Below are 56,555 nucleotides of genomic sequence, written 5' to 3'. Positions count from 1 at the left end.
GGCGCCTGCGCGTGGTGGCCGTGCGCGGCCAGGACTGGGAAGCGCCCGTGTTCAGCGCCCGGCCGGAAAAGGATCCGCGGGCGCTGCTGCAGGCGCTGCGCGCAGCGCTGGCCAGCGTGGCCTGAACCATGACCGCCGTCGCGGGCGATGGCCCGTACATTCTTTCCATCGACAATGGCACGCAAAGCGTGCGCGCGCTGCTGTTCGACCGGGACGGCAAGCTGGCCGCCAAGGCGCAAGTCTTCCTGGAAGCGTATTACTCCGAACACCCCGGCTGGGCCGAACACGACGCGGACGGCTACTGGCAAGCCGTGTGCGCTGCGTGCCAGCAGCTGTGGCGCGGCACGGACATCGCAAAATCGTCGGTGGCCGGCGTGGCCGTCACCACGCAGCGGGGCACGGTGGTCAACGTGGATGCACATGGCGCGCCCTTGCGTCCCGCGATCACCTGGCTGGACCAGCGCAATACGCGCGACATTCCCCGGCTGGCGCCGTGGTGGCGCGCCCTGTTCCGCGCCACGCGCCTCGATGGCACGATCCGCTATTTCCGCCGCGAGGCCGAGATCAACTGGATTCGCGCCCACCAGCCCGACATCTGGGACCGCACGCACAAATTCCTGCTGCTGTCGGGCTTCCTGAATTACCGCCTGTGCGGAAAGTATATCGATTCGACGGGATCGCAGGTGGCGTACATCCCCTTCGACTACAAACGGCATGCCTGGGCCGGGCGCCTGGACTGGAAGTGGCAGGCGCTGGCCATTCGCCGCACCATGCTGCCCGAGCTGGTAGCGCCGGGCACGCGCATGGGTGCCATCACGGCCGCCGCCGCTGCGGCGACGGGCATTCTTGAAGGCACGCCCTTGCTGGCGGCGGCGGCCGACAAGGCGTGCGAGGTGCTGGGCGCCGGCTGCGTCGAGCCGCACGTGGCGTGCCTGAGCTACGGCACCACGGCCACCATCAACACGACCAACCGGAAATACGTGGAAGTGACGCGCTTCATTCCGCCGTATCCGGCCGCCATGCCGGGCGCCTACAGCACGGAAGTGCAGATTTTCCGCGGCTACTGGATGGTCAACTGGTTCAAGGAGCAGTTCGGCGACCGCGAACGGGCGGCGGCCGCCGAAGACGGCACGGGCTTGTGCGCCGAGGCGCTGTTCGACCGCCTGGTCGACGCCGTGCCGCCCGGTTCCATGGGCCTGATGCTGCAGCCGTACTGGAGTCCCGGCATCAAGGTGCCGGGGCCGGAAGCGAAGGGCGCCATGATCGGCTTCGGCGACGTGCATACGCGCGCCCACATCTACCGCGCCATCCTCGAAGGCCTTGCCTATGCGCTGCGCGAGGGCAAGGAGCGCATCGAGCGGCGCAGCGGCATCGCCATTACGGAGCTGCGCATCGCCGGCGGCGGCTCGCAGAGCGACGCCGCCATGCAGCTGACGGCCGACATCTTCGGCTTGCCGGCCGCGCGCGCCCACGTGTATGAAAGCTCGGGCCTGGGCGCGGCCATCGCCGCCAGCGTGGGCCTGGGCTGGCATGCGGACTTTCCCGCCGCCGTGCAGGCCATGACGCGCAAGGGCAAGGTGTTCCAGCCGCATCCCGAGCATCGCCAGACCTACGAGCAGCTGTACCGGCGCGTGTACCGGAAGATGTATGCGCGGCTGCAGCCCCTGTACCGCGAGATCGCCGAGATCACCGGCTACCCGGAGTAGCCTCCATTAAATCGTATTGCGAATCATTCGCATCTGAGTTATGATGTGCTCCGCATTTCACTTAGGCAACATATCCCCGGTGACTGCAGTGCGCCGCCGGCCATGCGCCGGCGGCGTGTCCGCGCGGGCAGAATGCCGCCGCAACGCTTCCTTCAACGCCGCCGCTTGATCGTGCCCAGTCCGTTTTCTCTGCCCTGCATTTTTTCATTCCACAAGCATGAAGTAGTCGGCAAGGACAGCAATGAAGACGATACGCAAACACAGCATGCGCGCCAGCGCATTGACCCCGATGGCCGCCGCGCTGGCGCTGGCGCTCGGCACCCTGGGCGGCAGCGCCTGGGCCGCCAATGCCGCCGATGCCGCCAGCCCGGAGAACGCCACGCAGATGCCGGCCATCAGCGTCTTTGGCGACGCCATCAGCGCCGGCACTGCCGGGCGCTCCTACATCAGCAGCTCCGACATCGAGCGCCAGCAGGCGGACAACGTCGCCTCGCTGCTCGACACCTTGCCCGGCGTGGACCTGGCCGGCACGGCCCGTCCCAGCGGCCAGAGCCTCAATATCTGGGGCTTCAACAAGGTGCAGGACGTGAAGGTCATCCTCGACGGCGTGCCCAAGGGCTTTGAGAAATACCGCCAGGGCTCCATCTTCATCGAGCCGGAATTGATCAAGCAGATCGAAGTGAACAAGGGCGCCCATACCAGCCTGTACGGCAATGGCGGTTTCGGCGGCGTCATCACGGTTGAAACCAAGGATGCGAAGGACATGCTGGAAGGCGACGAGAAAATCGGCGCCATGGTGAAGTATGCGCGCCATTCGAATAACGGGGAAAACGACGCCACCGTGGCCGTGTATGGCCGCACCGAGGATGGCCGCTTCGATGCGATGGCGTTTACCACGCAGCGCAAGTCCGACGATCTGCGCAAGCCCGATGGCAAGCCGTTCCGCTTTTCCGCCATCGACGCGCCATCGAGCCTGGCGAAACTGAATATCCGTTTGACGCCGGAGCAGTTGCTGACCCTGACGGCGATGAAGAGCGGCAGCACGGGCTGGGGCCCGTTCGCCGCCATGGGCGAGGACGTGCCCACGCCGACGGAGGCGGAAATCAAGAAGTACGGGCTGGAAGAGGCATGGCAGCGCAAGGCCGTCTACCGCGACCAGAACGACGACACGTATTCCGTGAAATGGCAATACGCGCCGCAGGACAACCCGTGGATCAAGCTGACGGCCAGCGCCGGCTATTCGCACACGGACCAGCATGACAAGCGCCTGCCATCGGCTTCGCTGGGTTCCTACCTGGGGTCGCTGGGCAACGAGAGCTGGGCCTCGTACGTGGACCGCATCGCCGAAGTGCGCAACGAAAGCGTGTTTAGCACGGGCGCCGTGTCGCACGTGCTGCAAGCGGGCCTGCAATGGCACAAGAACGTGCGCGACACCCTGATGTACTACCCGTCGTCGACGGCGCTGAAGGACCCGACGTATAACTACGGCTATTTCCAGCCCTATTACATGCCGGCCGGGCGCCAGGAAACGACGGGCCTGTACCTGCAGGACGCCATGACCTATGGCAGCGTGACCCTGACGGCGGCGCTGCGTCACGACCGCGTCGTTTCCGAGGGCGTGCCGAACAAGGCGTCGCGCTATAACAGCCCGCTGGCCGCCGCCGGCCACGATTTCAGCGAAAAGGTGCACGAGGACTGGTCGCCCCGCCTGGGCCTGTTCTGGAAGGCGTCGAATGCCGTGGCGCTGTTCGGCGACTTGAGCCGCACGTGGCGCGCGCCCACCATCGACGAGATGTACTCGAATGAGTACTATGTGTCGGAAAGGCTGGGCTCATCGACGCCGGGCACCAGCCGCGACCTGGCCGTGGAGCGCGTGACGGCCGTGCGCGCCGGCGTCATGCTGCACCGCCAAAACGTCTTCATGGAACGCGACGACGTGCAGCTGCGCCTGACGGCCTACCGCAACAAGGTCAGCGACAATATCGGCCCGCGCCTGGGCATCCTGATTGAAGGCTATGTGCCGGGATCGGGCAAGGTGCCGCCGGCCCTGTCCGACTACCGCAACCTGGCAGGCTTCCATACGCAGGGCGTGGAAATCGAGTCCTACTACAATTCGCCGCGCCTGTTCGCCAGCGCTTCGCTGTCGAAGCAGCGCGGCACGCGCACCGGCTCCCAGCGCGACCCGTGGGGCGCGGACGAACCCGTGTCGACGATCGCGCCGGACAAGCTGATGGCGGGCCTGGGCTGGCGCATGCCGGACTTGGGCGCGAGCATCGGCTGGCAGGGCCGGTTTGTCGCGAAACAGGACCGCGTCCTGCCCGTCGGGAATGTGTACCGCCTGCCGCCGTCGAAAGGCTATGCGCTGCACACCCTGTTCGCCTCGTGGAATGGGCGGCAGGGCATCTGGCGCGGCACGGAAGTGCGGCTGACGGTGGACAATCTCTTCAACCGCAATTACATGCCGTACTTGAGTGAAGCCGTTACCGGCGTGGGGCGCAATGCAAAGTTGAGCGTGTCACGTAAGTTTTGATTAATTTTAAGAATGGCGGGCCGGAGACGCGGGCCTGAGAAAATGCCGATGGCGGCGTTGCAGCTTCCTTGCCGTATTTGCGTACTGTCTGCGTCGCAGCGCCTTGCCCTCGACATTTTTCAGGCCCGCTTGGCCCGGGGTGCCTTTGCGCAGGAGGTGGGCCTGCTCTCTGTTCGCTGCAGGTTGCGTTCAATTTCAGGTCTTAACGTAGCACCAGGGCCTTCACCGTCTCCCAGGCCGTGCTGCCCGAATGCGTGGCGCGCACCTGGTTGCGGCCCCCTTCCTTGGCCACGTACAGGGCGCGGTCGGCGGCGACGAACAGCGCCTTGCGGTCGTCCAGTTGGTGCGGTTCGATGGTCGCCACGCCGATGCTCACGGTGATCCACGGCGAGGTGGCGGAACGCGGATGCGGCAGCTGCAGCTGCTCGATGTGCGCGCGGATCGTTTCGGCCAGGGCCAGGGCGCTGTCGGCGCCGGTGTCGGCAAACAGCAGCACGAACTCCTCGCCGCCATAGCGGGCCGCCAGGTCGCCGGGGCGGCTGGCGTGCGAGGCGATGGCCTGCGCCACCTGCTGCAGGCAGCTGTCGCCGGCCGGATGGCCCAGGCTGTCGTTGTACAGCTTGAAATGGTCGACGTCGAGCACCACCAGCGACAGGGCGCTGCCGCCGCGCACGGCGCGCTGCCATTCCTTTTCCAGGAAGCTGTCGAAATGCCGGCGGTTGGCGATCTTGGTCAGCGGGTCCAGGTAGGCGGCCCGCTGCAGCGCGTCTTCCGACTGCTTGTGGTGCGTGATGTCGTGCAGCAGGCCGATATACAGGGGCTGGCGCAGATACATGGGCGTCAGGGTCAGGTCCATGCTGAGCTTGTCGCCGCTGCGGTGGCGGATCGCCACTTCGCGCGTGCCATGGTTGTGCGCCGTGTCCGGATTGGCCGCGTACATGGCAAAATAATCCAGGTATTCCTGCGTCACGAGGGGGCTGAGCAGCTCGCCGATGGAGCGCCCCGCCAGTTCATTCTCGCGGTAGCCCAGGTACTGGTCGCAGGCGGGGTTGGTGTACTGGATGCGGCCATCGGCCTCGATGATCAGCAGGCCCTCGGCCATGTTGTTGACGATGGTGCGCAGGCGTTCGGCCTGTTCCTGCTGGGTTTCATTGTTGCTGCGGATTTGCAGCTGGGCGCGCACGCGGGCGCACACCTCGGCCATGCGCAGCGGCTTGCTGATGTAATCGACGGCGCCGCAGTCGAAGCCGGCCACCACGTCTTCCGTTTCCGTCTTGGCGCTCATGAAGATGACGGGGATGCGCTGCGTCAGCGGGTGCTGCTTGAGGCGGCGGCAGGTTTCGATGCCGTCCATGTCCGGCATCAGCACGTCGAGCAGGATCAGGTCGGGGTGGGCGCGCTGGGCAATCGCCAGCGCCCGTTCGCCGGACGTGGCGACATAGGTTTGATAGCCCTGTTCGCTCATGAGCTTGCGCAGCAGCTCAAGGTTGGCCGGCGCATCATCGACAATCAAAATGGCGGCTTCGCGCCGCTGGGAAGATCCCACACTGCCTGAACTCATTGCTACCGGCCTTTTCGGATGTGCTGCTACAGGAACCTGTCCAGGCTCCAGGCCAGCGTTTGCTGCACTGTCGGCGGTACCGAAGTCCCGCGCGCCGTGCCCGCCGCGGCTGGCGGCGGACAAGGTGGTGCCGGGAATGTTGCCCAGGCTGCGGACCGCGGACCGTGAGCGCATGTACACGTGTGTAGTCAAAGGCTGACCGGGCTCAAATCTGATGCGTCGGCCAAATCATACCGCTTTGCCAATTTTTTGGGTGAAAAATCGACGCTCCGCGATACGCAAAACTATTAATTTTATGATATTTTTAAAAATAAATACACGAAGTTGTTGCCGTGTAGACTGTTTTTAGAGGAAAAAGACGCGTGCCCGGCGACGGCCGGGGCAGCGGGAACGCCCCGCAAGGCGGGGCGTGGAGGAGGGGCGTCAGACCTTGGCGGCGATCAGCTTGCCCAGGATGGCGATGCCTTCACGGATGCGTTCCGGCGGCACCGTGACGAACGACAGGCGCAAGGTGTGCGTGTCGGGCGTGTTCGCGTAGAACGGCGCGCCCGGCACGAAGGCCACCTTGTTGGCGATGGCTTCGTCGAGCAGCTGCATGGCGTCGATGTGCTTGGGCAGGGTGACCCAGATGAACATGCCGCCTTCCGGTTTCGTCCAGGTGACGCCGGCCGGGAAGTGTTCTTCCAGGGCCGACAGCATGGCCTGGCACTGGTTGCCGTACAGGCTGCGGATGCTGGGGATATGCCGCTCAAGGAAGCCATCCTTGATCACTTCATGCACGACCATCTGCGTCAGCTGCGAGGTGTGCAGGTCGGCCGCCTGCTTGGCCAGTTCCAGGCGGCGCACCAGCGGCGGCGGGGCAACCACGTAGCCGAGGCGGATGCCGGGCGTGAGCACCTTGGAGAAGGAACCCATGTAGATCACGCCGTCCGGGTTCATGTTGACCATCTTCGGATACGGCTCGCCGCTGTAGCTGAGGGCGCCGTACGGATCATCCTCGATCAGCGGCAGGCCGTGGCGGGCGCAGGTTTCCACCAGTTCCACGCGGCGCGCCACGGACAGGCTGCGGCCTGTCGGGTTCTGGAAGTTCGGCAGCGCATACAGCAGGCGCGCGCCATCGGCGACGGGGTCGATGGACGACGGCACCAGGCCTTCGTCATCCGTATCGACGGAGACGAATTCGGGACGGTAGACGGAAAACGCCTGCAGGGCGCCCAGGTAGCTGGGGGTTTCCACCAATACCTTGCTGCCTTCGTCGATGAGGACCTTGCCCAGCAAGTCCAGCGCCTGCTGCGAGCCGGACGTCATCAAGACCTGTTCCGGCAGGATGCTGCTGCCCTGGCCGGAGAGCGAGTCGGCGATCCACTGGCGCAGCGGCAGGTAGCCGTCGGTGGGGCCGTATTGCAGGGCCACCTTGCCATTGTTCGACAGGACCTTGTCGAAGGCGGTCTTCATTTCTTCGACGGGGAAGGTGGCGGGCGAGGGCAGACCGCCGGCAAACGAGATGATTTCAGGGCGCTGCGTGATCTTCAGGATTTCGCGGATGAACGAGCTTTGCAGCTGTTCCGCGCGTTCGGCAAAGCGCCATTGGATCGGATTCGGATTTTCAATTTTCATGCGAGTCTCACGGAAGATGCCGAGCTGCGCCGGCTGGTTTTGTTGGCCCGCTTGTGGCGGTGCGTGCGCAAGCGGCGCCGGATAGGCGCCGCCATGGTGCTGCGGTATTGTACGGCTTGCACGCCGCTCTGCCCATCCGCACGCGCAACGGCGTTGCAAACGGGCGTCAACGGCCACTTATTTCAGCTTGCGTCCCGCCGCCACGACGGCGATCACGGCGCCGGCAAACAGCAGGCTGGCGCCTGTCAGCGGCTCTCCCAGCAGGACGGCGGCGCCCAGCAGGGTGAGGAAAGGCTGCAGCAGCTGCGTCTGGCCGACGCGCGCCACGCCGCCCAGCGCCATGCCCCGGTACCAGAAAAAGAAGCCGATGAACATGGAGAATACGGAAATATACGCAAAACCCAGCCAGGCGGCGGCGCTGGCCTGCGCCATCAGCGCGCGCTGCGGCCAGGCGCTCCACAGCACCACGGGCAAGACAAAAGGCAGGGCCAGCAGCAGGGCCCAGGAAATCACGTGCTGTCCCGGCATGCTCTGCGCCAGGCGCCCGCCTTCCGCGTAGCCGAGCGCGCCCAGCAGCACGGCGGCGAACATCAGCACGTCGGCCACGTGAAAGCTGCCGCCGCCCTGGCGCAGCGCGAAGGCCACCACCAGGGCCGTGCCGATCAGGGCCATCAGCCAGAAGCCGAAGGAGGGCCGTTCCTTGCCGCGCAGGACGGCAAACACGGCCGTGGCCAGCGGCAAAATCCCCACCAGCACGGCGCCGTGCGAAGCGGGCAGGCTGCGCATGGCGATCGAGGTCAGCCACGGAAAGCCCAGCACGCAGCCGAGCGACACGAGCGCCAGCGGCAGCCACTGCTCACGCCGCGGCAAGGGCGCGCGCTGCTGCCACAGCCAGATGCCCGCCAGGCTGGCGGCCACCAGGGCGCGGCCCAGGGCGACAAAGGTGGCATCGAGTTCGGCCACCGCCAGGCGCGTGAAGGGCAGCGTGAGGCTGAAGAGGACGACGGCGATCAGGCCCAGCAGCAGACCCTTGTGGTCGGCGCTGAGGCGGGGAGGGGAGCTGGCGGTAGCGGTGCTGGAGTGCGATGGCATGGGTGTCCTGGAACTGGCGGTATGGATCAAATGTGCGGCAGGCGTGGATGTATCCATCCTGAACTGCTATCCTAGGGCGCAATAGCAGTACAGTGCAAATACACTTCAACGCATAATTTCATATACTGTGATGGTGAAATGAACAATACACATCCCCTGCTGTCGCGCGCCTCGGGCGAGACCCTGATCGACCAGATCGTGCGCTCGCTGGCGGCGCGCATCGACGACAAGCTGCTGCGCGGCGGCGCGCGCATGCCGTCGATCCGCCAGTGCGCGGCCAGCCTTGGCGTGTCGTGCGCCACGGTGGTGGCCAGCTACGACAAGCTGGTGGCGCGCGATTACCTGGAGTCGCGGCGCGGCGCCGGCTTTTTCGTGCGCGAGCGCTCGCCGCTGAACGCGCCGGCGCCGGCGCCTGGCCTGTCGCCGGCGGCCCAGCCCATGGATGTCGTCTGGCTGATCCGCAATATGTTCCGCCAGGCGCCGATGATCCCCGCGCCCGGTTCCGGCATGCTGCCGGCCGAATGGCTCGATGGCGAACTGGTGGCGCGCGCCTTGCGCGACGTCAGCCGCCAGCCCGGCAATCTGCTGCTCGGCTATGGCGCGCCGCAGGGCTTTTTGCCGTTGCGCCAGCAGTTGCAGCTGAAACTGGCGGGGCTGGAAATCGCCTGTCCGCCCGAGCAGATCGTCACCACGGCGGGCGTGATGCAGGCGCTGGACCTGGTGGCGCGCGAATTTGCCCGCCCCGGCGACTGCATCTTCGTCGACGATCCCGCTTACTGGCTGATGTTTGGCGCCTTTGCCGCCATGGGCGTGCAGGTGATCGGCATCCCGCGCCTGGGAGACGGTCCCGATATCGACGTGCTGGCGCAGCTGGCGGCCGTGCACCGCCCCAAGCTGTACGTCATCAATTCGGTGCTGCACAATCCCAGTTCGACGTCGCTGTCGGCGGCCAAGGCCTTCCAGGTGCTGCGCCTGGCCGAACAGCACGATTTCCTCATCGTCGAAGACGATATTTATTGCGACATGCATCCCGGCGGCGCGGTGCAGCCGGCCACGCGCCTGGCCGCGCTGGACCAGTTGCGCCGCGTGATTTACCTGGGCGGCTTTTCCAAGAGCCTGGCGGCGAACCTGCGCGTGGGCTTCATCGCCACCTCGCCGGAGCGGGCGCAGCGCCTGGCGGACCGCAAGATGCTGGCCACGCTCACTACCAGCGACATCGGCGAGCGGGTGGTGTATAAAATCCTGTCGCAGGGGCTGTACCGCAAGCACGCCGAGCGCCTGCGCGCGCGTCTCGACAAGGTGCGCGACGCCACCTACCGCCGCATCGAGCAGGCGGGCCTGCGCTTCGAACCGCCGCCGGCCGGCATGTTCGTCTGGGCCGACGCGGGCTGCGACACGAACGTGCTGGCCGAAAAAGCGCTGGCCGAGGGCCTGGTGCTGGGTCCGGGCAGCCTGTTCTCGCCGCGCCAGCTGCCATCCACCTTCATGCGCCTGAACCTGGCCACCGTGCAGGATGAGCGGGTGTGGGCGTTTTTCGGCCAGCAGCTGGCGTAAGGTGGCGAAAGGGCGTGCAGCATGCCAGTCAGAGGCGCTGCCGCCCTGTTGCGTGCCGTCGCCGCGCGATCAGGCGCTGCGCCGGTTGCGTCGTGCGGCGCGTGCCACCAGCGTCAGGCCAGCGAGAAGCATGGCGACTTGCGCCGGTTCCGGTACCTCCCGTACCTGCCACAGGGCATATGTGCCGGTGCCGACGAAATTGGTCTTTGGGGTGTAGGTGCCGAAGTCTCCCGGGGAGAATGGCGCGGTGTAAGTCAGCTGGAATTCGGCGCTGTAGCCCCAGGGGTCGACGAAATCCTTGAATTCGATGCGTTGCTCGAACTCCAGGCTGTCAAAGTATGGGACTGCCGACCCGCCGGGAAATACGCCTATCATGGACCATAGCTGATATCGATCCTGGTCGTACGTACCGTAGCCCTCCATCATGGCGTTGCTTTTTGGCCCGAGATACAGGCCGGCGCGACCGTCCGGGGCGAGGGTCCAGCCGTAGCTGCGGTTCCCCATCGTGACCTCGCCGGAAAAATGCACGGGCTTGTCCGTATTCGCAGAGCCGGCGCCATGCATGGTGCCGGTGCCGTAATCGGTCAGCGTTGCGGTATCGAGCCAGAATCTCATCGTATATGCCTTGCCGACGATCGATTCACCATAGTTGGAAAACAGGCGCATTTCGTCCACGCCCTTGGCGACGATGCCGCTCACGCTGAACTCGATCACGGTCGCATGCGCCATGGCGGGCAGGGCCAGCATGCCGGCCAGGATGCCGGAACGCAAGGCCAGCGCGAAGGTGTTGTGCTGGCGGGTGCCAAGGAATTTTTCTTGATTGCCTGAAACTGTTGTTTGTAGACCAGCCAGCGCAGCCTTGGACTGTGGTTTGCACGTATCGGCGGACATCTTTGATGGGCATTTCACGATGGTCTCTCCCTTTATTAACGTTAAAAGTTAATATTAATTCTAGCTTTAATTGCAAGTCGCTCAATTGATGAGTTCGTTTAGTTATTGATTTTGCTATGGCCGCCGTGACATCGACGCATGTGCGTCGGCGCGCAATGCCGCGCCGCCTGGACACCAGATCAGTCGTTCAGGCGGCACATTTGCGCAAAGGCATCTTGAAATCGCTTGTACAATCCCCAACTCCGTAGCATCCGTCCCATCCACAAGACTATGAGGTAAAAATGGCTGTTTCCGAAAAGCAAACCCTGGGTTTTCAGACCGAAGTGAAGCAGATGCTGCACCTGATGATCCATTCCCTGTACTCGAACAAGGAAATCTTCCTGCGCGAATTGATCTCGAACGCGTCCGACGCGGCCGACAAATTGCGCTTCGAAGCGATCGATAACGATGCCCTGTACGGCAACGATCACGAACTGAAGATCAAGGTCAGCTTCGACAAGGACGCGCGCACCATCACCATTTCCGACAACGGCATCGGCATGACCCGTGACGAGGCGATCTCGCACCTGGGCACCATCGCCAAGTCGGGCACCAAGGAATTCTTCGGCAAGCTGTCGGGCGACCAGCAGCAGGACGCGGCCCTGATCGGCCAGTTCGGCGTGGGCTTCTATTCGGGCTTCATCGTCGCCGACAAGATCACCGTCGAAACGCGCCGCGCCGGCGTGGACGCCTCGGAAGGCGTGCGTTGGGAGTCAAGCGGCGAGGGCGATTACAGCATCGAAACCATCGACAAGCCGTCGCGCGGCACGGACATCATCCTACACCTGCGCGAAGGCGAGGACGAATTGCTGTCGAGCTGGAAGATCAAGTCCATCATCCGCAAGTATTCGGACCACATCTCGCTGCCGATCGTCATGCAGAAGGAAGAGTGGGACGAAGAGAAGAAGGAAACCGTCCTGAAGGACGAATATGAAACCGTCAACCAGGCCAGCGCCCTGTGGGCCCGCAACAAGGCCGACATCACGCCGGAGCAGTACGACGAGTTCTACAAGCACGTGTCGCACGACTTCCAGGCGCCGCTGACGCACACGCACAACCGCGTCGAAGGCCGCAGCGAATACACGCAGCTGCTGTACATCCCGGCCAAGGCGCCGTTCGACATGTGGGACCGCAACAAGCGCGGCGGCATCAAGCTGTACGTCAAGCGCGTCTTCATCATGGACGATGCCGAGCAGCTGATGCCGACCTACCTGCGCTTCGTGCGCGGGGTGATCGACTCGGCCGACCTGCCGCTGAACGTGTCGCGTGAAATCCTGCAGGAATCGCGTGACGTGAAAGTGATCCGCGAAGGCTCGACCAAGCGCGTGCTGGGCATGCTGGAAGAACTGGCGAACGCGGACGAGCAGGACAAGAAGGACAAGTACGCCGTCTTCTGGAAGGAATTCGGCCAGGTGCTGAAGGAAGGCATCGGCGAGGACGCGGCCAACAAGGAGCGCCTGGCCAAGCTGCTGCGCTTTGCCTCGACGGCCAACGACAGCGACGAACAAATCACCTCGTTCGCCGACTACGTGGCGCGCATGAAGGAAGGCCAGGACAAGATCTACTACGTCACGGCCGACAACTACGCCGCCGCCAAGAACAGCCCGCATCTGGAAATCTTCCGCAAGAAGGGCGTCGAAGTGCTGCTGCTGACGGACCGCGTCGATGAATGGATGCTGTCCTTCCTGCAGGATTTCGAAGGCAAGGAACTGGTTTCCGTCGCCAAGGGCGGCCTGGACCTGGGCGCGCTGGAAGACGAAGCGGAAAAGAAAGAGCACGAAGAAACGGAAACCTCGTACGCCGACCTGGTGGGCAAGATGAAGACGGTCCTGGCCGACAAGGCCAAGGACGTGCGCGTGACGTTCCGCCTCACCGATTCGCCAGCCTGCCTGGTGGCCGATGAGAACGAATTGTCGGGCAACCTGCTGCGCATGCTCAAGGCTGCGGGCCAGAGCGCGCCGGAATCGAAGCCGATTTTGGAAATCAACCCGAACCACCCGCTGGTGACGCGCCTGAAGTATGAAGACGCGGAAGGCGGCAAGTTCGGCGACTGGGCCAACATCCTGTTCGACCAGGCCATGCTGGCCGAAGGCGGTTCGCTGGCCGATCCGGCCAGTTTCGTGAAACGCCTGAACGAATTGCTCCTCAATTCGGCGAAGTAATCTTCTTGTTGTAGACGCAGCCAAGCCGGCCCTTTCTTCGTGAAAGGGCCGGCTTTTTCTTTAAGGGGGGCATCATGAAAATCCGTTGGATGGCGGGCCTGGGCGCGCATGTGCTGGGCTGCCTGCTGTTTATTGCCCTGAGCTGGCTGGGGTTTTTCCTGTACACGCAGCTGTTCGGCAGCCTGGGTTCGCGCGGCGTGGCCGGTGGCCTGGCCTTGCTGCTGGTGTTCTATGTGTACGCGGGCACGAATCTGCTACTGGCGCTGCTGCCGGATGGCCGGGTGAAGCCCGTGCTGTGCGGCGTGCTGGGGGCGGCGGTGTTCGTTTATCTGGTGCCCCAGCATCCGCTGCGCGCCCTCTATTTCAGCGTGCTGTCGGGTGGCTTGAGCTGGCTGGCCGTGCTGGCCAGCGTGCGCCTGAGCCGCTATCTACGCGGCTGACAGGCTGGCGCAAAAGGCGGCAATCGCGTCGGCGGCCGCGGCCGGCGCCGCCTGCAGCAGCATGTGCGGCGCGTCGATGTCGACCAGTTGCGCACCCGGTGCCAGGCGCAGTATCTGCAGGGCCGTCGCCGGCGGCACCAGGCGGTCGTGGCGGGCGCGCAGGTACAGCACGGGCAGGCTGCCGCGCGCCAGCGCCGGCGTGGCATCGGCCGTGATCACGGCGCGCAGGCGTTGGCGCAGCACGCCGGGAGGCACGTGCGCCAGCGCGCCGGCCAGGTCCGCCTCCAGGTCCGGCGTGGAGAAGGGGGCCAGCAGCGCCTGGCGCAGGGCGAAGCGGGGCATGGCGCCAAACGGGACCAGCTCCAGCAGGTGGCGCAGCGGCGCCAGCAGGGGACGCGGGTTGCGCACGAAGGAGCAGCACAGGATCAGGGCGCGCATGCCGGGCGGCGGATCGGCACGCAGTGCGGCGCCCAGCGGCCCGGAAAACGATTCGGCCAGGACGATGAAAGGCCGTTCGCGCGGCAGGCGCTCGCGCACGAACGCTTCCAGCGCCGGATAAGCGAGCGGCGTGGCCGGGTAGGCGATGGCGAGGCTGTCCATGTCCGCCTGCGCGCCCAGGACCGCGTCAAATCGCTGGAACAGCCGGCCCGTGCCATCCATGCCGGGCAGGAGGACAAGCAGGGGGAGGGCGTGGGCAGGCGGCGTCATTGCGGCCATGATAGCAGCCAGGCCGCCGCGCACGCCGCCCGCCAGGCGCACGGCATGGGCGCTGGCGCCATGCTAGAATCACCGACGCGCCACGCGTGGCCGGAATAACGGGTAGATCCCGGGCAGACAGAAACATGCATATCACTTTACCGACTTACCGTTCCCTGGGCGGGGCCTTGCTGGTGGCCGCCAGCTTCCTTTCTCAGCCTGCCTGGGCCAGCGCCAGTACGGCGTCGTCGCCGGCGGCCGCGAAAAGCCTGGCCTCGCTGCTGACGGGCGGCCCCCTGCCGCGCCTGAGCGAAGACCCGCAGGTGCGCGCCGCCCTGTTCGATTTCTTCGGCTATGCGCGCGGCAGCTACACGGAAGACGATGACTTGCTGCTGGCCCAGGCGCTCGAAGCGGTCAGCGAAAAGCGCGATGCCACGCGCACCGTGCTGCCCGACGGTCGCCAGCTGCTGGCGTCGATGAATGACCGTAACCAGGGCCGGGAGCGGGGCGCCATGCTGCTCGACAAGCGCGGTGCCATCATCGCCTTTGGCCTCGTCAACGGCCATTGCCGCCTGGAGGGCCAGCCGCTGGCCAAGGTCTGCAATCCCGATCCGAACACGGTGCTGACGGTGTTTCACCGCAAGGGCATGCTGGTGGGCGAGGCGGCGCCCCTGCTGGCCTGGGCCAGGCAGCTGCCGCCCATGCTGGCGCTGATCGCGGGCGACAAGGAGACGGGCGCCGACGGGCAGAAGATCGCCACGGTCGAATATGTGCTGGCGCAGCCGCCGCTGCCGGGCTGGAACCGCGCCCAGTTGCCGCCCGCGTTCCCGCCGGCGCTGCTGCCGCTGCTGCTCGACAAATCCACCGTGCTGACCTCGGCCGGCGCCGGCGTGTTTGCCTATCCGCTCACCTTGAAGGGCAAGAAACAGAACAATGTGCTGGACCAGGCCGAAGGCCGTCCGCCGCGCGACCTGGAAGTGGCGTTGCGCAGCTACGCCAGTTTCGACGCGGTGGTGGAGCGTTACCGCCAGATGGCCAAGGGTGCCAGGCTGCAGCGCAACGAGCGCACGGCCTACCTCGATGGCGACATGGGGCAGGGCAGCTACCGCGTCTACATCCGCAACACGGGCGCGGACGGTGTCATGATCGACGTGGCGCTGTGGCAGCGCAAGCTGGCGGCGAGCCGCTGATTTCAGCCAGGGCGCGCCGGTTCGTAGCCCAGTTGCGCCAGCTGCGCCGCGATGGTGTCGTCGCGCGTTTTTTTTCCGGTGCGCAGGCGCGCATGCGTCAGGGACGCGGGCAAGCCATGCGCCAGCAAGGCGTCGATGTCGAGCATGGTCTCGGACGCCGACAACTGGCGCAGGGCGGGCAAGGCGGCGAGTCCGGGCAGGCTGTCGAGCGTCTTGCAGGTATGCAGATTCAGGCGTTCGAGCACGGGATTGGCACCCAGCGCGATCTGCCGCAGCTTGATCTGGTCTTCCACCCATAGCGCCTGCAGCAGGGGGAAGCGGCCGATGTCGCCCAGCGTTTCCAGGCCGCGCACGCGTATCACTTCCAGTTTCCTCAGCAGCGGCGCCTCGATGTGCGCCAGCGATGCGCGGCCGCCCAGTTGCAGCAGCAGCCTGTCCAGACGGGCCATCTCCGAGATGAAATCCAGTGGCACCTTGTTCTTGATGCGGTACAGCGACAGCTGGTGCAGCGCCGGCAGGCCGGCCAGGGTGTCGATGTGCAGGTGGTGCCCCTCGATGACCAGGCTGGCCAGGTGCGTATAGTGGCGCAGGGGTGCCAGGTCGATATTGTTCTTGGCCGATTCGCCCAGATGCAGGTACTCGAGGCCGCGCAAATTATCCAGCTGCAGGATGTCGGCTTGCGCCAGCTCGTACACGCCCAGGCTCAGGTGCTTCAGGTGGCGCAGCTCGCCCAGTGTTTCCAGGTACAGCGCGTTGCGGTGGCAGTCGATGGACAGGCTGGCCACGTGCGGCAGCGCGCGCAGGATGCGGGTATCGAACACCCTCGGATCGTAACCGTAGATGCGGATGGTCAGCGCCGTGCCGCAAGTGGCGGCCAGGGCGTCGAGGTCGGCCAGCAGCGGCTCCGGCTCGCCAAGGGTGTTGAACTGCACCAGCACCTGCTGGCCGCCCGCGATGGCGGCGCGGATCGCCCCGGCGTCGATGCGTTCGGGGTTCTGGATGCGCAGCGGCTGTCCTGTTTGCGTCATCGTCACAGTCCTATCGGATAGTCCACTTGCCTGGGGGGCGGGCAGCCTTCCGGGCCGGGGAAGGTCTGCTTGCCCGTGTCGTCGTAGCGCTTGCCGCATTCGACGAGCACGCGCTTGCGGAAGGTGTAGAAGCTGGCCACCTTGCCGTTCGGGTGGTAGCAGATATTGTCGCCGTCGCGGTCGGCCGAAGCGTAGCTGATCATGGTCTGGCCATTCACGGTGCGCGTGCTGTGGCCGCTGCGCGGTTCCGTGCATTTGAGCTGGCCGCTTTCATAATAGGCGTTGAAGACGGAGGTGTCGGCGGCGCGGTCGACCAGCAGTTCGGTCTTGCGCTTGCCGTTCGGGTAGTTCTCGTATCCCTCCTGGCGCTGGCCGTACTGGAAGGCGTAGTAGTACTGCGGCTTGCCGTCCGGGTAGTACATGTGGTGGTACTCGCACACGTCGTCGCGCGTGCTGCCGTACTCCTTGAAGGTGCAGCGGTGGATGTCGTTGAGCAGCTGGCCGTCTTCATAGTATTCGCGCAGGTGCGTGAGCAGGCGGCCCTGGTCGATGACGGCCAGGCGTTCCGGCTTGCCGTTCGGGTAATAGCGCGCGTCCAGGCCCTGCTTCTTGCCGTTGTCCCACAAGGTGTCGAGACGCAGGACCTTGCCGCTGTCGTCGAACGCCTGTTCGCGGCCATCGAGCTGGCCATTGCGGTAGGTGGCCGTGTAGACGACGTACTCCTTGCCGGCCGGGCCCAGGTAGCGCGTGCGCGGCCCCTCCAGCACGCCGGCCTGGTAATGGTCGCGCAGGCGCAGCGCGCCTTGCGCATCCGTATCGGTCGCCTCGCCCTGTTTCTTGCCTTGCACGAAGGTGACGCCTTGCGTGACCTTGTCCTTGAGCTTGAGCTTCCACGGTCCGTCGCGCAAGCCATCGATGAAATTGCCGTCGCCGTCTTCCGTGATCCACGGCCCATGGCGCGAGCCGTTGACGTAGTTGCCCTGTGTGCGCAGCTTGCCGCCCATGCGGCGCTCGTGCGGGCCGTTCAGCTGGCCGCCCGCGTAGGTGTCGAAGCCCGTCACCTCTTCTTCGTCGGCATAGTTGACGACCGTCCAGCGGCCCTCGCGCTTGCCGGCCCGGTACATGCCGCTCTCGCTCTGCCTGGGGTAGTCGTATTGCCACAGGCCTTCCTGCAGGCCGTTGACGAAATGGCCCTTGACGCGGCCTTCGTGCATGCCTTCGCGCACCCAGAGTCCCTGGCGCTTGCCTTTCGCGTACTGGCCCCGTTCGACCACCGAGCCGTCATCCCAGGCCAGGCTGTAGATGACGGACGGGCCGTCTTCGCTGCCCGTGAACTGCCGCGGCGCCGTTTCCCACGTCACTTGCCACAGCCGGTAATTGGGCAGGATGCCCGCACCCGCATCGCTGTACAGCGTGTAGCTGGCAGTCAGGTAATGGTCACCTTTTTTCAGGAAGGTCTTCTTGTAGGTGATGGCGTCCTTGCCGCCGGCCGCCACGGGCTTGCCGTCATCGCTGTAGTAGCCGACGACGGTGCCTTGCGTATGGTCGATGGCGTCGACATCCGCATTGCCGCTCCTGCCCCTGGCGACGCTGTAGTCCATGGGCGCCAGTTTCGCCAGCGCGGCCTTGACTTGCCCTGCGTTCGGATTGGCGCTCTGCGCCACGATGCGGTTCAATGCCGGCTGCAAGCCGTCCAGGCGCCGGTACTTGCCGGAACTGCGGTGGTAGCGGTAGGCGCGCAAGCCATTCCTGTCACCCTGGCGAAACAGCACCAGCATGGTTTGCACGCTGTCGTCTCCCTCCTTGTCCAGCGCGGCGTAGAAGACGGAACGGATGACGGCGCTGTCGAACCGGTCGAGCAGGACGGGTTTAGCATTGTCGTTCTTGCACTCGCAGTAATAGCCATTCACGCCGTCTTTTTCCTTGAGGAAGGCGATATCGAGGCCGCTGTCCTGTGACGCGCCGATGGCGGGGTGGGCGAGGCTCTTGCCTTCGTAGAAAGGCGCGCCGTGGGCCAGCGCGGAGCAGAGGAGCAAGGGCAAAAGCAGACGTTTCATCGTGGGGCTGGCGCCGGGGCGCCGCAATGGAAAGGCCACGATTCTGCCTGCGTTCTTACTTGTGGGCAAATATGCTCCTATCGTGCGCACGTGCGTGCGCCGCCGTCTCAGGGCTGGTGCGCGGCGCAGAAGTCCAGCAGCAGCTGCTCGCCCTCCGGCCAGGGGCCGTAGCCGGCATCGCCGTTGATATGGCCGGCGTCGCCGATCAGGGTGAAGTCGCTGCCCCAGGCGGCGGCAAACGCGCGTGCCCGCGCGAAGCTGACGTAGGGATCATCGCCGCTGGCGACCACCAGGCTGGGGAAGGGCAGGGCTTGCAGCGGCATGGGCGCAAAGCCCGTTGTGCCGGCGGGGTAGGAGGGCGCTTCCACGTCGCTGGGGGCGACGAGGAAGGCGCCGGCGATCCTGTGCGGCGAGCCGCTGGCCGCCCAGTGGGCCACCAGCGCGCAGGCCAGGCTGTGCGCCGCCAGCACGGGCGGACGCGCGCAGGCGGCGATGGCGCGGTCGAGTTCCGCCACCCAGGCATCCTTGTCCGGCGTCTGCCATTCCTCGTGCGGCACGCGCGACCATTGCGGGTGGCGCGCTTCCCAACGGGTTTGCCAGTGCTGCGGCCCGGAATTCCACAGGCCGGCCAGGGTCAGGACGAGAGGCGACATCAAATCTCCTTGTAAAATCAAAGCTCCGTGCGCAGGGCGAAGAGTTCAGGGAACAATACCACGTCGAGCATCTTGCGCAAGTAGCTCACGCCCGCCGTGCCGCCCGTGCCCGTCTTGAAGCCGATAATGCGTTCCACCGTCGTCACGTGGCGGAAGCGCCAGAAGCGGAAGGCTGTCTCCAGGTCCACCAGCTTTTCGGCCAGTTCATACAGGGCCCAATGCTTCGACGGGTCGCGGTAGACTTCCAGCCAGGCCGCCTTGACGGAGGCATCGGCTGCCGTGGGCAGGGTCCAGTCGGCGTCCAGGCGCTCGGGAGCGATGTGCAGGCCGCTGCGTGCCAGCAGCTTGATGGATTCATCGTAGACGGATGGCGTGCGCAGGGCGGCATCGAGCACTCTGTAGGTCTCGGGCGCCGTCGTGTGCACGTTGAGCAGTGCCGCGTTCTTGTTCCCCAGGATGAACTCGATTTCGCGGTACTGGTAGGACTGGAAGCCGGACGAGGCGCCCAGGTAGGGACGGATGGCCGTGTATTCCGGCGGCGTCATGGTGGCCAGCACGTCCCAGGCGTGCACCAGCTGGTCCATGATGCGCGCCACGCGGGCCAGCATCTTGAAGGCGGGCGCCAGATCGCCGCTTTGCAGGTTGGCGCGCACGGCGTGCATTTCGTGCAGCATCAGCTTCATCCACAATTCGCTCGTCTGGTGCTGCACGATGAAGAGCATCTCGTTGTGGTTCGGCGACAGCGGATGCTGGGCCGTGAGGATGCGGTCCAGCGCTAGGTAGTTGCCGTAGCTCATGGATTCGCTGAAATCCATCTGCGCGCCATGCCACTCGGCGCCTTGCTGGGCGCCCGCATGCATGGGGCAGCCGCTGCTGTTTTCCTTGTTCATAGTCTTGTCGTCGCTCATGGGATGGTTCAGGTGACGGCATCGCGCTTGGCGGCGATGTCGTAGGCTTGCGTGTCGAGGATGTCGCGCAGGATCTCGACGGCATGCCACACGTCGGCAAAGCTGGTGTACAGGGGGGTGAAGCCGAAGCGCATGATGGCCGGCTCGCGGTAGTCGCCGATGACGCCGCGCGCGATCAGTGCCTGCATTACGGCATAGCCGTGCGGATGCGTGAAGCTGACCTGGCTGCCGCGGCGCGCATGTTCTCGCGGCGTGACGAGGCCCAGCGGATGGCTGGCGCAGCGCTGTTCCACCAGCGCGATGAACAGGTCCGTCAGGGCCAGCGACTTGCGGCGGATGGCTTCCATGGACGTTTGCGCGAAGATCTCCAGGCCGCATTCGACCAGGGCCAGCGAGACGATGGGCTGCGTGCCGCACAGGGCGCGGGCGATGCCGTCGGCCGGGGCGAAGCCCGGTTCCATGGCGAAGGGCGCCGCATGGCCCCACCAGCCGGACAAGGGCTGGCGGAAGCGTGCCTGGTGCTTTTCCGGCACCCAGATGAAGGCGGGCGAGCCGGGGCCGCCATTCAGGTATTTGTAGGTGCAGCCGACGGCCAGGTCGGCGCCGGCGCCATTCAGGTCCAGCGGCACGGAGCCGGCCGAATGGGCCAGGTCCCACAGCGCCAGCGCGCCCTGCGCGTGGCAATGGCTGCTGATGGCGGCCATGTCGTGCTGGTAGCCGGTGCGGTAATTCACGTGCGTGAGCATGGCGACGGCGCAATCGGCGTCGATGGCTTGCGCCAGTTCTTCGGGACTGTCGACCAGGCGCAGCTGGTAGCCACGGTCGAGCCAGGCGGCCAGGCCTTGCGCCATGTACAGGTCGGTGGGGAAGTTGCTGCGTTCGCTGACGATGAGGCGCCGCGCTGCCCGTGCAGGATCGGTGGCCTGCATCTGCAGGGCGGCTGCCAGGGCCTTGAACAGGTTGACGGAGGTGGTGTCGGTGATCACCACTTCGCCCGTGCCGGCGCCCAGCAGTGGCGCCAGGCGGTCGCCCAGGCGCTTGGGCAAGTCGAACCAGCCGGCCGTGTTCCAGCTGCGGATCAGGTCCGTGCCCCATTCGGCCGTGATGACTTGCTGGGCGCGCGCCAGGGCTGCCCTGGGACGGGCGCCCAGCGAGTTGCCATCGAGGTAAATCACGCCGGCGGGCAGGTCGAACTGCTGGCGCAGGGGCGCCAGCGGGTCGTCCAGGTCGCGCGCATTGCAATCATGTAGTGAAATCATGGTGGCTTTCATGTTGAGACTTGTCTGGATGGCATGATATTACTTGAGGCTTGAAGTATCACGCAGGAGCCGGCAGTGTAACAAATCCCGCCGCGAACGCCAGATTTACGGCGCGGAAGGCGGCTGAAAATGCCCGTCCACGGGGCGTCAACGAAAAAAATCACGATTTTTAAAAATATTTTCAAAAAATCCTAAAGTTCCTCCAAACGCCGCCGTCAACGATTACATGAACGGTGAAATCGGCCGGACAGGGCGCTCAAGTTTTTTGAAATATTTTTCAAAATAGCCCTAAAGTTCCTGCTGAGGCCGCCGTTACATAGGTAGATAGGCTTGATTCAGGTCAAGTTGTTGTAAAAAAGTGATATTAAATGCGGGTCAAAAGTCAGCGAAACCTGACGTCCTGCGTACCTCAAGAATCCGCGCCGTTACAGGCGTGCGACCATGACCGAGCAGTGTTTGTCAGACAAACACCTACGGTCGCGTCCGTCATTCCCCGACCAAAAATACAGAGCTGCGCCTCTGTTGCGTTTGATGTTGCTCCTGCAGAATGTATCTCACTGGCAACACACACTGCCAGCAGAATTCAACGGATTGAGGAGATGGAAATGACTGCTAACGATATGATGGCTGAGATTCGCGACGCTAACCTGAGCTACCTGATGCTGGCCCAGCAAATGATTCGTGCGGACAAAGTTACGGCCATCTTCCGTTTGGGCATCGCCGCCGAAATCGCCGAACTGATCGAAGGCATGAGCAATGCGCAGATCCTGAAACTGGCTGGCGGCAACATGATGCTCGCCCGCTTCCGTTTCGATGACAGCGCCATCCTGGGCATGCTGACGAACTACAATAAAGACCGCTCGCTGGCCCAGTCGCACGCCGCCATCCTGATGGCTGGTCAAGGCGTCGAAGAAATCGCTTAAGGCTCCCGTCAAAACGCCCATGGCGGCGTTGCATGGCCTCGCCGTACATTCGTACTGCCTTCGGCAACGCACCTTGCCCCGAGCATTTTGCTGGCAATCTTATCAGGCAGTATCAGTCAGTATCAGTCAGTAGTGGAGTACACAGCATGGCCAAGAAAAGTGTCGTATCGGAAGCGCAGGAAATCCAGCTGGCCATCGAATTGATACAGCTGGGTGCCCGTCTGCAATTGCTGGAGACGGAAGTGTCGCTGTCCCGCGAGCGCCTGCTGAACCTGTACAAGGAACTGAAGGGCGTCTCGCCGCCCAAGGGCATGCTGCCGTTTTCCACCGACTGGTTCCTCACCTGGCAGCCGAACATCCATTCCTCGCTGTTCATCAACATCCATAAATTCCTCGTCGAGCACGCCGGCGCCACGGGCATCGAAGCCGTGATGAAGGCATACAAACTGTATCTGGAGCAGATGCCGCCCGAAGCGGGTGAAGAGCCGCTGCTGTCGCTGACGCGGGCCTGGACCCTCGTGCGCTTTTTCAGCAGCAAGATGCTGGCCATGGCGCCATGCGGCAAGTGCGGCGGCAAGTTCGTCGTCAACTGCCTCGACCTCAATGCCGATTATGTGTGCGGCCTGTGCCACATGCCTTCGCGGGCCGGCAAGACCAAGAAGGCGCGCGATGAAGCGGCCGCCGCCGCGCCGGGCGTGAGCGCCTGAGCGGACAGATATAGTACGCGGTGCAAGCCGGAGCCGGTCGCCAGACCGCACTCCGGCTTTTTCTTGCCCTCATCGCTTACACTGGCGTTTTCTCCATTGAACTTGCCCATGCTGCAACAAATCCTGCGCGCCCCCGCGCTCAAGGCCATCCTGATCCAGCTGCTGGCCTTTCCCTTGATGTTGCTGCTGGTATATGGCCTGGCGCGTGCCGGCATCGCCATGTCCCTGCTGGCCGTGGCCGGCGTGCAGGGCGTGCTGGCGGCCGCCATCACGTGGCGCGCGGGCCTGGCGCGCTGGTGGTGCGCCATCGGCCTGCTGTTCGCGCCGGCCCTGCTGGGCGCCAGCCGGCTGGACTTGCCGCCGCTCGTCTTCCTGCTGGGTTTTGTTTTCCTGCTGAGTCTGTACTGGTCCACGTTCCGCACGCAAGTGCCGTTTTATCCGTCCGGGCCGAAGGTATGGCAAGCCGTGGCCGACTTGATCGCGCAGCGGCCCGGCGTGCGCCTGGTCGATATCGGCAGCGGCCTGGGCGGGCTGGTGCTGGACCTGGCGCGGCGCCGTCCGGATGGCCAGTTTTGCGGCATCGAGCTGGCGCCGCTGCCGTGGCTGCTCAGCCGCCTGCGCGCGCGGCTGGCGGGCAGCTCCGCCCGTTTCCTGCGCGGCGACTACGAGGCGCTCGATTTTGGCCAGTACGATGTGGTGTTTGCCTACCTGTCGCCGGCAGCGATGGCGGCCCTGTGGATCAAGGCGGAAGCGGAAATGTTGCCCGGTAGTATGCTTCTTAGTTACGAATTCAAGATTGCCGCGCGCGAACCCGATAAGACCATCGCCGCCACAGGGCGTGGTCCCTTGCTCTACATATGGTGCTTTTAAGCAATTGTCTGCGTTATTTGCTTGCCCGGAGGACAATCTCACGTTATTGTAGTTCCACACGGCATTTTGTTGAAATTGTGTTGAAAGGCAGGCCATTTCAATCTACCTTCAGTTACTTTTTGCCGCTGTTCCCGGCCCGCGGTGCAGGGAGCTGGTTTGAGCATGCCGGGCGCGTCAGCCCGGTCCTAATTGGGAGTCAGGGCACTTGTTAGTCATAATCGGATACATCGTCGTCTGCGCCTCGGTTTTTGGCGGTTTCGCGCTGGCGGGCGGCCATCTGGCGGCGCTGTTCCAGCCGATCGAGCTGCTGATGATCGGCGGTGCCGCCCTGGGCGCCTTCCTTGTTGGTAACAATAACAAGGCGATCAAGGCCACCCTGGCCGCCTTGCCCAGCCTGTTCAAGGGCTCGCGCTACACCAAGGAACTGTACATGGAGCTGATGTCCCTGCTGTTCGAGGTGCTCAGCAAGGTGCGCAAGGAAGGCTTGATGTCGATCGAAGGCGATATCGACAAGCCGGAAGAAAGCCCGCTGTTTTCCAAGTATCCGGCCGTGCTGGCCGACCACCATATCGTCGAATTCATGACCGATTACCTGCGCCTGATGGTGTCGGGCAATATGGATGCCTTCCAGATCGAAAACCTGATGGACAACGAGATCGAGACGCACCATCACGAAGGCGCCGTGCCGGCCCACGTGATCGCCAAGGTGGGCGACGGCTTGCCCGCCTTCGGTATCGTCGCCGCCGTCATGGGCGTGGTGCACACGATGGAGTCGGTGGGCATCCCGCCGGCCGAACTGGGCATGCTGATCGCGCACGCGCTGGTCGGCACCTTCCTCGGCATCCTGCTGGCCTACGGTTTCGTCGGGCCGCTGGCCAGCCTGCTCGAGCAGAAGCTGGAAGAGTCGAGCAAGATGTTCCAATGCGTGAAAGTGACCCTGCTGGCCAGCCTGAACGGCTATGCGCCGGCGCTGGCCGTGGAGTTCGGCCGCAAGGTGCTGTTCTCGACCGAGCGCCCGACGTTCAACGAGCTGGAAGACCACATCAAGAAATCGAAAACGAAGTAAGCAGTGAAAATACGCCTGGACACCATGAGTCATTTGCAGCACACGGAAGGGGGACGCCATGGCCGATGAAGGCATGCGCCCGATTATCGTCAAGCGTATCAAGAAGACGGCTGGCGGGCACCATGGCGGGGCGTGGAAAATCGCCTACGCCGACTTTGTCACGGCCATGATGGCCTTCTTCCTGCTGATGTGGCTGCTTGGCTCCACGTCGAAGGGCGACTTGAACGGCATTTCCGAATTCTTCAAGACGCCGCTGAAGGTGGCGATGGCGGGCGGTTCCGGCAGCGGCGAGAGCAATTCCGTCATCCAGGGCGGCGGCCAGGACCTGTCGCGCCAGGATGGCCAGGTACGCAAGGCGCAGGAAGACCAGCAGCGCAAGTCCTTCGACCTCAATTCGGCCAAGGCCGCGCTCGAGCGCGAGGAAGGCCGGCGCCTGCAGGCGCTCAAGGCGCGCATCGAGGCGACCATCGACGCCAATCCCCTGCTGAAAAAATACAAGAACCAGCTGTTGCTCGACATTACCAGCGAAGGCTTGCGCATCCAGATCGTCGACGAGCAGAACCGTCCGATGTTTGCGCTGGCCAATGCGAACCTGCAGCCCTATACCAAGGAAATCCTGCACGCCATCGGTTCCGTGCTCAATGAAGTGCCGAATCGCATCGGCCTGTCCGGCCACACGGATTCGACGCCCTACATGAGCGATGCCGGCTACAGCAACTGGGAACTGTCGGCCGACCGCGCGAATGCGTCGCGGCGCGAATTGGTCATCGGCGGCATGAATGAAGACAAGGTCCTGCGCGTGGTGGGCCTGGGTTCGGCGGCGCACCTGGACAAGCAGGACCCGTTCAATCCGATCAACCGGCGCATCAGCATCATCGTCATGAACAAGCGCACGGAAGAGAACGTCCTGCGCGACGGTTCGGCGATGGAGTTGCCCGTGACCGATGCCGCTTCCGCCGCTGTCGCCTCCGGGCTGGTGGCCGGTACGCCGCCCGCGGCAGCCCCCGTCCCCAGCCCGGCAGCGGCGAAAAAATAACACGCATGGACCGTCGACGCGTGGTGTATTGAAACAATGAGACCTTTATGACAAGAAAGAAAATACTTGGCTCGCATGTAAAGCGCCTGCTGTCCGGCGTGTCGGACCATGGCCGCAAGCACTTGACGGAGGTGGAAACCGACCTGGTGCAGACCGGCATCTTGCTGGAAGAGGCGATCGAGAAGCTGTCCTTCAATTTCATGGCCATCCATGCGGCCGTCGCGGCGCAGCAGGACACCATTGCCATGCTGCTCGACGGCGGCGTGCCGGCCGCAGAGCAGCGGGAAAGACTGCTGGCGCTGCAGGACGAGGTGGGGGGCTACGTGAATGCGGCCATCACCAGCCTGCAGTTCCAGGACATGACCAGCCAGCTGATCGAACGCACCTTGAAGCGCGTGACGGGCTTGCGCGAGTTCCTCGGGACCCTGGGCTCGCACGGCGCGGAAATGTTGCCGGAGAGCGACAACGAAGAAATTGTCGCCCTGCTGGGGCGGGTCAGCATGGCGCTGGCGATACAAAGCCTGGAGTTGCGCAGCGTGCTGCGCAAGGCGGTCAGCCAGCAGCATTTGGAAAGTGGCGACATCGAGCTGTTCTAGCATGGATATGCGGGACGCTTGCGGTTGCATGGATTAATCACACACGGGCAAGATGCCCGGAAAAGAGTGGGAGTAAAGATGGCTAAAACGATACTTGCAGTGGACGATTCCAGCTCATTGCGCCAGATGGTGGCGTTCAGCCTGAAAGCCGCCGGTTACCAGGTGGTGGAAGCCGTGGACGGCCAGGATGGACTGGAAAAAGCCAAGCTGCAAACCGTGGACCTGGTCCTGACGGACCAGAACATGCCGCGCATGGACGGCCTGGAGCTGATCAAGCTGCTGCGCGAGCTGCCGACCTACCAGAAGGTGCCCATCCTGATGCTGACGACGGAGTCGTCGGACGAAATGAAGTCGAAGGGACGTGCCGCCGGCGCCAATGGCTGGCTGGTGAAACCGTTCGATCCGCAGCGCCTGATCGAGGTGGTCAAGAAGGTGATTGGCTGATGCCAGCCGCGCAGCGCAACGATGCAATTGACGGAGTCACCCTATGACCATCGATATTAGCCAGTTTTTTCAGGTCTTTTTCGATGAGGCCGAAGAACTGCTGGCTGAAAAAGAACGGCTGCTGCTGGCCGTCGACATTGCGGCGCCCGACGCCGAAGACCTGAATGCCATTTTCCGCACCGCCCACTCGATCAAGGGCGGCGCATCGACGTTCGGCCTGTCCGACATGAGCGAGGTGACGCATATCCTCGAGTCGCTGCTCGACCGCATCCGTCAGGGCCAGATGGCCCTGACGGCGGAACACGTCGACGCCTTTTTGGCGGCCAAGGACATTCTCAAGATGCAGCTCGACGGCCATCGCCTGGGCAGCCCCGTCGACCAGGATGCCGTGGCCGACGTGCGCATGATGCTGCAGTCGTTTTCGCAGGACGTGCCCGTGGCGGCCCTTACGCCCGTCGCGCCGGCCTTCCACACAGCGGAAAAGGAAGTCGTCAGCCATGCCGGCGGCCAGCGCTACCGCCTGGAGCTGCCGAAGATGGAAGAGCGCGAAGTCGATGCGCTGGCGGCCGAACTGGGCTTGCTGGGCGACGTGGCGGTGTCAAGCCTGCCCGACGCGCGCAAGGTACTGGAAGTGACCACGCACGAAAGCCTGGACGATATCCTGGCCATCTGCTCGTTCGTGCTCAATCCGGACGACATGGTGATCACGCAGGCGCCGCCGCTGGCGCCAGGCGAGGCCGATGCGGCGCAGGCGGCGCGCGCGGCACAGGAAAAGGCCCAGGGCTACGGTTTCTTCGATCCCTTGCCGGGCGCACCCGCCGTCGCGCAGGCGCCGGCCGATCCCGGCTACGGCTTCTTCCAGCCACTGGATGAAATCCGCGCCGCCGCCGGCGTGCAGAGCGATGCCGAACGGGGCTACGGTTTCTTCCAGCCGCTCGAACAGATCCGCGCCGATGCGGCCAAGGCCAGTCCCGCCGTTTCCGCGACTGCCGCCGCACCCGTGACGGTTGCCGCCGAAGCCGAGCAGGACAGGAAGCCGGCCAAGAAGGAGGGCGACAAGGCCGCTGCCGAATCCTCGTCGATCCGCGTCTCGATCGAGAAGGTCGACCAGCTGATCAACCTGGTGGGCGAACTGGTGATCACGCAGGCGATGATCGAGCAGCGCGCCGGCGCGCTCGACCCCATGCTGCATGAAAAACTGCTCGACAGCGTCAGCCATCTGACGCGCAACACGCGCGACTTGCAGGAAGCGGTGATGTCGATCCGCATGATGCCGATGGATTTCGTCTTCTCGCGCTTCCCGCGCATGGTGCGCGACCTGGCGACGAAACTGGGCAAGAAGGTCGATTTCATCACCAACGGCGCCGCCACGGAACTGGACAAGGGCCTCATCGAGCGCATCGTCGATCCGCTGACGCACCTGGTGCGCAACAGCATCGACCATGGCGTGGAAATGCCGGCCGCCCGCGTGGCCGCCGGCAAGACGGAAGCGGGCCGTTTGTTCCTGTCGGCCAGCCACCAGGGCGGCAACATCATCATCGAAGTGTCCGATGACGGCGCTGGCCTGAACCGCGAGCGCATCCTGGCCAAGGCCATGCAGCAGGGCATGGACGTGTCCGAGACGATGAGCGATGCCGAGGTGTGGCAGCTGATCTTCGCGCCCGGCTTTTCCACCGCCGAAGCGGTCACCGACGTGTCGGGCCGCGGCGTGGGCATGGATGTCGTCAAGCGCAATATCAGCGCCATGGGCGGCGTCGTCGACATCCGCTCGGCGAAGGGCTTCGGCACGACGATTTCCATCTCGCTGCCGCTGACCCTGGCCATCCTGGACGGCATGTCGATCCGCGTGGGCGACGAAGTGTATATTTTGCCGCTGGGCTTTGTCATCGAATCGCTGCAGCCGGCCGTTGAAGACATCAAGGACATCAGCGGCAAGGGCCAGGTGGTGAAGGTGCGCGGCGAATACCTGCCATTGATCCCGCTGTACCAGATGTTCGACATCGCGCCGCGCTTCACCAGCCCCTCGGAAGGGATCTGCGTGATCCTCGAGACGGAAGGGCGCAAGGCGGCCCTGTTTGTCGACGACCTGGTGGGCCAGCAGCAAGTCGTGGTGAAGAACCTCGAATCGAATTACCGCAAGGTGGTGGGCATTTCCGGTGCCACCATCCTTGGCGACGGCGGCGTATCGCTGATTCTCGACGTCGCCGCCCTGATCCGCTCCTCTCGCCAGCTGGCTGACGAGTCCATTTTTTCGTAACACCGATAGATAAAGATAGGAAAACCCACCATGTCAGATACTCAAGCACTATCCGGTAGCAAACCGGGCGACGGCAAGGACATCGCCGGCCGTGAATTCCTGGCCTTTACCCTGGGCTCCGAAGAGTACGGCATCGATATCCTGAAGGTCCAGGAAATCCGCGGCTACGAAGCGGTCACCCGCATCGCCAACGCGCCTGAATTCATCAAGGGCGTCATCAACCTGCGCGGCATCATCATTCCCGTGGTCGACATGCGCATCAAGTTCAACCTGGGCACGCCCGTGTACGATCAGTTCACGGTAGTCATCATCCTGAACATCGGCGGACGCATCGTCGGCATGGTGGTCGACAGCGTGTCCGACGTGACCACCCTGAGCCCCGAGCAGGTCAAGCCGGCGCCGGAAATGGGCACCGCCTTCTCGACCGACTACATGATCGGCCTGGGCACCATCGACGAGCGCATGCTGATCCTGGTCGATATCGACAAGCTGATGTCGAGCAGCGAGATGGGCCTGATCGACAAGCTGGCAGCGTAACGCCGGCGGGCGGCGCCGGGTGCGCCGCCGTTTTGCCACGCAAAGAATCACTACAGATATGCATGTACCGGCGCGGGCAGAGGCGCGCCGGCAGGCTGCAAGGTCCGTCAGAGACCCGGCCACAACACGGCACCGCACGGTTGAGCGGGCGCCGTTCACACATATATATGGGAGACTGTAATGAGTTTGCGCGATTTTAAGATAGGCACGCGGTTGGGAATCGGTTTTGGCAGCATCCTGGCCATCCTGGTGGTGGTCGTCGTCTCGGCCAACGCCCTGAATTACCGCAACAAGGCGGAATTGCTGGACGGCCTGGCGCTGGCAGGCGAGAAAAACACGCAGGCGTCGCTGATGAAGAGCGCGATGCTGGAAACGGGCATCGCCATGCGCAATATCGGCTTGCAGGGCGACGTGGGCCTGATGCAGGCGGAAGAAAACAAGGTACGCGAGCAGCGCAAGCTGTATGACGGCGCGCGCGCCAAGCTGGCGACCCTGGGCCTGTCCGATAGCGAGAAGGCGCTGCTGGCCAATATCGCCAGGATAGACCTCGAAGTCGATGCGGCCTTCAAGGAAGCGATGGGGCAGGTGCTGGCGTTTAACAGCGAAGGCGGGGCCAAGGTGATCGCCACGCGCATCGACCCGCTGAACAAGAAGACGCTGGCCGACATCAACAAGCTGCTGGAGTTGCAGCACGTGGCGCAGCAAAGCTTCATGGACGGTTCGCTGGCGGCCGATGCGCGCCTGATGACGGTATTGTTCATCCTGGGCGGCGCGGCCGTGGCGATCGGCGCCTGGTGCGCCGTCTTCATCACGCGCTCGATCACGCAGCCCTTGTCGGGCGCGCTGGCCGTGGCGCAGAAGGTGGCGGCGGGCGAGCTGACGTCGCGCGTGGTAGTCGAAGGCAAGGATGAAACGAGCGCGCTGCAGCAGGCATTGAAGGACATGAACGACAGCCTGGTGCAGACGGTCAGCAATGTGCGTCACGGTACGGAAACCATTACCGTGGCGTCGCGCGAAATCGCCAGCGGCAATGCGGACCTGTCGGCGCGCACGGAAAACCAGGCCAGTTCGCTGGAAGAGACGGCGTCGTCGATGGAAGAGCTGACGTCGACGGTGAAGCAGAATGCAGACAATGCGCGCCAGGCCAACCAGCTGGCCGTGTCGGCATCGTCGGTGGCGGAGCAGGGCGGCAAGGTGGTGGCGCAAGTGGTCGATACCATGGGTTCGATCAAGGACAGTTCGCGCAAGATCGTCGATATTATCGGTGTCATCGACGGTATCGCCTTCCAGACGAATATCCTGGCCCTGAATGCGGCCGTGGAAGCGGCGCGCGCCGGGGAACAGGGACGCGGCTTTGCCGTGGTGGCGACGGAAGTGCGCAACCTGGCGCAGCGTTCGGCCGGCGCAGCCAAGGAAATCAAGGGCCTGATCGGCGATTCGGTCGACAAGGTCGACGCGGGCAGCCGCCTGGTGGACGAAGCAGGACAGACCATGGGCCTGATCGTCACGTCGATCCGGCAGGTGGCCGACATCATGGGCGAGATCACGGCGGCGACGCAGGAGCAGAGCCATGGCATCGAGGAGGTCAACCAGGCCATCGCGCAGATGGACCAGATGACGCAGCAGAACGCGGCGCTGGTCGAGGAAGCGGCGGCCGCCGCCGAGAGCATGCAGGACCAGGCGCAGAAGCTGGCGGATGCCGTCAGCATCTTCAAGCTGGGCAGCGAAGCGGTGGCGCCGGCCGCTGCAGCACCTGCATCCGTGCGGGCGCCCTTGCCCGCGCGCCCGGCACTGAAGGTGGCGGCGGGCATGGCCCGGCAGGCGAAGGCGGCGCAGGCCGCGACGCCGGCGCCGGCGAAAAAGCTGGCGGCAGCCGGCGGCGACGATTGGGAAGAGTTCTGACGCCAGCCCGGTCCCGCTAGGTAGCATTGCAAAGGCATTGTTCAGAGTAGTCATAGAGAGGTAAAAACAAATGCCGCAAACTAAAACGGATTCGGTCAAGGAGTTTGACTTCACCGGCAAGGACTTCGAACGGGTCCGCGCCATGATTTACAAGCGGGCCGGCATCGCGCTGGCCGACAGCAAGCAGGAGATGGTCTACAGCCGCCTGGCACGGCGGCTGCGCGCGACCGGCATTTCCTCGTTCGTCCGCTACCTGGACGACCTGGAAGCGGGGCGCATGGGCGACGAATGGGAAGCGTTCACGAATGCGCTGACGACCAACCTGACGTCGTTCTTCCGCGAGGCGCATCACTTTCCCCTGCTGGCCGAGCACGTGAAGAAACTGAGCGGGCCGATCACCATCTGGTGTTCGGCCAGTTCCACTGGCGAGGAGCCGTATTCGATCGCCATGACGGTGTGCGAGGCATTCAACACGCTCACGCCGCCGGTCACCATCATCGCCACCGATATCGATACGAACGTGCTGGCCACGGCCGCCAATGGTGTCTACAACCTGGACCGGCTCGACAAGATGCCGGCCGACCGCGCGCGGCGCTTTTTCTTGCGTGGCAAGGGCGACCGCGAGGGGCAGGTCAGGGTGCGCCCGGAACTGCGCCAGATGATCACCTTCAAGCCGCTCAACCTGCTGGCCGACGGCTGGCCATTGACGGGGCAGTTCGACGTCATTTTCTGCCGTAACGTGATGATTTATTTTGACAAGGCGACGCAGCGCAAGATCCTGTCGCGCTTTGTGCCGTTGATGAAGCCCGATGCCCTGCTGTTCGCGGGGCATTCGGAGAATTTTCTGTACGTGTCGGATTCATTGAAGCTGCGCGGTAAAACAGTCTATGAGCTCGATCAGCCGCGGGGCAGCGCACCCAAGGCATCGTCGCATCGTACATGAGAGTGAAATATGAGCCTGGAACCCAAAGAGCAATTCGCCACTAACGTCTATTACGACAGGACGTTCAATTGTGACGCCGCCAAGATACTGCCTGGTGAATACTACTTCACCAACAAGGATATGCTGATCGTCACCGTGCTCGGTTCCTGCGTATCTGCCTGCATACGCGACCGCGTGACGGGCCTGGGCGGCATGAACCATTTCATGCTGCCGGACGGCGGCAGCGACACCAACAGCCCGATCTCGGCCTCCATGCGCTATGGCACCTACGCCATGGAGATATTGATCAATGACCTGCTGAAGGCGGGCGCGCGGCGCGAGAACATGGAAGCGAAGGTTTTCGGCGGCGGCGCCGTGCTGCGCGGCTTCACGGCGATCAACGTCGGCGAGCGCAACGCGGCCTTCGTCATCAACTATCTGAAGGCGGAAAAGATGCGCGTGGTGGCCGAGGACCTGAACGATATCCACCCGCGCAAGGTGTACTTTTTCCCCCGCAGCGGTAAGGTGCTGGTGAAAAAGCTGATGCAGACGCATAACGACACGCTGGTGCGCCGCGAACTCGATTACGCCAGCCGCCTCAAGGTGGCGCCCGTGGGCGGCGAGATCGAGCTGTTTTAAGCGCAGGAGCAAGCCTGCCGCGCGTGGCGCCTCGCGGCCTGCGATGCTTGCCGCGCCCCGGCACGGTTGCGCTGCTGCGCTGCGCATCACTGCCGCCCGCGAAGGTTTTATCAGCTGTTTTTTTGATGAAGAATAAGGGCCGCCAGGCCTGGAAGGATGATTATGAAGATCAAGGTTTTGATCGTGGATGATTCGGCGCTGATCCGCAGCGTCATGACGGAAATTGTAAACAGCCAGCCCGACATGGAAGTGGTGGGCGCGGCGCCCGATCCGCTGGTGGCGCGCGAGATGATCAAGCAGACCAATCCCGACGTGCTGACCCTGGATGTCGAGATGCCGAAGATGGATGGCCTGGACTTCCTGGAAAAGCTGATGCGCTTGCGTCCGATGCCGGTGCTGATGGTGTCGTCGCTGACGGAGCGCGGTTCGGAAATCACCATGCGCGCGCTGGAGCTGGGCGCCGTCGATTTCGTCACCAAGCCGAAAATCTCGATCCAGAGCGGCATGCGCGAGTACACGGACATGATCGCCGATAAAATCCGCGCCGCGTCCAAGGCGCGCATCCGCGCGCGCACCCTGCCTTCGGCCAGCGACAAGGCGGCCGCGCCGCTGCCGGCCCTGCGCAGCCCCCTGACGTCGAGCGAAAAGCTGATCATCGTGGGCGCCTCGACGGGCGGCACGGAAGCGATCCGCGAATTCCTCATGCAGATGCCGTCCGACTGCCCCGGCATCCTGATCACGCAGCACATGCCCGAAGGGTTTACCCGTTCGTTCGCGCGCCGTCTCGATTCGCTGTGCAAGATCTCGGTGCAGGAAGCGGCGGGCGGCGAACGCGTGCTGCCCGGCCACGCCTACATCGCGCCCGGCCATTCGCACCTGACCTTGACGCGCAGCGGCGCCAACTACATGACGAAGATCGACCAGGGCGAACCCGTCAACCGCCACCGTCCGTCCGTGGACGTGCTGTTCCGCTCGGCCGCGCAATCGGCCGGCAAGAATGCCGTCGGCGTGATCCTCACCGGCATGGGCAAGGATGGCGCGCAAGGCATGCTGGAGATGAAGGCGGCGGGAGCGTATAATTTCGCGCAGGATGAAGCCAGTTGCGTGGTGTTCGGCATGCCGCGCGAGGCGATCGCCATCGGTGCTGCGCATGAGGTCGGCGCCCTGACGGCGCTGCCTGGCATGGTGCTGGGCCACCTGGCTGCGCATGGCATGCGCGCTTTGCGCGTGTAAGCCACGTTTTATATGATCTGAGGCAAGTTTGTTCGCCTAAAAGCAACGAAAATGCTATCCTACAACTTGCTGCCGTAGTGTCGACCATAATGTCGGCATTCATGTCGATATTATTAACAAACCGCTACAGAAACAACGGAGTTATTCATGGCTGATCCAAAGATGAAATTTTTAGTCGTTGACGATTTTTCGACGATGCGCCGCATTGTCCGGAATCTGTTGAAGGAACTGGGTTATGCCAACGTCGACGAGGCGGAAGACGGCGTCATGGGCCTGGCCAAGCTGCGCGCGGAATCGTATGATTTCGTCGTGTCGGACTGGAACATGCCGAATATGGATGGCCTGACGATGCTGCAGCATATCCGCGCCGATCCGGCACTGGCCAAGCTGCCCGTGCTGATGGTGACGGCCGAAGCGAAAAAGGAAAACATCATCGCCGCCGCGCAAGCTGGCGCCAGCGGTTATGTGGTCAAGCCGTTCACGGCCGCGACCCTCGATGAAAAGCTGAACAAGATTTTCGAGAAGCTGGAAAAAGCCGGCGCCTGATCACGGCTTGATACCGATCAAAAAAAACGCTGCCCGTGCAAACCGGCAGCGTTTTTTTTGTCCCTTGCTTCGGCTCCAGCCTGCGGCGTGGACGGAAAGCAAATCGTCGAAGCTTATGCACCGGACAAAACCGTAGCGAGCGGCAGTGATTTGTGGCTGAGAAGCGCAACCGTACTCTGGTACGGCGAGCATCGCAGGCCGCAAAGCGCGACGCGCAGTAGGTTTTGGCCGGTGCTATACCAGGCCGCCGTTCGCGCGCAGGGTCTGGCCATTGATCCAGCGGCCATCGGGGCCTGCCAGGAAGGCCACGGCCGCAGCGATGTCGTCCGGCGTGCCCAGGCGCTCCAGCGGGGCCATCTTGCTCATGCGTTCGATGGTGTCTTCCGTCTTGCCGTTCAGGAACAGGGCTGTCGCCGTGGGGCCGGGAGCGATGGCGTTGACAGTGATGTGCTTGCCGCGTAATTCCTTGGCGAAGATATTCGTCATCGTTTCGATGGCCGCCTTGGTGGCGCCGTAGACGGCGTAGCCGGGCAGCGCCAGGCCGATCACGCTGGTCGAGAAGTTGACCACGCTGCCGCCGTGGCGCAGGCGCGTCGCCGCCTGGCGCATGGTGTTGAAGCTGCCCTTGACGTTGATGGCGAACAGGCTGTCGAAGGTGGCGTCGTCCGTGTCTGCCAGGGCGGGCAGCGCGGGCGGCATGATGCCGGCGTTGTTGACCAGCACGTCGACGCCGCCGAAGGCCGCTTCGGCCGCATCGAACAGGGCTTGCACGTCGCCCCCATCGGCGACATTGGCTTGCACGGCGATGGCGCGCCCGCCCTCGGCGGTGATGGCCGCCACCAGTTGCTCCGCTGCCACGTTGCCGTTGGCGTAATTGACGACGACCTGCATGCCGTCGCGCGCCAGGCGGCGGGCGATGGCGGCGCCGATGCCGCGCGAGGCACCCGTGACGATGGCGACCCTGGCGGGGTTCGATGCTGTATTCATGTGCGACTCCTGTCGTGAAGTGAGGCCGGCAATGCCAGGCCAATGCACGCATTGTGACCTTTATCGGCGATTGGATAAAGATGGCATTCCTGGTTTGAGTGTGCAGATGGCATCAACAATGCATGTCGCGGCGGCTACCCGGGCCGGTACCGCCGTGCCATGCGCATCGGCGCAGCGCGGCTTGCCGCATGCGCGAACAGCAAGCCGGCACGCACGTGCGCCAGTGCAAGGAAGAGGAGGGCAGTGGCGTTCCACCGGCTGCGCACAGGACATTGCGCAAAGGAATGAAACATTTCTCAAAGTTAACTTTACACGTCAAATAATTTGGCCCATGATCGCTGCACGATTTCCCCTTTGTCCCCGACCCCGACAAGAAGGAGCGCAGCATGCGCCGAGTACCCGTATTATTTTTCGCCTTGAGCACGGCCTTGCTGGCCGCCTGCGGCGTGAGCATCGAGCAGGCCGGCGTCGCGCCTGTTGTTGCCGAGGCGCAGGAGCCTGCCGCTGCCGCGCCTGCGGAAGGCGACGGCCGGCATGCCTACCTGCACCGCGTGGGCGGCCATGATTATGTCAGCCTGAGCCAGAGCAGCCCGCAAGGCGGCTTGCCTGTCCTGGTGGGGCCGCAGCGCCATGCGCACGCCATCCGGCTGCTGGCAGCGGACCCGGCCCAGGCGCGCGCCATGCTGCGCAGCCTGAAGCTGCCCGCGCACCAGCGCAAGCTATGGGGAGGCGAGGAAATCGTGCTCGATGCGGCCAGCTATGACATGCTGCAGGCGGCACGTGGCCGGGGCAGGGCAATGTTTGCCGAGCTCAGGCTGGTAGGAATGGACAAATAGGGAAACGGGGCCGCATGGCCCCGTCGTGATGGTATCTGGAAACATCGGGCAAAACCGTGGCGGGCGGCGAGGCGGCGAGGCGCCCCCGTTGACCCGGGACGCGCGGCCGCGCGTTGCGCGGGGCCGCCCGGACAGCGATCAGCGCAGGCGCGACCCGCGACGCGCAGCTGGTTTTGTCGGAGGTCAGATTTCCAGGTTGTCGATCAGGCGTGTCTGCCCTAGCTTGGCGGCGGCCAGCACTACCAGCGGTTCGCCGGCAGCCAGTTCGGCGGCGTTGGGCGCCTGCAGGTTGGCGCGCTTGCGCACGGCGATGTAGTCCGATTTCCAGCCGCGGCCATCCAGCAGCCGCATCGCCGCCTGTTCCAGTTCGCCCACGGCCAGGTTGCCCTTGCGCACTTCCTCGGCGACGAAATTGAGGCCCTTGTACAGTTCCGGCGCTTCCGCGCGTTCGCTTTCCGACAGGTACATATTGCGCGACGACAAAGCCAGGCCATCGTCGGCGCGGTAGGTTTCCGCGGCGATGATTTCCGTCGGCAGGGCGAACTGGCGCGCCATGTTGCGGATAATCATCAGCTGCTGGTAATCCTTCTTGCCGAACACGGCCACTCTGGGACCCACGCAGGAGAACAGCTTGGTGACGACCGTGCACACGCCTTCGAAGAAGCCGGGGCGGAATTCGCCTTCCAGGGTATTGCCCAGGTCATCGGGCGGGCGCACGCGGTATTCCTGCGGTTCCGGATACAGTTCCTTTTCCGTCGGGGCAAACAGCACGTACACGCCTTCCTTTTCCAGCTTGGCGATGTCGGCTTCCATGGTGCGCGGATACTTTTCGAAATCCTCGTTCGGGCCGAATTGCAGGCGGTTGACGAAGATCGAGGCGACGACGGGGTCGCCATGCTTGCGCGCCAGGCGCATCAGCGACAGATGGCCTTCGTGCAGGTTGCCCATGGTGGGAACGAACGCCGTGCGCAGCTGTCCGCTGAGCTGGTCGCGCAATTCTTCGATGTCGGAAATAATTTTCATGGATTGCTTTCGCTAAAACCCCGTTGTACGGTGGTCAGTGACAAAGGGAAGGGATCAGGCGGGCGAATAGGCCAGCCGGACGTAGATGGGTGCAAACGGTTCGGCTTGCGTAATTTCGATCAGGGTTTCCTTGGCCAGTTCCAGCAGGGCCACGAAGTTGACCACCACCACGGGCACGCCGCCGGCAATGTCGAACAGTTCGCTGAATTCGACGAAGCGCGACGATTGCAAATGGCGCAGGATGCTCGACATGTGCTCGCGCACGGAGAGTTCCTGGCGGCTGATGCGGTGATGCTGGGTCAGCTTGGCACGCTTCAGCACGTCGAGCCACGCCTGCTGCAAGTCCACCGGTTCCACGTCGGGCCAGGTGGGCGTGAGGCTTTGCTCGATGAAAATCTGCGTGCGCACGAAATCGCGCTCGAACTGGGGAATGGCATTCAGGTCGTAGGCGGCCAGCTTGATCTGCTCGTATTCGAGCAGGCGGCGCACCAGCTCGGCACGGGGATCGCCGCCGTCTTCCTCGACGTCGCTCTTGCGCGAAGGCAAGAGCATGCGCGACTTGATCTCGATCAACATGGCCGCCATCAGCAGATACTCGGCGGCCAGTTCCAGGTTGCGCACGCGGATCTGGTCCACATATTTCAGATATTGCAGGGTCACCTGCGCCATCGGGATATCGAGGATGTTGAAGTTTTGCTTGCGGATCAGGTAGAGCAGCAAGTCGAGCGGGCCTTCGAAGGCTTCGAGGAAGATTTCCAGCGCGTCCGGCGGAATGTACAGGTCCGTCGGCATGCGCAGCAGGGGTTCGCCGTACAGGCGGGCGATGCCCGCTTCGACCGGATCGGCGGCGGGCGCCGTGTCCGTGGGGGCAGATGCTGCAGATGTTGCAGAGGCGCCGCTGCCGTCGCCGCCAGCGGCGGCTTCGGGCGACTCGATGACCGCGTTCACGTCCTGGGCGTCCTGCCCGGGCGTGCCCGCCGACTCTTCAGGCAGCATCGTGCCGGTTCCAGGTCTTAGTTCTTGTTCTGGTAAACGTAGGCCTGTTGCTTGACGGCCGATGCCATCTGGCGTTCCTGCTCATCGATGCTGACGGGCGGCTTGTCCCACAGCAGGGCGCGGCCCGCTTGCTGGCCCGCTTCCATGCCAGGATTCTTGGCTTTCAGTTCGGCGATGAACAGGGTGTGGTCGGATACGTAGTTGGTGTGTTTTGCAGGCAGTTTCATAGTGTCTTCTGAATGTCTTATAAGTAAGGTCAGCCGGCCGTATTCTACCGCGCCGGCTGCGCTGGCGGGTTGTTGTATGGGCAAGCCAGGGGCAAAAATGCTAAAAATCAATACCTTAGCAGGCGCCGCATCACCATCGGCGCCGGTTCGGCGGGGTTGGCGTGCGAATATTCCAGTTCCTCGGCCAGGTCGAATTCGAAGGCCGCGTAAAAATCGATGAGCTTGCGCTGGTCGCGCCGCACGGCCAGGCGCAATTCTTCCGCCTGGCACGACAGGCCGTGATGAATGATGGCTTCGAGCAAATGTTGCGACACATTGCTGCCCCGGTAGGCGGGCAGCACGCCCATGCGCGCGATCTTCCAGATGGCGGGATCGCTGTCGAGCGGCATCCAGCGCAGCGAGCCGGCCGGCACGTCGTCGACCAGCAGCACGAAACCGCCGCCCTGGCGCAGCTGCGCTTCCACCAGCTCGGCCGTCTCGTGGTGTCCGCTGGACGAGGCGGCGACCTTGCCGGCCCACGCGGCGCGGGTCAGGTCGGCAATCAGCTGTGCATCGGCATTTGTTGCTTCGCGCACCACGATATTCATCATCGGTTCCTGTCTGTCCTTAACGGATGCGCATGCCAGGTTCGGCGCCTGGCCACGGGTTCAGGATGTAGATGCCCGGATTGGCCTTCTCGTCGGCGGCGGATGCCGCCATGACCATGCCTTCGGAAATGCCGAACTTCATCTTGCGCGGCGCCAGGTTGGCCACCAGCACCGTCAGCTTGCCGACGAGTTCTTCCGGCTGGTAAGCCGAGCGGATGCCCGAGAACACGTTGCGCAGACGGCCTTCGCCCGCATCGAGGGTCAGGCGCAGCAGCTTGTCGGAACCGTCGACCAGTTCGCAGTTGACGATCTTGGCGATGCGCAGGTCGACCTTGAGGAAGTCGTCGATCTTGATCTCGGGCGCCAGTTCCTCGATGGCCGAGGCCGGTGTTGCAGCGGTTGGCGCGGGCGCGGCGTCGTTGGCGGCGTCGCCGGCCGGCGCGGCGATGGCGGCCGCTTGCGGCGCGTCAAACAGCGCTTCGATCATCTTTGCATCCATGCGCGTCATCAAATGGCTGTAGGCGCCGATGGTGCGGCCCAGCATGCTGTTCGAGACGGCGTCGCCGAACACCTGCGTGTCGGCCCAGGTGAACTCGGCGTCGTTGAGGAAGGAAGCCACGTTCTTGGCCACGCCCGGCAGCACCGGCGACAGCAGAATCGTCAGCTGGCGGAACAGGATCAGGGCCGTCGTGCACACGTCGTGCAGCTCGGCCGTCTTGTCCGCATCCTTGGCGAGGATCCACGGTTTGTTTTCATCGACATACTGGTTGGTGATGTCGGCGATTTCCATGATTTCGCGCAAGGCCTTGCCGAATTCGCGGTTCTCGAAGTGCGCGGCGATGCTGGCCTGGCGTTCGACGATGACGCCGTTCGCGTCCACGGTCAGGGCGCGGTTGATCCAGCTTTGCGCGCCTTCCGACAGCGTCGATGCCAGCTTGCCGTCGAAACGCTTGGCGATGAAGCCGGCGCAGCGGCTGGCGATGTTCACGTATTTGCCGATCAGGTCGCTGTTCACGCGGGCCACGAAGTCGTCGCCGTTGAAGTCCAGGTCTTCCACTTTGGAGTTCAGCTTGAAGGCGATGTAGTAGCGCAGCCATTCCGGGTTCATGCCCAGGTCCAGGTAGCGCAGCGGCGAAATACCCGTGCCGCGCGACTTCGACATCTTTTCGTTGTTGACCGTCAGGAAGCCGTGGACATTGACTTTCAGTTTGTCGATCACCGGGTGGCCGGCGAATTTCAGCATGGCGGGCCAGAACAGCAAATGGAAGGAAACGATGTCCTTGCCTATGAAGTGAATTTGTTCCGTGGCAGGATCGTTCAGCAGGGCGTCGAAATCGAGGCCTTTCTTGTCGCAATAGTTTTTCAGGCTGGCCAGGTAGCCGACCGGCGCGTCCATCCACACATAGAAGAACTTGCCCGGCGCATCGGGAATCGGGATGCCGAAGTAGGGCGCATCGCGCGAGATATCCCAGTCGGCCAGCTTTTCACCCGCTTCGCCCAGCCATTCGCTGACCTTGTTGACCATTTCCGGCTGCAAGCGGCCCGGCGTGTTCAGCCAATCCTTGAGGAATTCGAAGCAGCGCGGGTCGGACAGCTTGAAGAAATACTGTTCCGACGGCTTCATCACGGGCGTCGCGTTGGTGAAGACGGAGAAGGGGTTGACCAGGTCGGTCGGCTGGTAGGCTGCGCCGCACACTTCGCAGTTGTCGCCGTACTGGTTCTTGGCGCCGCATTTCGGGCATTCGCCCTTGATGTTGCGGTCGGCCAGGAACATGCCTTTGACCGGATCGAAGAAGCGGTCGACGGTTTTCGTGACGATCAGGCCAGTATCGCGCAGCTTGCGGTAGATCGATTGCGACAGATCAACGTTTTCCGGCGAATCGGTCGAATACCAGTTGTCAAAAGCGATATGGAAGCCGTCCAGATACTGGGCGCGGCCGGCGGCGATGTTGGCGACGAATTGCTGCGGCGTGATGCCTTCCTTTTCGGCGGCGATCATGATGGGCGTGCCATGCGTATCGTCGGCGCCCACAAAGTGCACTTCACGCCCGGCTGCGCCATCGCGTTGCATTCGCTGGAACCGGACCCAGATATCGGCCTGGATGTATTCCATGATATGGCCAATGTGAAAAGCGGCGTTTGCGTAAGGCAGGGCAGTGGTGACGAACAGCTTGCGAGTCATGATTGATGCACTTTTGGGATGGATAATAGGGCATTTTAACAGCGGAAACGCAATATGAGCAGATGCAGGGCTGGCAAGTAGTGCTTTTGTTTCCATCGCGCCATGCAAATTTACGCTAGACTGCGCGTATTGCATACGGAGATAGTCATGAGCATCACAGTAGAAGACGTCAAGGCCGCACTGGCCCAGGTTATTGATCCCAATACACATAAAGATTTCGTTTCCAGTAAAACCGTCAAGAATCTGAAGGTCGATGGCGACGATATTTCGCTCGACATCGAACTGGGTTATCCGGCGAAAAGCCAGATCGACCTGATCCGCAAGTCCGTGCTGGCCGCGCTGCGCGTGCTGCCGGGCGTGGGCAACGTCAGCGTGGGCGTGTCGTCGAAGATCATTTCGCACACGGTGCAGCGCGGCTTGAAGCCGATGAGCAACGTGAAAAACATCATCGCCGTCGCCTCGGGCAAGGGCGGCGTGGGTAAATCGACGACGGCCGTCAACCTGGCCCTGGCCCTGGCGGCCGAAGGCGCTACGGTCGGCATGCTGGACGCCGACATCTATGGTCCGTCGCAGCCGATGATGCTGGGCATCAGCGGCCAGCCGAAGACCCTGGACGGCAAGAGCATGGAGCCGATGGAAAACCATGGCCTGCAGGTGTCGTCGATCGGCTTCATGATCGATCCGGACGAGCCCATGGTGTGGCGCGGCCCCATGGTCACGCAAGCCTTGCAGCAGCTGCTGGACCAGACCAACTGGCGCGACCTCGATTACCTGATCGTCGACATGCCGCCAGGCACGGGCGATATTCAGCTGACGCTGTCGCAGAAAGTGCCCGTCACGGGGGCCGTGATTGTGACCACGCCGCAGGACATCGCGCTGCTGGACGCGCGCAAGGGCTTGAAAATGTTCGAGAAAGTCGGCATTCCCATCCTCGGCGTGGTGGAAAACATGAGCACGCACATCTGCTCGAACTGCGGCCATGCGGAAGAAATCTTCGGCGCCGGCGGCGGCGCGAAGATGTGCGCGGACTTCGGCGTGGAATTCCTCGGCGCCTTGCCGCTGACCATGGCCATCCGCCAGCAGACGGATTCGGGCACGCCCACCGTCGTGGCCGAACCGGAAGGCCCGGTCGCCGTGATCTACAAGCAGATCGCCCGCACCATCGCCATCAAGGTGGCGGAAAAGGCGAAGGACATGACGAGCAAGTTCCCTAGCATCGTCATCAAGAATGATTAAACGATAGCAAGCTTTAACCCAAGGCAGAGACTGGGGGCGAATCCTCAGGGTTCGCCCCCGGCCCTTCATGGGGCAACAATCCTGCGCCACTGCCAGCAGGAATATGGTTTCATGCAGTCCGTGTTGTTATTAAACAAGAGGAGACATCATGCACCTGAACACAGTATTCCTGCGCCGCAGTATCGCCGTGATCGCCGCCAGCCTGCTGGCCGCCAGCGCCTATGCCCAATCCGTGTCATTCGTCGAGCCGGCTGACGGCGCGACAGTCACCAGTCCGTTCAAGGTCAAGTTTGCCGTCAGCGGCATGGCCGTCAAGCCGGCCGGCGACATGACGGCCAAGACGGGCCACCATCATCTGCTGATCAATACGGGGCCGATGAAGGCGGGCGACATGATCCCGATGGATGACAAGCATTTGCATTTCGGCAAGGGGCAGACGGAAACGGACGTCACCTTGCCGCCGGGCCAGTACACGCTCACCATGCAGTTCGCCAATGGCGCGCACCAGTCGTACGGGCCGGAGCTGAGCAAAAGCATCCAGGTGACCGTGAAGTAGGCGGAATTTGCCAGATAGCGTGCCGGGCGCCAGGAATGGCCTCCGGCACTGTTTTTTTCAGCCCGCCTTTTTCGGCCAGATGCGCGACGCAAGCAGCGCGAGGGCGAAGACGCACACGCCCACAAACAGTGCGCGCTGCCAGTCCGGGGCGTGCTCGGCCGTAAAAAGATAGCCATACAATACCGTGCCCGTCGCACAGCCTGCGCCCGTGGCGAATGCCTGTTTCATTGGATCTCCTCGTCTCGTGTCGGCCTTGCCGGCCAGCCCGGCTGCCTCGCATGGGCCGCCTTTCTGCGCGCAGATTATCATAAAAGCAATTGCGTGGAAACATTTCTCTACGTGCAAGGCCGGATGGCTTCTGTCATCATCGCGTCATATAGTTTGCGTATGCTGCCCGGTGCCGAAAAGGGCGCGTGGCGCCCTTGCGAACAATTTTGATAAACGAGCGGATATGACGAAGAATTTCTCCCTTTCCCGGCAACTGGCGCATGCGCTGCTGCTGGTGTCGAGCGTGGCGGCTGGCCAGGCGCATGCGGCCAAGGCCGTTCCTGCCGTGCCTGTCACGGCGGCGCAGCCGAAGCTGGTGGTGGTGCTGGTGGTCGATGGCTTGCCGCAAGAGCAGGTGACGCGCTACCGCGAGCAGTTCGGGCCGGGCGGTTTCCGCCGCCTGCTGGAGCAGGGCGCATGGTTCAGCGATGCGCACCAGGCGCATGGCATCACGGTGACGGCCATCGGCCACTCGGCCGTGCTGTCGGGCGCCTATCCCTACCAGCATGGCGTGATCGGCAATAACTGGATCGATCCCGTCACGAAGAAATCCGTGTACTGCACCGAAGACGGCAATTTCCACTACATCGGCGAAGAAACGAAGCCGGACGACGGCACGTCGCCCGTGAAGCTGCGCGTGAGCACCCTGGGCGACGAACTGCGCTACGCCACGGGCGACAAGGCCAAGGTCGTCACCGTGTCGGGCAAGGACCGGGGCGCCATCTTGCTGGCCGGCAAGACGGGCACGGCCTATATGTACATGGAAAAGACGGGCAATTTCGCCAGCAGCACCTATTACATGCAGCAGCATCCGCAATGGGTGCAGCGCTACCAGGCGGCCAAGCCGCAGGACCGCTACTACGGCAAGAGCTGGACGCCGCTGCTGGCCGACGGCGCCTACGTCAACGATGCGCGCGACGACCTCGTGGCGGCCAAGCCGGGCACGCGCAACACCTTCCCCTTCGCCTATTACAGCGACAGCGGCAACCTCGATGGCGATTACTACAGCCGCCTGAAGGCCGGTCCCTTCCTCGACGAGCTGACCCTGGAATTTGCCCGCGCGGCCGTCGATGGCGAGAACCTGGGCCGCAACCCGGCCGGCGTGCCCGATATCCTGGGCGTGAGCCTGTCCTCGCACGACTATGTGAACCATGCCTATGGCCCGGAAAGCAAGATGTCGCATGACCACCTGCAGCGCCTGGACCGCATGCTGGCCGGCTTCTTCGCCGACCTGGACAAGAAAGTCGGCATGGACAACGTGCTGGTGGTGCTGACGGCCGACCATGGCTTTGCCAATGTGCCGGAATTTACGGAAGCGCGCGGCGGCTTTTCCGCCAAGCGCATCGACGGCGACAAGCTGGCCGCAAGCCTGAACCAGCACCTGGCCGCGACCCTGGGCGTGGACAAGCTGGTGACGACCTGGTCGATGCCGAATATCTACCTCGATTACGCGCTGGCGGAAAAGAACGGCATCCAGCGTGCCGCCCTGGAAGACGCGGCGGCCCGCTTCCTGCTGCAGCAGGATGGTCTGTCGCAGATCTACACGCGCACGCAGATGGAGTCGGGCGCGGTGGCCACGCGCATGGATACCCTGATGCGCCGCGCGTGGAACCGCCAGCTGTCGGGCGACCTGATGGTGGTGACGAAACCGGCCTGGTACTTCGGCAAGGGCGTCGGGGGCACCTCGCACGGCTCGCCGTACACCTATGACACCAACGTGCCGCTGATGGTCTTCGGCCCGCGCTGGATCAAGCCGGGCGCGTATGGCGAATACGCGGAAGTGGTCGACATCGCGCCTACGCTCGCCCACCTGCTGCGCATCCGCCAGCCGTCGGCGTCGGAGGGGCGCATTCTGACGGAGGCGGTGCGTTAAAGAACCCCAGTGCGAAAACCCGGGGTCGGACCCTGAGGGTCCGACCCCAGGATTTGCCGGTGGGTTGGCTGTTAAATTACAGCAGCCAGTCGATCGGCAGCACCGACAAGATCGCCACCCCCATGCGCTTCCACACGCTGGCGCCCGGTTCCGTGTCGTAGCGCGTGGTCGTGCCGTTGGCGTTGCGGGCGATCCAGTACAGCGAACCGTCTGGATTCAGCAGCACCTGGTAGGCGCGCTGCGGGATGGTCGTGCGCATGGCTTGCCCCAGCTGGCTGGCCAGCGCGGGGCTGTCGATGACGAGGCCCATTTCCGTGTTCAGTTCGATGGAGCGGGGGTCGAAGTTGAACGAGCCGACGAAGATGCGCTGGTCGTCGACGGCAAAGGTTTTCGCGTGCAGGCTCGATGCGGAGCTGCCGAAGCGGCCCGGCTGTTCGCGCGCGTCTCCCGCTTCCCACGAGCGGCGCGATTCGTACAGCAGCACGCCCGCTTCCAGCAGCGGCTTTCGCCACTTCGCATAACCCGCATGCACGGCCGCCACGTCGGTCGCTTCCAGCGCATTCGTCAGGATGCGCACGCCCACGCCCTTGTGCGCCAGGTCGGCAAAGGCCTGGGTGCCCGCCTTGCCGGGGACGAAATAGGGGGAAATCAGGTCCAGCTCCTTGTGCGGCACGCCCAGCAGGTTTTCCAGGTTCTCCGCCACGCCCGTGCCGGGCCGTGCCTGGTCCAGCACCTTGGCCGGATCGTCGCTGATCATGCGCGTCTTCGCCCATTCGAACGGCAACTGGCGCTCCATCAACTGCCTGACGAAGGGCGAGGTGCGCAGCGCCTGCACGTATTCCCCGGCCGCCCGGGTGTCGTCGATGCGGTCCGCCTCGGCGGCGATGGTGGCCGCGTCGCCTTCCACGGGCCTGGTCAGCAGCAGCTGCGCCGGGTAGGCCGAGGCGCTGTTCCAGTAGCGGTCGAATTCATGCGACACCTCGTCGACGACGGGACCGACGGCCAGCACGTCCAGGTCGGCAAACAGCACGTCGCCGGCCGCGCCGAAGTATTCATCGCCCACATTGCGCCCGCCGACGATGGTGGCCTGGTTGTCTGCCGTGAACGATTTGTTGTGCATGCGCCGGTTGACGCGCGAGAAATCGGTGACGAAGGCCAGCGCCCGCGGCGAGCGGGGCACGAAGGGGTTGAACAGGCGGATGTCGATGTTTTTCTGCTTGCCCAGCATCGTCAGGATCTGGTCCATGCCCGAGGTGTTGTTATCGTCGAGCAGCAGGCGCACGCGCACGCCCCGTTCCGCCGCCTGGCGCAGGGCGTCGAACAGCAGGGTGCCCGTGATGTCCTTGTGCCAGATGTAGTACTGCACGTCCAGGCTGCGTTCGGCGGCCGCGGCCAGCAGCGCCCGCGCGGCAAACGCATCGCGCCCGTCGGCCAGCGGGTAGATGCCGGATACGCCGGGATGCTGCGCCGCCAGGGGCGCGATGGCCATGCCCAGCCGGGTATCGTCCGTATCGGTGATGACGCTGGAGGCGACGCGGCCTTCCAGTGAAGGCAGGGCGGCGCAGCCGGCAAGGACGGCGGACAGCAGCAGGGGCAGCAGGATGCGCATGACGCTGCGCGAGGGAGATACATGGACGGGCATGGCAAGCTTTCATCGAGTTGCCCCGATGTTAGCAGATGTGCATGCCCGCACGCGGGCGCGTGCCTGAAACGGCTTAGAACTGTTCCAGGGCGATCAGCTCGGCCACCGTCTGGCGGCGGCGGATCAGGCGGGATCGCTCGCCATCGACGAGGTATTCCGCCGCGTGGGGACGGCTGTTGTAGTTCGACGACATCGACGCGCCATACGCGCCGGCGCCCTCGAAGACGACGTAGTCGCCCACCTGCGCGGCGGGCAGCAGCCGCGTTTCCACCACTCCGCCATCGCGCTGGGTAAACACGTCGCCCGATTCGCACAGGGGGCCGCCGACGACGGTGGCACGCTGCGCATCCAGGGCACGGCCGTCATGCGCGATGACGGACATGGCGTGGTAGCTGCCGTACATGGCGGGGCGCATCAGTTCGTTGAAGCCCGTGTCGAGCAGGGTGAAGTGGTTGCCGCCCATTTGCTTGGTGGCGCGCACTTCGGCCACCAGCAGGCCGGAATCGGCGACGAGGAAGCGGCCCGGCTCGATTTCCAGGTGCACGGCGTGGCCCAGGTGCGCCTCGATCTGCTTGCGCGCCGCGTCCCACAGCTGGAAGTAGTGGTCCGTGTCGACGGGCTGTTCGCCATCGCGGTAGGGCACGGACAGGCCGCCGCCCGTGGAAATGGCTTCGATGTCGTGGCCCATGTTCTTCACCAGGTCGACCATGGTGCCGCAGACGGTTTCCAGGTGGCTGTAGTCGACGCCGGAACCGATGTGCATGTGCAGGCCCACCAGGTGCAGCCCGTGGGCGCGGATGACGGCCAGCGCTTCCGGCAGTTCTTCATGCCAGATGCCGTGCTTGCTGTTTTCGCCGCCCGTATTGGTCTTGTTGCTGTGGCCATGGCCGTAGCCCGGATTGATGCGCAGCCAGACGCGGTGGCCGGGCGAGACGGGGCCCAGCTGGCGCAGCATGTCGACGGAGCCGCAATTGACTTCGACCTTCGCCGCCACCACGCGCGCCAGGGTGGCACGGTCGAACAGGTCGCAGGTGAACACGACGCCGGCGGCGCCGTTGGTTTGCGCCGGCGCAAAGCCTGCCTGCAGCGCGCGCTCGATCTCGCCCAGCGAGACGGCGTCCACGTGCACGCCCGCCTCGCGCATCAGGGTAAGCAGATGGATGTTGGAATTGGCCTTTTGCGCGAAGCGCACGGTGTCGAACTGCGCCAGCTGGGCGATGCGCGCGCGGATGGTGGCCGCGTCGTACACCCACAGGGGCGTGCCGTGTTCCTGGGCGAGTTGGGCGAGGGTGGCGTCTGGCACTGGTTTCATGGTGTGGGCTCTGTCATATTAGGGAGGGGCCGGATGGCGCGGGTCTTGTCCGCGCATCCGGCCTGCGATGCTGCTCATGATGGGGCTTTTGCGTATAAACATAAAATATCTATTTGCGCTGACCTTATTCATTTATGATATGCCCATGACCATCTCCCTGCGCCATATCGAGGTTTTCCGCGCCATCATGACGACGGGCAGCGTGACGGCCGCCGCCGCCATGCTGCATACCTCGCAGCCCACCGTCAGCCGCGAGCTGGCGCGCCTCGAGCATTTGACGGGCCTGACCCTGTTCGAGCGCGACCGGGGGCGCCTGCGCCCCACGGCCCAGGCGCTGCAGCTGTTCGAGGAAGTGCAGCGGGCGTATTTCGGCCTGGAGCGCATCGTCAGCACGGCCACGGCCCTGCGCCAGTTCGACCAGGGGCAGCTGTCGATCGCCTGCCTGCCCGTGTTTTCGCAGTCGCTGCTGCCGCAGGCGTGCAGGCGCTTCGTCGCCGATTTCCCCAAGGTGAGCATCAGCATCACGCCGCAGGAGTCGCCGCTGCTGGAGGAGTGGCTGTCGGCGCAGCGCCATGACATCGGCCTGACGGAAGTGGGCAATGCGCCGCCGGGCACGGCGCTCGCCACCCTGATGTCCGTCGACGAAGTGTGCGTGCTGCCGGACGGCCATGCGCTGGCCGCCAAGGCCGTGCTGGCGCCGGCGGATTTCGCGGGCCAGCCTTTCATCAGCCTGGCCGCCGTCGACCCCTACCGCCAGCAGATCGACGCCATCTTCGCGCAGGCGGGCGTGGAGCGGCGCATGGCGCTCGACACGCACAGCGCCGCTTCCGTCTGCGCCATGGTGCGCGAGGGCGTGGGCGTGGCCATCGTCAACCCGCTCACGGCGCTCGACTATGCGGGGCAGGGCTTGCAGATCCGCCGCTTCGGCGTTTCGCTGCCGTTCACGGTCAATCTCGTGAAGCCCCTGCACCGGCCCCTGTCGCAGCTGGTGGCCCTGTTCGAGCAGGCGCTGCATGCGCAGGCGGACGCCGTCAAGCGGCGCCTGCAGCTGCTCTAGGCGTGCCAGTGGAGCGGCGGCAGTCAACAGAGTAAAATGGTGTTTTCTTCATTTCAGCCTGATTACTTCGATGACCACAACCGCTACTCCCGTGCGTACCCGCTTTGCCCCCAGCCCGACCGGCTACCTTCACCTGGGCGGCGCCCGCACCGCTTTGTACAGCTGGGCCTTTGCCCGCCACTTCGGCGGCACCTTCGTGCTGCGCATCGAAGACACGGACGTGGAACGTTCGACCCCGGAAGCCGTGCAAGCCATCATCGAAGGCATGCAGTGGCTGGGCCTGGACCACGACGAAGGTCCGTTCTACCAGATGCAGCGCATGGACCGCTACCGCGAAGTGGTGGCGCAGATGCTGGCTGAAGGCACGGCCTACCACTGCTACTCCTCGCCCGACGAAGTCGAGGCGATGCGCGAGCGTATGCGCGCCGCCGGCGAAAAACCACGCTACGACGGCACCTGGCGTCCGGAGCCGGGCAAGACCCTGCCGGCCGTTCCCGCCGACCGCAAGCCTGTCGTGCGCTTCAAGAATCCGCTCGACGGCGACGTCAGCTGGGATGACGTAGTCAAGGGCACCATCACGATTTCGAACCGCGAACTGGATGACCTGGTGATCGCCCGTCCGGACGGCACGCCCACATATAACTTCTGCGTCGCCGTCGATGACTGGGACATGGGCATCACGCACGTGCTGCGCGGCGACGACCACGTCAACAACACGCCGCGCCAGATCAACATCCTGCGCGCCATCGGCGCACCGCTGCCGCTGTACGGCCACCTGCCGATGATCCTGGGTTCGGACGGCCAGAAGATGTCCAAGCGCCGCGACGCCGTCAGCGTCATGGATTACCCGGCGCAGGGCTTCCTGCCGGAATCGATGCTGAACTACCTGGCGCGCCTGGGCTGGAGCCACGGCGACGACGAAGTCTTCTCGGTGGAGCAGTTCTGCGAATGGTTCAACCTCGACCACCTGACCAAGTCGGCCGCGCAGTTCGACCTGGAAAAACTCAAGTGGCTCAATAACCATTACATCAAGCAGGCCGACAATGCGCGCCTGGCCGGCCTGGCTAGAGCGCAGATGCTGGAAGCGGGCGCCGTCTTCGAAGGCGCGCCGGACCTGGCGCTGGTGCTGGGCATGATGAAAGAGCGCGCCAACACGGTTAACGAGCTGGCGGCCGCCTCGATGCTGTTCTTCCGCGAGCCGCAGCCCGATGCCGAACTGGTGGCGCAGCACATCACGGATGCCATCAAGCCCGTGCTGGCGCAGTTTGCCGAGCGCATCGCCACGGTGGAGTGGAGCAAGGAAGCCGTGGCCGCCATGATCAAGGAAGTGCTGGCCGCCAACACCATCAAGATGCCGCTGCTGGCCATGCCTTTGCGTCTGATCCTGACGGGTCAGCTGCAGACGCCGGCCATCGACCAGGTGGTGGTGGTATTCGGCCGCGAGACGGTGCTGGCGCGCCTGGCAAAGTGGCTGTAAGCACGCGCCCTTAAATCGCGTGGAAATTGCGTGCGGAAACCGTCCCCTATGAAAAGTTGCTCATAGACGAAAAAGGGTATTTGCAGAGTGAAACTTCTTTGCTATACTCTTGTTTCTGCACCAACGGGGGTATAGCTCAGCTGGGAGAGCGCTTGCATGGCATGCAAGAGGTCAGCGGTTCGATCCCGCTTACCTCCACCAGCAGCAAAATCGCAGTCAGGTTTTGTTAGTCGTTGAAGTGGTGCAGTTGTTGTTTGGAAGTTCCGCGGTCCCCATCGTCTAGAGGCCTAGGACATCACCCTTTCACGGTGAGTACAGGGGTTCGAATCCCCTTGGGGACGCCAGGTAGTTGTGTTATAGTAGTGGCAGTTGTTTGTACTGATTGTTGTAAGTTCAGGCCGGTCAAAAGACGGGTTCTGGATGGAGAGCAAGTAGTGGAACAAAGTCGCCAAGTGCGGCTTTTATTATTTCTGCGCCCGGGGGGTATAGCTCAGCTGGGAGAGCGCTTGCATGGCATGCAAGAGGTCAGCGGTTCGATCCCGCTTACCTCCACCAACAGCGCAGGAGTAAAGTAGCAAACTGTAGTTCCGTGGTCCCCATCGTCTAGAGGCCTAGGACATCACCCTTTCACGGTGAGTACAGGGGTTCGAATCCCCTTGGGGACGCCAGTTCGGTCTGGTGTTGTTGTCGTAAAGTAGTAGCAGTGTTTCTGCGCCCGGGGGGTATAGCTCAGCTGGGAGAGCGCTTGCATGGCATGCAAGAGGTCAGCGGTTCGATCCCGCTTACCTCCACCAACAGCGCAGAAATCACACGATAATCAAAGTCGCCTCGAGCGGCTTTTTTTATGCCCGGACGGTTTTCCGCCATACCCCCGGGGGAGTGTGGCCAAGCTGTTAGCGCGCTTGCGTGGCATGCAAGAGGTTAGTGCTTAGCTCCCGCCTTACCTCCACCAACAGCGCAGAAATCACACGATAATCAAAGTCGCCTCGAGCGGCTTTTTTTATTTCCGGGCGGTTTGCCGCCATACCCCCCCCGCGGGGGAGTGTGGCCAAGCTGTTAGCGCGCTTGCATGGCATGCAAGAGGTCGGTGCTTAGCTTCCGCCTTACCTCCACCAACAGCGCAGAACTCGCACGATAATCAAAGTCGCCTTGAGCGGTTTTTTTTATTTCCGGACGATTTGCCGGCATACCATCGGGCGCTTCTTTCTCCATTCCTCCCTGTCTTCCTTTTTCCGCATATCTTCTTTGGTGCGCGCACGGCATATCCGCATCAATTGCATTCCAGAATGCCATTTTTGCCGTTCATCGTTTTTGGGCGGACATCGTGCCGTCGGGTGTCTAAGATGCCCTGGTTCGAGCATTGGATGGGCGGGGCTGCGCCTGCCGCCGTTTTTTTAACTATGCGTATCGTCATGAAGTCACTCAATCCCGGAGGTGGAATGTCCCGTTTATTTGCCGGCATGCTGTTCGCCGCTTGCGTCCCGGCGTTCGCCGCCGCGGCGCCTGTCGCGCCCTTCGATCCCGCCGCCCACAAGTTGCAGGCGGGGCGTATCAACGAAGTGATGGTGCTGGGTACGCCACACCTGACGCAGTTGCCGAGGTCGTTTGATCCTGCGCAACTGAGTTTGCTGCATGCGCGCTTGCTGGCGTGGCGGCCGCAAGCCATCGCCATCGAGGCCTTGTCCGGCCTGCAGTGCGCCTACCTGCGCAGCTATCCGCAGCGCTACGCGGATACGGTCAAGTCCTATTGCTGGGATCCTGCTGCCGCACAGGCGGCCACGGGCCTGGATGTGGTGGCGGCTACCGTGCAGGCGCAGCGCCTGCTGGCCGCGTGGCCGGCGGCGCCCGCGGCCGCCCAGCGGCGCATGCTGGCGTCGCTGTTTCTCGCCGGCGGCGAGCCGGCATCCGCGCTGGTGCAATGGCTGCGCCTTCCGGCGGAAGAGCGGCGGGCAGGCGACGGTCTCGATGCGAAGCTGGTGGCCACGCTCAATGACAGGATGCAGCGGCGCGGCGAGGATGTCCTGATCGCTGCCGTCGTGGCGGCAAAGGGCGGGCATGAGCGGGTGTATGCCATGGATGACCATACGGCGGATGAATCCGCCGACGATGCGGCGGAAGAGAAGGCTTACGGCGAGGCGCTCATGAAGGCGTGGGATAACCCGCATACGGCGCAGCGCAAGCGTATCGGCGCAGCGCTGGAGGCGGCGTTGACGACGCCGGCCGCCGTGCTGGCCATGTATCGTGCCTATAACGCGCCGGACCAGGTCGAGATGGTCTTCCGCAGCGATTTTGGCGCGGCGCTGGAAGAGCCGTCGCCCCGGCACTTCGGCCGCAATTACGTGGCCTACTGGGAAACGCGCAACTTGCGCATGGCGTCGAATATCCGTGAGCTCATGATGGCCCGGCCCGGCATGCGCGTCCTGGTGCTGGTCGGCGCATCGCACAAGGGCTACCTGGAAGCGTATCTGGAGCAGATGCATGACGTGCGCATCGTCGGCACGGACGATATCCTGCGCTGAGGGAGCGGGGAGGGACTGGCCGACGTTTCCATGCCTTCCTGTCATGATCCCGTTACCATAGGGGCGGGAAGTGAAATAAGGTGGAAAATAAGAGGCCAGCAGTTGATTTCGTGAATCGCTTCGTGTTAAACTTCGCGCACGCTTTTTTGAGGGGCTGAACAAAGCCTTCAACGAAGAGTCCGCTGAGAGTAAAACCAGCACAGGTCCCCATCGTCTAGAGGCCTAGGACATCACCCTTTCACGGTGAGTACAGGGGTTCGAATCCCCTTGGGGACGCCAGGATTTAGTTGTAAAGTAATATTGCAGTGCTGAATCGGCCTGACAAGTCAGGCTTTTTTTGTTTCTGCGATATTGCTGCAGTACCGGGTCAGGATGTGAAGTCATGCATCCAGGACAGATTTCTGTCCCCATCGTCTAGAGGCCTAGGACATCACCCTTTCACGGTGAGTACAGGGGTTCGAATCCCCTTGGGGACGCCAGATTCGCGTAGTGTGCGGCGCACGCAAGTGCCAGCCGCAAGCAGTAACAGGTCGGGATGCAAAGCAGCGTATCCAGGACAGATTTTCTGTCCCCATCGTCTAGAGGCCTAGGACATCACCCTTTCACGGTGAGTACAGGGGTTCGAATCCCCTTGGGGACGCCAGACCGGCTGAATCAGCCAACAACAAAGCCGCCTGGTAACAGCGCGGCTTTTTTGTTGTCCGCCGTCATCTCAACTTGCATCGTCTTTTTCCGTCGCCCATGCCTCTACCTACCGATCGTGCGCCATCGTTGGCTATCTTCTGCAAAGTCGTCGATAACTACGGCGATATCGGCATCTGCTGGCGCCTTGCGCGGCAGTTGCACAACGAGCATGGCGTGGCCGTCACCCTGTGGGTGGATGATCTGGTCAGCTTTCAGCGCATCTGTCCCGGGATCGATGTGACTGCGCAGGCGCAGCAGGCGTCCGGCGTTACCGTGCGCCACTGGCAAGACCAGGATGGCGTGTTTGCGCCGGCCGACATCGCCGATATCGTCATCGAGTTCTTTGCCTGCGACATTCCGCCCGGCTATATCGCTGCCATGGCGCAGTGCGCACCCCAGCCCGTGTGGCTGAACCTGGAAGGCTTGACGGCGGAAGAGTGGGTCGAGGGCTGCCATGCGCTGACGTCGCCGCGCCACGGCATGATCAAGCATTTCTTCTTCCCCGGTTTCACCGATAAAACGGGCGGCTTGCTGCGCGAAGCATCGCTGGATGCGCGGCGGCAGGCGTTCCAGGCCGATGCGGCCGGCATGGCGGCCTTCCTGGGGCAGTTCGGCATGACGCCGGCGGAAGTTGCTGCATTAAAAGTATCCCTGTTCTGCTACCCGTCCGCGCCCGTGGCCGGGCTGTTTGCGGCCTGGCAGGCAGGGAGCGAGCCCGTCGTCTGCCTGGTGCCGGAAGGCGTCGCGTTCGATGCCGTTCAGGCGTTTTTCGGCGACGATGTGGCGGTCGCGGGCGCGGTGCACACGCGCGGCGCGCTCACCGTGCGCGTGCTGCCCTTCGTGCCGCAGGATGACTATGACCGCCTGCTGTGGGCCTGCGACGTCAATTTCGTGCGTGGCGAGGATTCCTTCGTGCGCGCCCAGTGGGCGGGCAAGCCTTTCCTCTGGCATATCTATATACAGGATGAAAACCTGCATCACGTGAAGTTGCGCGCCTTCCTGCAGCGCTACGCGGTGGATGCGCAAGGCAGCATCGATAGCCTGGTGCAGGCGGCGCTGGCCTGGAATGGCGCCGCTGCCGACCCCTTGCCATGGGGGCGGCTGTGGTCCGCCTTGCGGGCCGACATGCCGCGTATCGTTGCGCGGGCGCAGGACTGGCAGGGACGGATGCAGGCCAATGGCGATCTGGCAAGTAACTTGCTGGCCTTTGCGAGCGCGACGAGATAGGCGCTTGCTCAAAATTAAGGTAAAATGCCCGGTTATTTCTAACGTATTTTTAACCGATCAAACGCAAGCTTGCGGCGCTGATGGCACCCAGGCGGCAGATGATCTTCATGCAACCCACTTTTTACGTACATTCCTATGAAACCCGCAAAAGAAATTCGTGTTGGCAATATCATCATGGTCGACAGCAAGCCAATGATCGTGTTGCGTTCTGATGTCAACGGTTCGAGCCGCACGGGCTTCACCTACAAATGGAAGATGAAAAATCTTCTGACGAACACCCCGATGGAAAACGTGTTCCGCGGCGACGACAAGTTCGACGTGGTTGTCCTGGACAAAAAGCCAGTGACCTATTCGTACTTCGCCGACCCGCTGTTCGTCTTCATGGACGCCGAGTACAACCAGTACGAAATCGAAGAAGAAAACCTGGGCGATGCACTGCATTACCTGAAGGACGGCATGGAATGCGAAGCCATTTTCTACGACGGCAAAGCCATCTCCGTTGAACTGCCTACGACCATCGCCCGTCAAGTGGTGTACTCGGAGCCTGCAGTCAAGGGCAATACTTCGGGCAACGTCCTGAAAGAAGCCAAGATCGAAAACGCCATCGACGCGCACCGCCACACCGTGCAAGTGCCGCTGTTCGTGGCACAGGACGACGTCATCGAAATCGACACCCGTACCAACGAATACAAGCGTGTCGTACGCAACTGATAGATCGCCAGACTGCGCTGCACGCATGGCCCGGCCAACGCCGGACCCGCTTGCTCCAGTTGTTGATCATCAAGAAACGCTGCCCTAGGGCAGCG

Annotated in this window: 50 protein-coding genes and 8 tRNA genes (1 of these 58 running past the window's edge); 38 read left to right on the top strand and 20 right to left on the bottom strand. The window is 63.5% G+C overall.

Going from position 1 to position 56,555, the window contains the following annotated elements; translation table 11 throughout:
• From EBS11_RS13595 to EBS11_RS13585, 3 genes are all read left to right on the top strand, one after another.
• Positions 1-125: the final stretch of a hypothetical protein gene (locus tag EBS11_RS13595; protein WP_290603473.1), read on the top strand. It extends 229 nt beyond the left edge of the window; the window shows 125 of its 354 coding nt (coding positions 230-354); the start codon falls outside the window, past its left edge; it ends in the stop codon at positions 123-125.
• A gap of 3 nt (positions 126-128) precedes the next feature.
• Entirely contained in the window at positions 129-1,706 is a 1,578-nt protein-coding gene (locus EBS11_RS13590; protein WP_290603472.1) for an FGGY-family carbohydrate kinase, read from the top strand.
• A 241-nt stretch (positions 1,707-1,947) separates the two neighbouring features.
• Positions 1,948-4,236, top strand: coding sequence for a TonB-dependent hemoglobin/transferrin/lactoferrin family receptor (locus EBS11_RS13585; RefSeq protein ID WP_290603471.1), 2,289 nt, complete (start codon positions 1,948-1,950; stop codon positions 4,234-4,236).
• Between the two features lie 202 nt (positions 4,237-4,438).
• On the opposite strand, the gene EBS11_RS13580 is transcribed toward EBS11_RS13585, so the two are convergent.
• From EBS11_RS13580 to EBS11_RS13570, 3 genes are all read right to left on the bottom strand, one after another.
• On the bottom strand, positions 4,439-5,797 hold the full coding sequence (locus tag EBS11_RS13580) for a diguanylate cyclase (protein WP_290603470.1): 1,359 nt from the start codon (positions 5,795-5,797) through the stop codon (positions 4,439-4,441).
• A gap of 423 nt (positions 5,798-6,220) precedes the next feature.
• Complete coding sequence (locus tag EBS11_RS13575) at positions 6,221-7,414, bottom strand: PLP-dependent aminotransferase family protein (RefSeq protein WP_290603469.1); 1,194 nt, start codon at positions 7,412-7,414, stop codon at positions 6,221-6,223.
• 177 nt (positions 7,415-7,591) lie between these two features.
• Positions 7,592-8,506 carry a DMT family transporter gene (locus EBS11_RS13570; RefSeq protein WP_290603468.1) on the bottom strand — a complete coding sequence of 305 codons (915 nt, stop codon included), beginning with the start codon at positions 8,504-8,506 and terminating at the stop codon, positions 7,592-7,594.
• 138 nt (positions 8,507-8,644) lie between these two features.
• On the opposite strand from EBS11_RS13570, the gene EBS11_RS13565 reads away from it, so the two are divergent.
• Positions 8,645-10,060 carry a PLP-dependent aminotransferase family protein gene (locus tag EBS11_RS13565; protein ID WP_290603467.1) on the top strand — a complete coding sequence of 472 codons (1,416 nt, stop codon included), beginning with the start codon at positions 8,645-8,647 and terminating at the stop codon, positions 10,058-10,060.
• 69 nt (positions 10,061-10,129) lie between these two features.
• Here EBS11_RS13565 and EBS11_RS13560 read toward each other — a convergent pair whose 3' ends face one another.
• The gene (locus EBS11_RS13560; protein WP_290603466.1) at positions 10,130-10,951 is read right to left on the bottom strand and encodes a PEP-CTERM sorting domain-containing protein; all 822 of its coding nucleotides are present in this window, start codon (positions 10,949-10,951) and stop codon (positions 10,130-10,132) included.
• 281 nt (positions 10,952-11,232) lie between these two features.
• On the opposite strand from EBS11_RS13560, the gene htpG reads away from it, so the two are divergent.
• Positions 11,233-13,152, top strand: coding sequence for a molecular chaperone HtpG (htpG, locus tag EBS11_RS13555; RefSeq protein ID WP_290603465.1), 1,920 nt, complete (start codon positions 11,233-11,235; stop codon positions 13,150-13,152).
• Between the two features lie 74 nt (positions 13,153-13,226).
• Positions 13,227-13,592: a hypothetical protein gene (locus tag EBS11_RS13550; protein ID WP_290603464.1), complete on the top strand. Its 366-nt coding sequence runs from the start codon at positions 13,227-13,229 to the stop codon at positions 13,590-13,592.
• On the opposite strand, the gene EBS11_RS13545 is transcribed toward EBS11_RS13550, so the two are convergent.
• Positions 13,581-14,309, bottom strand: a complete 729-nt coding sequence (locus tag EBS11_RS13545) for an alpha/beta hydrolase (protein WP_290603463.1) — start codon at positions 14,307-14,309, stop codon at positions 13,581-13,583. The genes EBS11_RS13550 and EBS11_RS13545 overlap by 12 nt on opposite strands.
• 125 nt (positions 14,310-14,434) lie before the next feature.
• On the opposite strand from EBS11_RS13545, the gene EBS11_RS13540 reads away from it, so the two are divergent.
• A complete protein-coding gene (locus EBS11_RS13540) occupies positions 14,435-15,478 on the top strand; it encodes a hypothetical protein (RefSeq protein WP_290603462.1) in 1,044 nt (347 codons plus the stop codon).
• A gap of 2 nt (positions 15,479-15,480) precedes the next feature.
• On the opposite strand, the gene EBS11_RS13535 is transcribed toward EBS11_RS13540, so the two are convergent.
• The 5 genes from EBS11_RS13535 to kynU all read right to left on the bottom strand — a co-directional run bounded on the left by EBS11_RS13535 (position 15,481) and on the right by kynU (position 21,383).
• Positions 15,481-16,506: a hypothetical protein gene (locus tag EBS11_RS13535; protein WP_290603461.1), complete on the bottom strand. Its 1,026-nt coding sequence runs from the start codon at positions 16,504-16,506 to the stop codon at positions 15,481-15,483.
• Between the two features lie 2 nt (positions 16,507-16,508).
• Positions 16,509-18,563, bottom strand: a complete 2,055-nt coding sequence (locus EBS11_RS13530; RefSeq protein ID WP_290603460.1) for a hypothetical protein — start codon at positions 18,561-18,563, stop codon at positions 16,509-16,511.
• 107 nt (positions 18,564-18,670) lie between these two features.
• Positions 18,671-19,216 carry an alpha/beta hydrolase gene (locus EBS11_RS13525; RefSeq protein ID WP_290603459.1) on the bottom strand — a complete coding sequence of 182 codons (546 nt, stop codon included), beginning with the start codon at positions 19,214-19,216 and terminating at the stop codon, positions 18,671-18,673.
• A gap of 17 nt (positions 19,217-19,233) precedes the next feature.
• Positions 19,234-20,106 (bottom strand): tryptophan 2,3-dioxygenase, encoded by an 873-nt coding sequence (gene kynA / locus EBS11_RS13520; RefSeq protein WP_290603490.1) that lies wholly within the window; start codon positions 20,104-20,106, stop codon positions 19,234-19,236.
• Positions 20,107-20,132: 26 nt separating this feature from the next.
• Positions 20,133-21,383 (bottom strand): kynureninase, encoded by a 1,251-nt coding sequence (kynU, locus tag EBS11_RS13515; protein ID WP_290603458.1) that lies wholly within the window; start codon positions 21,381-21,383, stop codon positions 20,133-20,135.
• Between the two features lie 605 nt (positions 21,384-21,988).
• Here kynU and flhD point away from each other — a divergent pair.
• From flhD to cheY, 14 genes are all read left to right on the top strand, one after another.
• The gene (gene flhD, locus EBS11_RS13510) at positions 21,989-22,306 is read left to right on the top strand and encodes a flagellar transcriptional regulator FlhD (RefSeq protein WP_034758381.1); all 318 of its coding nucleotides are present in this window, start codon (positions 21,989-21,991) and stop codon (positions 22,304-22,306) included.
• Between the two features lie 146 nt (positions 22,307-22,452).
• Complete coding sequence (gene flhC / locus EBS11_RS13505; RefSeq protein ID WP_290603457.1) at positions 22,453-23,013, top strand: flagellar transcriptional regulator FlhC; 561 nt, start codon at positions 22,453-22,455, stop codon at positions 23,011-23,013.
• Between the two features lie 108 nt (positions 23,014-23,121).
• Complete coding sequence (locus EBS11_RS13500) at positions 23,122-23,883, top strand: class I SAM-dependent methyltransferase (RefSeq protein ID WP_290603456.1); 762 nt, start codon at positions 23,122-23,124, stop codon at positions 23,881-23,883.
• Between the two features lie 205 nt (positions 23,884-24,088).
• Entirely contained in the window at positions 24,089-24,949 is an 861-nt protein-coding gene (motA, locus tag EBS11_RS13495; protein ID WP_290603455.1) for a flagellar motor stator protein MotA, read from the top strand.
• A 58-nt stretch (positions 24,950-25,007) separates the two neighbouring features.
• Positions 25,008-25,985, top strand: coding sequence for a flagellar motor protein MotB (motB, locus tag EBS11_RS13490; RefSeq protein WP_290603454.1), 978 nt, complete (start codon positions 25,008-25,010; stop codon positions 25,983-25,985).
• Positions 25,986-26,032: 47 nt separating this feature from the next.
• On the top strand, positions 26,033-26,581 hold the full coding sequence (locus EBS11_RS13485; protein ID WP_290603453.1) for a chemotaxis protein: 549 nt from the start codon (positions 26,033-26,035) through the stop codon (positions 26,579-26,581).
• A 78-nt stretch (positions 26,582-26,659) separates the two neighbouring features.
• Positions 26,660-27,025, top strand: coding sequence for a response regulator (locus tag EBS11_RS13480; RefSeq protein ID WP_034758362.1), 366 nt, complete (start codon positions 26,660-26,662; stop codon positions 27,023-27,025).
• Positions 27,026-27,068: 43 nt separating this feature from the next.
• Positions 27,069-29,282, top strand: coding sequence for a chemotaxis protein CheA (gene cheA / locus EBS11_RS13475; protein ID WP_290603452.1), 2,214 nt, complete (start codon positions 27,069-27,071; stop codon positions 29,280-29,282).
• A gap of 30 nt (positions 29,283-29,312) precedes the next feature.
• Positions 29,313-29,819 (top strand): chemotaxis protein CheW, encoded by a 507-nt coding sequence (locus tag EBS11_RS13470; RefSeq protein WP_092799771.1) that lies wholly within the window; start codon positions 29,313-29,315, stop codon positions 29,817-29,819.
• A gap of 180 nt (positions 29,820-29,999) precedes the next feature.
• Entirely contained in the window at positions 30,000-31,721 is a 1,722-nt protein-coding gene (locus EBS11_RS13465; RefSeq protein WP_290603451.1) for a methyl-accepting chemotaxis protein, read from the top strand.
• 70 nt (positions 31,722-31,791) lie between these two features.
• Positions 31,792-32,664, top strand: a complete 873-nt coding sequence (locus tag EBS11_RS13460; RefSeq protein ID WP_290603450.1) for a CheR family methyltransferase — start codon at positions 31,792-31,794, stop codon at positions 32,662-32,664.
• Positions 32,665-32,673: 9 nt separating this feature from the next.
• Positions 32,674-33,282, top strand: a complete 609-nt coding sequence (gene cheD, locus EBS11_RS13455) for a chemoreceptor glutamine deamidase CheD (RefSeq protein WP_071324465.1) — start codon at positions 32,674-32,676, stop codon at positions 33,280-33,282.
• A gap of 162 nt (positions 33,283-33,444) precedes the next feature.
• On the top strand, positions 33,445-34,515 hold the full coding sequence (locus tag EBS11_RS13450) for a chemotaxis response regulator protein-glutamate methylesterase (protein ID WP_290603449.1): 1,071 nt from the start codon (positions 33,445-33,447) through the stop codon (positions 34,513-34,515).
• Positions 34,516-34,662: 147 nt separating this feature from the next.
• Positions 34,663-35,061 carry a chemotaxis response regulator CheY gene (cheY, locus tag EBS11_RS13445; protein WP_010396677.1) on the top strand — a complete coding sequence of 133 codons (399 nt, stop codon included), beginning with the start codon at positions 34,663-34,665 and terminating at the stop codon, positions 35,059-35,061.
• 234 nt (positions 35,062-35,295) lie between these two features.
• Here cheY and EBS11_RS13440 read toward each other — a convergent pair whose 3' ends face one another.
• Complete coding sequence (locus EBS11_RS13440; RefSeq protein WP_290603448.1) at positions 35,296-36,048, bottom strand: SDR family oxidoreductase; 753 nt, start codon at positions 36,046-36,048, stop codon at positions 35,296-35,298.
• A 386-nt stretch (positions 36,049-36,434) separates the two neighbouring features.
• On the opposite strand from EBS11_RS13440, the gene EBS11_RS13435 reads away from it, so the two are divergent.
• Positions 36,435-36,884 carry a hypothetical protein gene (locus EBS11_RS13435; protein ID WP_290603447.1) on the top strand — a complete coding sequence of 150 codons (450 nt, stop codon included), beginning with the start codon at positions 36,435-36,437 and terminating at the stop codon, positions 36,882-36,884.
• A 183-nt stretch (positions 36,885-37,067) separates the two neighbouring features.
• Here EBS11_RS13435 and panC read toward each other — a convergent pair whose 3' ends face one another.
• The 5 genes from panC to metG all read right to left on the bottom strand — a co-directional run bounded on the left by panC (position 37,068) and on the right by metG (position 41,899).
• The gene (gene panC, locus EBS11_RS13430; protein WP_290603446.1) at positions 37,068-37,907 is read right to left on the bottom strand and encodes a pantoate--beta-alanine ligase; all 840 of its coding nucleotides are present in this window, start codon (positions 37,905-37,907) and stop codon (positions 37,068-37,070) included.
• 54 nt (positions 37,908-37,961) lie between these two features.
• Positions 37,962-38,903: a ScpA family protein gene (locus EBS11_RS13425; RefSeq protein WP_290603445.1), complete on the bottom strand. Its 942-nt coding sequence runs from the start codon at positions 38,901-38,903 to the stop codon at positions 37,962-37,964.
• Between the two features lie 17 nt (positions 38,904-38,920).
• On the bottom strand, positions 38,921-39,130 hold the full coding sequence (locus EBS11_RS13420) for a DUF3460 family protein (protein WP_290603444.1): 210 nt from the start codon (positions 39,128-39,130) through the stop codon (positions 38,921-38,923).
• 107 nt (positions 39,131-39,237) lie between these two features.
• Positions 39,238-39,717, bottom strand: a complete 480-nt coding sequence (locus tag EBS11_RS13415; protein ID WP_290603489.1) for a GNAT family N-acetyltransferase — start codon at positions 39,715-39,717, stop codon at positions 39,238-39,240.
• A gap of 19 nt (positions 39,718-39,736) precedes the next feature.
• On the bottom strand, positions 39,737-41,899 hold the full coding sequence (metG, locus tag EBS11_RS13410) for a methionine--tRNA ligase (protein ID WP_290603443.1): 2,163 nt from the start codon (positions 41,897-41,899) through the stop codon (positions 39,737-39,739).
• A 147-nt stretch (positions 41,900-42,046) separates the two neighbouring features.
• Here metG and apbC point away from each other — a divergent pair, with 147 nt between their 5' ends.
• Positions 42,047-43,135, top strand: a complete 1,089-nt coding sequence (gene apbC / locus EBS11_RS13405; protein ID WP_034758315.1) for an iron-sulfur cluster carrier protein ApbC — start codon at positions 42,047-42,049, stop codon at positions 43,133-43,135.
• A gap of 148 nt (positions 43,136-43,283) precedes the next feature.
• Complete coding sequence (locus tag EBS11_RS13400; RefSeq protein WP_290603442.1) at positions 43,284-43,691, top strand: DUF4399 domain-containing protein; 408 nt, start codon at positions 43,284-43,286, stop codon at positions 43,689-43,691.
• Positions 43,692-43,748: 57 nt separating this feature from the next.
• Here the strand turns inward: EBS11_RS13400 and EBS11_RS13395 are convergent, their stop codons facing one another.
• Entirely contained in the window at positions 43,749-43,919 is a 171-nt protein-coding gene (locus EBS11_RS13395) for a hypothetical protein (RefSeq protein ID WP_290603441.1), read from the bottom strand.
• A gap of 223 nt (positions 43,920-44,142) precedes the next feature.
• Here EBS11_RS13395 and EBS11_RS13390 point away from each other — a divergent pair, with 223 nt between their 5' ends.
• Positions 44,143-45,831 carry an alkaline phosphatase family protein gene (locus tag EBS11_RS13390; protein WP_290603440.1) on the top strand — a complete coding sequence of 563 codons (1,689 nt, stop codon included), beginning with the start codon at positions 44,143-44,145 and terminating at the stop codon, positions 45,829-45,831.
• A gap of 76 nt (positions 45,832-45,907) precedes the next feature.
• On the opposite strand, the gene EBS11_RS13385 is transcribed toward EBS11_RS13390, so the two are convergent.
• Both EBS11_RS13385 and lysA read right to left on the bottom strand, forming a co-directional pair.
• Positions 45,908-47,473, bottom strand: a complete 1,566-nt coding sequence (locus EBS11_RS13385) for a phospholipase D family protein (RefSeq protein WP_290603439.1) — start codon at positions 47,471-47,473, stop codon at positions 45,908-45,910.
• A 73-nt stretch (positions 47,474-47,546) separates the two neighbouring features.
• On the bottom strand, positions 47,547-48,785 hold the full coding sequence (gene lysA, locus EBS11_RS13380; RefSeq protein ID WP_290603438.1) for a diaminopimelate decarboxylase: 1,239 nt from the start codon (positions 48,783-48,785) through the stop codon (positions 47,547-47,549).
• Between the two features lie 145 nt (positions 48,786-48,930).
• On the opposite strand from lysA, the gene EBS11_RS13375 reads away from it, so the two are divergent.
• The 7 genes from EBS11_RS13375 (at position 48,931) to EBS11_RS13345 (ending at position 52,113) form a co-directional block, all read left to right on the top strand.
• Complete coding sequence (locus EBS11_RS13375) at positions 48,931-49,842, top strand: LysR family transcriptional regulator (RefSeq protein WP_290603437.1); 912 nt, start codon at positions 48,931-48,933, stop codon at positions 49,840-49,842.
• Between the two features lie 70 nt (positions 49,843-49,912).
• Positions 49,913-51,319: a glutamate--tRNA ligase gene (gene gltX / locus EBS11_RS13370; RefSeq protein ID WP_290603436.1), complete on the top strand. Its 1,407-nt coding sequence runs from the start codon at positions 49,913-49,915 to the stop codon at positions 51,317-51,319.
• A 125-nt stretch (positions 51,320-51,444) separates the two neighbouring features.
• Positions 51,445-51,520 (top strand) — tRNA-Ala (locus tag EBS11_RS13365).
• Between the two features lie 67 nt (positions 51,521-51,587).
• A tRNA-Glu gene (locus EBS11_RS13360) sits at positions 51,588-51,663 on the top strand.
• Between the two features lie 135 nt (positions 51,664-51,798).
• Positions 51,799-51,874 (top strand) — tRNA-Ala (locus tag EBS11_RS13355).
• 37 nt (positions 51,875-51,911) lie between these two features.
• Positions 51,912-51,987 (top strand) — tRNA-Glu (locus EBS11_RS13350).
• Positions 51,988-52,037: 50 nt separating this feature from the next.
• Positions 52,038-52,113, top strand: a tRNA-Ala gene (locus EBS11_RS13345).
• 262 nt (positions 52,114-52,375) lie between these two features.
• Here the strand turns inward: EBS11_RS13345 and EBS11_RS13340 are convergent.
• A complete protein-coding gene (locus EBS11_RS13340) occupies positions 52,376-52,612 on the bottom strand; it encodes a hypothetical protein (protein ID WP_290603435.1) in 237 nt (78 codons plus the stop codon).
• Between the two features lie 146 nt (positions 52,613-52,758).
• Here EBS11_RS13340 and EBS11_RS13335 point away from each other — a divergent pair, with 146 nt between their 5' ends.
• The 6 genes from EBS11_RS13335 (at position 52,759) to EBS11_RS13310 (ending at position 56,460) form a co-directional block, all read left to right on the top strand.
• On the top strand, positions 52,759-53,838 hold the full coding sequence (locus tag EBS11_RS13335) for a DUF5694 domain-containing protein (protein ID WP_290603434.1): 1,080 nt from the start codon (positions 52,759-52,761) through the stop codon (positions 53,836-53,838).
• A 203-nt stretch (positions 53,839-54,041) separates the two neighbouring features.
• Positions 54,042-54,117 (top strand) — tRNA-Glu (locus EBS11_RS13330).
• A 124-nt stretch (positions 54,118-54,241) separates the two neighbouring features.
• Positions 54,242-54,317: transfer RNA gene (locus EBS11_RS13325), tRNA-Glu, on the top strand.
• An 88-nt stretch (positions 54,318-54,405) separates the two neighbouring features.
• Positions 54,406-54,481: transfer RNA gene (locus EBS11_RS13320), tRNA-Glu, on the top strand.
• Positions 54,482-54,579: 98 nt separating this feature from the next.
• The gene (gene earP, locus EBS11_RS13315; protein ID WP_290603433.1) at positions 54,580-55,749 is read left to right on the top strand and encodes an elongation factor P maturation arginine rhamnosyltransferase EarP; all 1,170 of its coding nucleotides are present in this window, start codon (positions 54,580-54,582) and stop codon (positions 55,747-55,749) included.
• 135 nt (positions 55,750-55,884) lie between these two features.
• Entirely contained in the window at positions 55,885-56,460 is a 576-nt protein-coding gene (locus tag EBS11_RS13310) for an elongation factor P (RefSeq protein WP_092799733.1), read from the top strand.
• Positions 56,461-56,555: the final 95 nt, after the last annotated feature.

The sequence above is a fragment of the Janthinobacterium sp. genome (assembly GCF_009923995.1).
Lineage (GTDB): Bacteria > Pseudomonadota > Gammaproteobacteria > Burkholderiales > Burkholderiaceae_D > Janthinobacterium.
The sequence above is the reverse complement of the archived record's forward strand: the minus strand, read 5'-3'. Positions and strand labels throughout refer to the sequence as shown.

Bases quoted from the DNA above. Each gene is read 5' to 3' on its own strand.
- EBS11_RS13590 (WP_290603472.1), top strand. From the start codon at position 129: ATGACCGCCGTCGCGGGCGATGGCCCGTACATTCTTTCCATCGACAAT.
- EBS11_RS13585 (WP_290603471.1), top strand. From the start codon at position 1,948: ATGAAGACGATACGCAAACACAGCATGCGCGCCAGCGCATTGACCCCG.
- EBS11_RS13580 (WP_290603470.1), bottom strand. From the start codon at position 5,797: ATGAGTTCAGGCAGTGTGGGATCTTCCCAGCGGCGCGAAGCCGCCATT.
- EBS11_RS13575 (WP_290603469.1), bottom strand. From the start codon at position 7,414: ATGAAAATTGAAAATCCGAATCCGATCCAATGGCGCTTTGCCGAACGC.
- EBS11_RS13570 (WP_290603468.1), bottom strand. From the start codon at position 8,506: ATGCCATCGCACTCCAGCACCGCTACCGCCAGCTCCCCTCCCCGCCTC.
- EBS11_RS13565 (WP_290603467.1), top strand. From the start codon at position 8,645: ATGAACAATACACATCCCCTGCTGTCGCGCGCCTCGGGCGAGACCCTG.
- EBS11_RS13560 (WP_290603466.1), bottom strand. From the start codon at position 10,951: ATGTCCGCCGATACGTGCAAACCACAGTCCAAGGCTGCGCTGGCTGGT.
- htpG (WP_290603465.1), top strand. From the start codon at position 11,233: ATGGCTGTTTCCGAAAAGCAAACCCTGGGTTTTCAGACCGAAGTGAAG.
- EBS11_RS13550 (WP_290603464.1), top strand. From the start codon at position 13,227: ATGAAAATCCGTTGGATGGCGGGCCTGGGCGCGCATGTGCTGGGCTGC.
- EBS11_RS13545 (WP_290603463.1), bottom strand. From the start codon at position 14,309: ATGGCCGCAATGACGCCGCCTGCCCACGCCCTCCCCCTGCTTGTCCTC.
- EBS11_RS13540 (WP_290603462.1), top strand. From the start codon at position 14,435: ATGCATATCACTTTACCGACTTACCGTTCCCTGGGCGGGGCCTTGCTG.
- EBS11_RS13535 (WP_290603461.1), bottom strand. From the start codon at position 16,506: ATGACGCAAACAGGACAGCCGCTGCGCATCCAGAACCCCGAACGCATC.
- EBS11_RS13530 (WP_290603460.1), bottom strand. From the start codon at position 18,563: ATGAAACGTCTGCTTTTGCCCTTGCTCCTCTGCTCCGCGCTGGCCCAC.
- EBS11_RS13525 (WP_290603459.1), bottom strand. From the start codon at position 19,216: ATGTCGCCTCTCGTCCTGACCCTGGCCGGCCTGTGGAATTCCGGGCCG.
- kynA (WP_290603490.1), bottom strand. From the start codon at position 20,106: ATGAACAAGGAAAACAGCAGCGGCTGCCCCATGCATGCGGGCGCCCAG.
- kynU (WP_290603458.1), bottom strand. From the start codon at position 21,383: ATGATTTCACTACATGATTGCAATGCGCGCGACCTGGACGACCCGCTG.
- flhD (WP_034758381.1), top strand. From the start codon at position 21,989: ATGACTGCTAACGATATGATGGCTGAGATTCGCGACGCTAACCTGAGC.
- flhC (WP_290603457.1), top strand. From the start codon at position 22,453: ATGGCCAAGAAAAGTGTCGTATCGGAAGCGCAGGAAATCCAGCTGGCC.
- EBS11_RS13500 (WP_290603456.1), top strand. From the start codon at position 23,122: ATGCTGCAACAAATCCTGCGCGCCCCCGCGCTCAAGGCCATCCTGATC.
- motB (WP_290603454.1), top strand. From the start codon at position 25,008: ATGGCCGATGAAGGCATGCGCCCGATTATCGTCAAGCGTATCAAGAAG.
- EBS11_RS13485 (WP_290603453.1), top strand. From the start codon at position 26,033: ATGACAAGAAAGAAAATACTTGGCTCGCATGTAAAGCGCCTGCTGTCC.
- EBS11_RS13480 (WP_034758362.1), top strand. From the start codon at position 26,660: ATGGCTAAAACGATACTTGCAGTGGACGATTCCAGCTCATTGCGCCAG.
- cheA (WP_290603452.1), top strand. From the start codon at position 27,069: ATGACCATCGATATTAGCCAGTTTTTTCAGGTCTTTTTCGATGAGGCC.
- EBS11_RS13470 (WP_092799771.1), top strand. From the start codon at position 29,313: ATGTCAGATACTCAAGCACTATCCGGTAGCAAACCGGGCGACGGCAAG.
- EBS11_RS13465 (WP_290603451.1), top strand. From the start codon at position 30,000: ATGAGTTTGCGCGATTTTAAGATAGGCACGCGGTTGGGAATCGGTTTT.
- EBS11_RS13460 (WP_290603450.1), top strand. From the start codon at position 31,792: ATGCCGCAAACTAAAACGGATTCGGTCAAGGAGTTTGACTTCACCGGC.
- cheD (WP_071324465.1), top strand. From the start codon at position 32,674: ATGAGCCTGGAACCCAAAGAGCAATTCGCCACTAACGTCTATTACGAC.
- EBS11_RS13450 (WP_290603449.1), top strand. From the start codon at position 33,445: ATGAAGATCAAGGTTTTGATCGTGGATGATTCGGCGCTGATCCGCAGC.
- cheY (WP_010396677.1), top strand. From the start codon at position 34,663: ATGGCTGATCCAAAGATGAAATTTTTAGTCGTTGACGATTTTTCGACG.
- EBS11_RS13440 (WP_290603448.1), bottom strand. From the start codon at position 36,048: ATGAATACAGCATCGAACCCCGCCAGGGTCGCCATCGTCACGGGTGCC.
- EBS11_RS13435 (WP_290603447.1), top strand. From the start codon at position 36,435: ATGCGCCGAGTACCCGTATTATTTTTCGCCTTGAGCACGGCCTTGCTG.
- panC (WP_290603446.1), bottom strand. From the start codon at position 37,907: ATGAAAATTATTTCCGACATCGAAGAATTGCGCGACCAGCTCAGCGGA.
- EBS11_RS13425 (WP_290603445.1), bottom strand. From the start codon at position 38,903: ATGCTGCCTGAAGAGTCGGCGGGCACGCCCGGGCAGGACGCCCAGGAC.
- EBS11_RS13420 (WP_290603444.1), bottom strand. From the start codon at position 39,130: ATGAAACTGCCTGCAAAACACACCAACTACGTATCCGACCACACCCTG.
- EBS11_RS13415 (WP_290603489.1), bottom strand. From the start codon at position 39,717: ATGAATATCGTGGTGCGCGAAGCAACAAATGCCGATGCACAGCTGATT.
- metG (WP_290603443.1), bottom strand. From the start codon at position 41,899: ATGACTCGCAAGCTGTTCGTCACCACTGCCCTGCCTTACGCAAACGCC.
- apbC (WP_034758315.1), top strand. From the start codon at position 42,047: ATGAGCATCACAGTAGAAGACGTCAAGGCCGCACTGGCCCAGGTTATT.
- EBS11_RS13400 (WP_290603442.1), top strand. From the start codon at position 43,284: ATGCACCTGAACACAGTATTCCTGCGCCGCAGTATCGCCGTGATCGCC.
- EBS11_RS13395 (WP_290603441.1), bottom strand. From the start codon at position 43,919: ATGAAACAGGCATTCGCCACGGGCGCAGGCTGTGCGACGGGCACGGTA.
- EBS11_RS13390 (WP_290603440.1), top strand. From the start codon at position 44,143: ATGACGAAGAATTTCTCCCTTTCCCGGCAACTGGCGCATGCGCTGCTG.
- EBS11_RS13385 (WP_290603439.1), bottom strand. From the start codon at position 47,473: ATGCCCGTCCATGTATCTCCCTCGCGCAGCGTCATGCGCATCCTGCTG.
- lysA (WP_290603438.1), bottom strand. From the start codon at position 48,785: ATGAAACCAGTGCCAGACGCCACCCTCGCCCAACTCGCCCAGGAACAC.
- EBS11_RS13375 (WP_290603437.1), top strand. From the start codon at position 48,931: ATGACCATCTCCCTGCGCCATATCGAGGTTTTCCGCGCCATCATGACG.
- gltX (WP_290603436.1), top strand. From the start codon at position 49,913: ATGACCACAACCGCTACTCCCGTGCGTACCCGCTTTGCCCCCAGCCCG.
- EBS11_RS13340 (WP_290603435.1), bottom strand. From the start codon at position 52,612: ATGGCATTCTGGAATGCAATTGATGCGGATATGCCGTGCGCGCACCAA.
- EBS11_RS13335 (WP_290603434.1), top strand. From the start codon at position 52,759: ATGTCCCGTTTATTTGCCGGCATGCTGTTCGCCGCTTGCGTCCCGGCG.
- earP (WP_290603433.1), top strand. From the start codon at position 54,580: ATGCCTCTACCTACCGATCGTGCGCCATCGTTGGCTATCTTCTGCAAA.
- EBS11_RS13310 (WP_092799733.1), top strand. From the start codon at position 55,885: ATGAAACCCGCAAAAGAAATTCGTGTTGGCAATATCATCATGGTCGAC.